Here is a 57671-nt window from a genome sequence, read left to right as displayed (position 1 = left end):
CCTCGACTCGCTTCCACAGCAGCGTCTGAGGGTGTGCCAGGCGCTCGGTGAGTGCCTGGCACACCCACCAGTCTTCCTCCCAGCGGGACGGGTCCGCGGGAAGACCGAGATAATGCAGCGCAGTCGCCGCGCTGTCCAGGTGACCTGCGATGTCATCGGTCAGCGAGGGATCCAGCCCGGCGAGGACGTCGCGTAACTGCAGGGTCTGTTCGTCCAGGCCGTGCGATGTCAGGCGGCTCGCGGCGAAGGTCGCGTCCACCAGGTCAGAGGCCGGCAGCTCCTCGACGGGGGGCAATACACCGCCGGTACGGGGTTCACCCGCGCCTTCTCGCAGCAGCACCAGCAGTTCCTGGGCCTGCTGAGCCGACAGTGGCGGCTCTTCGGGCACATTGTCGGCCAGAGCGCCGATCCAGCTCAGTGACGGCTTGTGGTCCTGGACTCGCTGCACGATCTCGGCCAGTGTGCCGGCGTAGCCGGGTGCCACCCCTTGGTGGCGGTACTCCTGCTCTCGTACCGACAACAGCTGGTCGGTGAGGGTGCCGATGCGGCCCTGGATGTCCAGGCGCCGTCTGGTCAAGTGGGTGATCTCCGCCTGCAGGGTCTCGGCATCAGTGCTGGCCACTTGCTTGGTCAGCGCTGACACGGTCCGTTCCAGTTCGCTGGTGCCGTTGTTGCTGCGGGTGGAACTCAGCAGCAACACGCACAGGTCCCTGACGGGCTTGGGGAGTTTGTCGCGCAGTACGGCGAGCGGCTGGTCACGGGCGCTGGTGACCAGGACCCTCTGTCCCTCTGCGAGCAGAGCCGACACCAGGTTGGCGATCGTGTGCGTCTTGCCCGTGCCCGGCGGGCCCTGCACGACCACACCGGTGTCCCTCTGCAGACGGCGCAGCACCCTGCGCTGCTGCTCATTCGTCTTGCCTGGAAAGAGCGGATCACCCTGAAAGAGCGGAGCCTGCCGTAGGCCATGGCCGTCCCAGGCCGCGCGCTCCTCGGTGCTCAGGCCGTCCAAGACCATCTGGGCCAGGCCGAGGGGCGCGTACTCCTCCGCTGCGATGGTCTCCGCGATCTTCCCGTACAGGCGCAGCAGTGCGTTCAAATTCCGAGGCCGCATCACCAGTGCGGGTGCGTATGTCACCCGCGACACGGGCTCGGGCAACCCTGGCGGCTGCCATCGGGCGCTGAAGGCGATCCGGTGCTGGTACGCGCGGTCTTGCCACTTGGAGAGCAACTCGAGTGCGTCCGGGTCCAGTGGGTGCACAGCACTGGCGGCGATGTCATCGCCGAGGACTGCGGACTGCTCCCGGATCCAGCCGTCCCCGGAGTCCAGGAAGTCCTGATCTTCCAGGCGCATCGCCCCTTCCGCCGACAGCCGCACCGTCACCTCGGCGGTTCCGCGGTGCACTGAGGTCTCCACGCGCTGGACAAGCAGATGCCGGTGTACCGCGTCCGGCCCCGGCTTGTCCCACGTCAGCAGGCCCACCGCCAAGACCAACTCGACCCGGTCGTCCTCCAGCGCGAGCCTCTGATGCCAGGCGTAGACCATGTCGTACAAGGCGCGCAGTGGCTGCTCACGTCGTTCCTTCTGCGCCCACGCCCGCCAGCGGTTCAGCCACGGCCCGTATACGCGCAGCACCTCGGCGGCCTCATCCCGGGCTATAACGGCCGGCTCGTCATCCCGGAGTGTTCCCGCCGGGACCGGCAGCCTGCTGTGGGCGGGCCCTTCGTCGGCCAGCGGCGGGTCTTCTGCGTCGGGGTCCAAGCACGCCAGCGGGTCGATCCAGCCTTCCAGGAGTTCTGGGAGGTCCGGCGGCGGCTCCTGCGGGACGTGCTTGAGCTGTAGGAGCACGCCGTCCTCACGGACACCGGGCTTACGGATTTGGGCGGGCAGATCTGACAGCCACAGCCGGTCCTTCCCACGGCTACGGTCATCTCGCTGGCGCTGATGGCTGCTGCGCACCATCTCCTGCAGGAAGTTCACCAGCCCCGTGGTCCTGGTCAGGACATCCGGATCTGCGGCATGACGGCGTAAGGCGTTCATCGTTTCCCCCTCTGTGTGGTGACGAACGTTCCAGGATGAGGTAGCGACCTGCTTACGCACCCGCGCTTCACGCAGGATGACTGAATTCCGATAGCGGAACGTGATCTTCTGATGGCTGAAAGTGACTCCCTTTCGGAGTCGTGGATGTGTAGGCGAGATCCAGGCACGCACGTACACACGGCTTCGCTATGCGTGAGGCGTGGACCCCCCATGGGAGGAAGGCGGCTCGATATAGCCCTGGTCAGCCTCTCCCAAGATCGCCGCCGCGACGTGAACTCGCCTACCCAAGAGACTGAAGGAGGCCTCCAGACCGGATGGGCGATTCCGATCTGGACAGACATGCGTGCCGCAGCCTGGTGGGCGCGACGAATCGGCCGACACCCAGCGGTCCCCGCGGAAGCCCTACCGGCCAAGCCGCTCGGCACCAGCCCCGGCAACCACGACCCGGACACGGCGGAGCAGGCCCCAGCGCGGGTCACGAAGAGCCCGAATGCCCCCAGTGCGCCATCAGGCTCGCATCGAAAGTGCAGGTGATGTCGATGTCCGGCAGTACGTACAACGGCGGCACCGCCGTACCCTCGTAGTCCCCCAGCGCGTCCACTGCGCGCTGCCAGTACCCATCCTTCAGGTAACCCAAGGCACGCTGATAGACGCCTTGCGGACGCTGCCCCTGCAGGACCCCCACAGGAAGAGCATCCCACCGGATGCCGTGGCGCACCTTGTACAGCGCCGCTTCGAAGGCCACTCGCGGTGGCACCACGCGTGACCGCTTCCGCGGCACAGGGAAGCACGAGGCCAACGCGGCCCACTGGTCATCGGTCAACGGCCGAGGCACGGCACGTTGACGCTCGTTGAACCAGGCCTCAAACAGGCAACCCGCTGCCCGCACCGCGCCAGGAACCTTCGTGACAGTACGCACCTCGACGCCCAGGAGATCGAGCAGTTCCAGTCGCTGCTCAACGTCGAGCAAATCCAGGCGGCGCTGCACGTCCACACCGCCCTCCAGTACGCGTCTCGCCCGGATCTCCTGCCGCTGCGCCGCCGCCACACGGCCCGCGACGACCTCGCGCAACTGCCCCAGCCGTCGGTCCTTGTCGGCGAAGTCGTCCCCGACCTCAGCAAGAGCCGCCCGCAGTTCCTGGACGAAGCTGGAGTCCTCGCCCCCTCCTGCCGTAACGGCCCCCGCGAGGGCAACGAGCTTCTTCTTCCTCACCTGGCGGCAGCGTTCGATACGCGTATCAAGGTCCACCAGACGCTCACCAAGCGACCTCTCCTGACCAGGAACGACACCAAGCAAGCCCTCAGCCACTACCCGTAGCTGGACACGGTCGACGAGAAACTTGGCGACCTCACGCCACACCGCGTCCTCCAGCGGGCCGGCCACGATCTCCCCACAGCTGCAGGGTGGGTCAGACCGACGCCCCGTACACCGATAGGCGGTCCGACCCCGGTCTTCCCTGTGCGCCCCGATGTAGTGATGCCCGCACAAGGAGGTGACCCGGCCCGACAACAGGTACGTCCTCTGCTCTTTCCTCGCGTAAGACCGGCGCGCAAGGGCGGCCCGTACCTGTCGGACACGGCCCGCAGGAAGCGGTATCGGCACAGTAATCCGGACAGCCTCCTCCGGTACCGGCGTCCCATCGCCCTCTTCACGATCGTGGCCGACCCCGCGATGCCGTGCGAACCGAAAAGCGACGTAGCCATCCAGGGCCGTCTGCTGGAAGACCCTGGCCAGGTTCTCCCCTGTCCACGGCAAGCCCCGCGCCGTCACATACCCCAGCGCGTTGAGGTTCTCCGCCGCCGCTGCGGCGGAGAACCGTTCATCGGCGATCAGCCAGGCTCCAACATCGAGTAACTCCACTCCCTGGGCTCGCAGGGTCGGCGCCTCACAGTCCCCCCTCGCTGGCAGCATCAGCCAGAACGGTGCGACGCCGCCGGGCCAGCCCCCCGCCGCCAGCTTCATCTCTCGGCCCCTCAAGGTCCGTTCCAGGAGCAGGGCGTGCTCCAGTTCTGCCACGTAGGCAAGCAGGCTCAGCTGGATGCCGAACATGGGATGCTCGCTGTCGATGCGGCCGTCCGCAGTCGCCACACGGACCCGTCGCCCCCGGCTGGTCTCGATGTCCGTGGTGTCGTAGACCCAGCGATGGATCTCCCTCATCGTGCGGCCGATGCGGTCCAGCTTTCCAAACACGACAACGTCGTAGAGACATTGCACGAGGTCCGCGTCGAGCTCCGTCAGGTCCGGCCGGCGGGTCAATTTCCCCGAGACGGCGCCATCGGTATACACATCATAGGAATACCGCCCATTCCCCACGGCGAAATCAAGCCAGGCAAGGCATTCGCCCAGCTGGATATCGACGCCGTAGCCGCAGAGTTGCCCGACTGTCGAAACCCGAAGGTAGACGGCTACCCGGACGAGGGGTGATTCGATGTTCACCAACCCCGCTCACGCATTCAGAGTCGAGTCACCAGCATGAGAGAGTCCACCGGTCCGGCGTGCAGACGATGGGGTGGATACTGGCACAACTTCAGACAAACAGGGGTCTCGATCAGTATCCGCTCGGCAGTCGCCGAGAAGGATCACCGCCAACCGTCGGCGCTCATCAGCACCGAAGGGACTCGATTTCAAGACCACGCGAACGACCGGCAGCCTGCAGCAGCCCTCAGTCAGACACTTCTCGACGTGCATCGACTCGCCGCCCTTAAATACACACAAAGAGACAGACGGATATCACTAGAGACGCGCTTCCGATCTGCGCCGCCACTGACATCACCTTCATGCCCACACACTTCTCGCGTTACACGTCCTTCCACCTACACGACACCGCACCAAATGGAAATCCAGTTAACGCGAGAATGATTCACTGGCGAGCAAAGCTGCAGCCATGGAGGTTTCCATTGCCAATCCAGGATCACCGGCAGCACGCGGGATGGCCCCGTTGAGTGTGGCGGCTTAGCCGCCCATCCATGGATCATCGACGTCGTGGATGCTCCACCCTCGACCGGTGAGTGCCTCCGCGTACGGCGCCGCATGCTCCCGGTGCGTAGCCAGAACGAGAAGGTGCGTGGGGCGGGTCGCTCCTACGAAAATGAGCTGCGCCGCGCGCTGCACGGTTGCCTTGGCGTGTTGAATGTCTCCTCCGGCCAGCACTTTGAGCGTCTCATGGATGTCGTGCTTCTTGCCTCGTCTGTCCAGGCATTCGAGAAGCAGCGTTGCGGCGTGGGTCTCCCCTTTGGCGCTCTGGATGGATCCGGCGACTGAAAGTACCCGCCGCGGGTCCTGTTGTTCCTGTTCGGCTGTGTCGGCCCCTTCCTCGATGTCCAGGCGCGGGGTGAACCTCAGGCCTTCGCTCGACGCTACGGCGTTCCTGAACGGCGATTGGGTGAGCTCGGACACGAGTTCAAGAAGGCGTGTTGTCGCAGCGTTCCAGGTGGATTCGTCACCGTCGCAGGCGCCCATAAGTAGATCCCTCAGGGCCAGTCGGATCTGACCACCAGCCGTGTCCGCGGTGCGTTCGAGCCGGCGCAGCGGCGGAAGAACGGCTGGGAAGGCCGGCCTCAAGGCTGTACGGACCCCCTCCCAGAGCTCGGCCACGGCTTCGTGACCACCATCGCCGGCCGCCCACCGCGCTCCTGCGATGCGAACGGTATTTATCAGGGCGCTCCGCGCCAGTGCTAGTCCGGCTGGCACATGGTCGGGGACATAGCAGGTAAGGGATTGCGGATACGCGCCGGACACTCCCTTGAGCAGCCGTGCACCGAGCACGCGGGGCGGGTTTCGAACAAGAACTTCACGCGGGACGAGCTCGTTTGCCATCTGCTCAAATCTCGGCACCACATCAAGGACGGATCGGTCATCGAAGAGGAGAAGGCCGATCTGGGTGTCCGGGCCCGCCCCGTTGATCCGTTGCCTTCGGATGAAGGTCAGGTCGCTCGCCAGATCCGCGATCCTCGGCCCGAATCTCCGGCTGACGGGGAGCTCTGCGGCAAGAGGAGCTGGAAACGCTGAGGCCCTCGGGGAACCTGCCGTCCCATCGATGAAGATCCCCTGGTTCACGTCGCCCACGCGCTGGACGACGGCACCGGAGGCGAAGACCAAGTCCAGCAGGTGCTGCTGAACGTCGTCGGTGTCCTGCATCTCGTCCAGCAGCACGAACGGGAAGCGCTTCGATACCGCTGCAGCAATCGTCGGGTTCCGGGCGAGATACCACTCAGCGATGGCGTACATGTCGTCGTACCGGAAGACTCCTTCCTGCGACAGCCGCTTCTTCAGGCCCACGTACTGCCTGCCGCTGGCCGTCGTTTCCAGATCAGCCGGAAAGCTGCCACCCGGGCCGGATATCGTCAGCCTTCCGGCCTCGCATACGAAGACTGCTTTGGTGGCCATCTCGAAGCCCTTGTGCCGTCGGTCCAGGAAGTTCCGCAAGGTGGTGAACTCGGGCCGCTCCAGGAGGCGCAGGGCTGCGGCCTCGTAGGTGTCATCATCAACCACCTGCACTTCGTGTCCCAAGGCACGCACGGCCGGCAGGGCGAGATACGTGTTGGTAAAGGACTGGATCGTCCCGATGAAGTGGGGATACTGCAGGAACCGCCGGCCGGCGCGAACAGCCATGAGACGGTCGGTGATCTCGTTCTTGGCCGCATTCGTGTGCGAAAGAACGCATATACCTCGCGTCGGGGACGTCCACGCACTGGCAAGGAGGGCCAGCTTGAGACCGATCAGTGTCGTCTTCCCGGAACCAGGCGCTGCTTGGAGGTCCTGAGAGATCTCGCTCTGTACGAACTCCCATTGCTCGGTGTGTGGCAGGTCGAGACCCAGCATCTGGGCCAGCGCTTCGACCTTGTCCTTCGCGAGCGCATCAGGCCGGTAGGGAGTGGTCACCGATCCGCCTCGGCGCAGATGTGGTCGAACGCGGCAACTAGGTAGGGCGGGAGGTTATCTTCCGTCAGTGTCGTGGATTCCAGGAGGTCGGCTGCGTGCTGTGCCGTGATGGTCTTGCTGGCGTTGTTCAGTCTCAGGGGCTCGTAGATCCTGAGAGCGACCTTTGCCAAGGAGTCCCCATTTACCTGCCAGGTTTCCACCTCTAGCCGCGCGGCATCAGTCAGTGTCTTGAGCTTGTCCGCACCCGGCCATGAGCTCACAGAAGAACGTGCCGCGCGGACGGCCTGGTGCATGAGGATCGCCATGGGCCAGGAGGCCGCCGCCAGGTCGTACTCAAGCGTCCAATGGTCCGAGACGAAGGTCTCTACCGGCCCTTCGTCACCAGCCTTGAGGCCGGCTACGTGCTTCTCTATGTCCGCCTGAGTCATTTCGGCGGAGCACCGCAGCTCCCCGCGCATCTTCTCAGAAGTGTCTTTCGGCACGAGGTCTCGGTCTCGGATGCACGCGACGGGGACGGGAATCTGTTGGCCATCCCGTTGGAAGACTCTGCTGTAGCGGAACAGGCCCACGTGCCCGACGTTCACGACGCTGATGCCCTGCTCGTTGAATGATCGGCCCATGGCTCTCGCAAGGGCTGGCAGGAAGATGGCCTCAGCGTCACCCTCGACCACGGCGACGCCGCGAGCGAAGAACATGTTCGCCTTGGTCACGTCCAGGAAGCGGGACAGGAAAGCGTAGTCTCCCTCACTCAGTCTCGTGTGCTCTGGAGCCAAGCTGAACGTACGACCACGGGCCACCAACGTGAGCGAGCCGACCGGCATGGCCGAGGCCAGGTTGGGGCTGTGCGTAGTAAGGATGACCTGCACAGGGGCCGTAGTCGATTCTTCGGCCCCTGCTGTCTGCTCGCTCAGCAGGTCCATGATTCTGGTCTGGAGCTGCGGGTGCAGGTGCGCCTCCGGCTCCTCGATTAGCAGCAGCGGTGCGATGTCGCCCTTCCCGAGGAGCAGAAGCTCCGCGGCCATGAACAAGGCGTTGTTGTACCCCAGACCCCGTCGGGTCCATTCGTCGGAGGCCGAGAACAAGGTGAGCTCCAACCGTTCTAGGGCGCGGGGAAGCGTTGCGTCGCCCGCGACCCCGATCTTCCCTCGAAGCACGTCCGAGCCAATCGCAAATTTCTGCAGGTAGGCAGTGTTGATGTCTTCCCGTGCAGCAGCAACGGCAGCGTTCTGGCCTATGTGATGCTCGGCGCGACGGAGGATTCCTACGAGAGTCGAGGCCGAATCGTTCTCAGCATCGAAGTCGTTGTTCTCCTGCTCCTTCATGGCGGGGTAGCCGGCCAGAATCTGTGACAACCGGGACCCCCGCCCCGATCTGAGTTCAGCCTCAGCGTCTCGAAGCGGGCGGAGGTAGGTGGCTCTGAGTAGCTCCCGTGCCGCCCCGTCCAACGCAGGGCCCTTTCCCTCGGGACCTGTGCGCGTGGTCACTGAAACACGGTTCCTCAGCGAATCCATGAGCTGGGCCTTGAAGGACACGTACAGGACCGCGTTCCCCTTCCCGTCACTCGTCAGCAACTCCAGGAACGCTGCCTGCTCCTCTGCGGAAAGTTCCTCGAACCGACAGGTGATGCTGAACGTGTCCGCGCGACCACCGTCGCCTGTATGGAAGTCATCACGCGATATCCGGTAGAAGTCTGCCGCCGCGGTCTGCAAGCACAGGCGGATGGCGTCGACGATCGCGGTCTTCCCGCTATCGTTCTCCCCCACCAGGACATTGGTCCCACGGCTGAACGAGATGTCCAGCGACTCGTCCGGCCCGCCACTCTCCGAAACCACCGCGCCGAAAATCCTGAAGTTCTCGGCACGCAGTCGGGCCAGGTACATGGCCGCCCCCCATCGAAGGGGCCTGCACCCGAGTCGGCGCAGGCGAGGTGAACCGCCTCAAGTGCCCCACCCCAAGCGGATTACCCGCCGATCATATGCTCAGCCGTGTAGCTGGTGAGGGGAGATCCCAGCCCAACGTACGGCGGGACGTCGCAGCCTGCAGAATCGAGAGCGGGCCGAAGGAAGTGTCCACACGCGAGCTGCCGGCAGCCTGTTGCGGGGCCGACCTCCTGGTCGGCCCCGAGTCACTCACGAAAGTCAACTGAACGACGGAATGACGTCAGAGCCGTACGCGTCGATGGTCGCTTCCCGGGCGTCGTGCATGTCGTAGACAGCGAACTGGTCCACGCCCAGGTCCCGCAGGGCCCGGAGCTTCTCGATGTGGGCCTCGGCCGGGCCGAGCAGGCAGAAGCGGTCGACGATCTCGTCGGGGACGAAGTCGGTGGACGGGTTCCCGGTGCGGCCGTGGTGGCTGTAGTCGTAGCCGTGCCGGGATTTGATGTACTCGGTGAGCTCCTCCGGGACCATCGAGGAGTGCTCGCCGTAGCGGGAGACCAGGTCGGCGACGTGGTTGCCGACCATGCCGCCGAACCAGCGGCACTGGTCGCGGGCGTGGGCCAGGGCCTGCGCCGAGTCGTCGGCCGTGACGTACGCCGGGGCGGCCACGCAGATGGTGATCGAGTCGGGGTCGCGGCCGGCCTCCACGGCGGCCTGGCGGACCGCCTTAACCATCCACTCGGTGAGGTAGAGGTCGGCGAGCTGCAGGATGAACCCGTCGGCCTTCTGGCCGGCGAGCGCGAGGGCCTTGGGCCCGTACGCGGCCATCCAGACGGGCAGCTTCCCGTCCGTGATCCAGGGGATCCGGATCGGGTTGCCGTCGACCTGCGCCTCGCGGCCCTCCGCCAGGTCCCGGATCACGTCGATGGCCTCGCCGAGCCGGGCCAGGGTGTTGGGCGCGCGCCCGGCGACCCGCATCGCCGAGTCGCCGCGCCCGATGCCGCACACGGTGCGGTTGCCGTACATGTCGTTGAGCGTGGCGAAGGTGGAGGCGGTCACCTCCCAGGTGCGGGTGCCCGGATTGGTGACCATCGGCCCGACGTGCATGCGCTGGGTGTTGGCCAGGATCTGGCTGTAGATGACGAACGGCTCCTGCCACAGGACCGCCGAGTCGAAGGTCCAGCCGTAGCGGAAGCCGTTGCGCTCGGCGCGCTTCATGAGGCTGACGACCTGGGAGGCCGGCGGGTCGGTTTGCAGGACGAGGCCGAAGTCCATGCATGGCTCCTTGCTACTGCGTGCGGGCTTACGGCTTACAGGTACTGACAGGTGGAGCGATGGACGAAGGCCCCATGGCCGGCCCGCCCCGTGTACTCGCGCCGGTCGATGACCACCTCTCCGCGGGAGAGGACCGTGTCGACTCGTCCGGTGATCCGCTTGCCCTCGTACGCCGAGTAGTCCACGTTCATGTGGTGCGTCTCGGCGGAGATGACCTGCTCGGCGTGCGGATCGTAGAGGACGATGTCGGCGTCGGAACCCGGCGCGATGGTGCCCTTCTGCGGGTAGAGGCCGAACATCCGGGCCGGGCTCGCGCACGCGATCTCGATCCAGCGACGGCGGCCGATGTGCCCGTCCACGACGGCCTGGTGGAGGAGGTCCATACGGTTCTCCACACCCGGCAGCCCGTTCGGGATCTTCGAGAAGTCCCCTCGGCCCAGCTCCTTCTGGCCGCGAAAGCAGAACGGACAGTGGTCGGTGGAGACCACCTGCAGGTCGTTGGTCCGCAGGCCCCGCCACAGTGCCGCCTGGTGCTCGCGCGGACGGAGGGGGGTGGAGCAGACGTACTTCGCGCCCTGGAAGTCGGGCTCTTCGAGGTTGTCGGTGGACAGGAAGAGGTACTGCGGGCACGTTTCACCGAAGACCGGCAGGCCCTTGTCCCGGGCCAGCGCCAGCTCCGCGACCGCCTCCTCCGCCGAGACGTGGACCACGTACAGCGGTGAGCCGGCGACCCGGGCGAGCTGGATGGCCCGGTGGGTGGCCTCCGCCTCCAACAGCACCTTGCGGACCTCGCCGTGGTGGCGCGGGTCCGTCTCCCCGCGGGCCAGGGCCTGTTCCACGAGGACGTCGATCGCGATGCCGTTCTCCGCGTGCATCATGATCAGCCCGCCGTTACCCGACGCCCGCTGCATCGCCCGCAGGATCTGCCCGTCATCCGAATAGAACACGCCCGGGTATGCCATAAACAATTTGAACGAACTTACGCCTTCTTCGACGAGTCCATCCATTTCCTTGAGGGAGTGCTCATTGACGTCAGACACGATCATGTGGAACGCGTAGTCGATCGCGCATTTACCGTCGGCCTTCGCGTACCAGGTGTCCAAGCCCTCCCGGAGGGAGTGCCCGGGTGTCTGTACTGCGAAGTCGACGATCGTCGTCGTTCCGCCCCAGGCTGCGGCTCGGGTCCCGGTCTCGAACGTGTCCGACGCGAAGGTGCCGCCGAACGGCAGCTCCATATGCGTGTGCGCATCGACCCCGCCTGGGATCACGTATTTCCGCGAGGCGTCGATCACCCGGTCAGCGGTCCACTGCTGGCTGCCCGCTGTCGCCATCGCCACGACACGGCCGTCCTCGATCAGAACATCCGCATACAACTCGTCGGAAGCCGTAATTACAAGGCCACCGGTAATGAGAGTTCTAGTCATGCCCGAGAAATCCCTTCGCCTTGCAATTCCGAACAAAGAGGGCCGCCGACCGGAAAACCGCAATGAAGGCGGTGTTCCGGTCGGCGGCACACGCCGTTACGACGCCGACGGCCCGCGCTGCTGGGCCTTACATCGTTCAGCACGAGGCGCCCGCACCCGCTAGGTCGCCGGGCCGCCGTGGAAATTCCTGGTCACGCGAGCCAATGAAACTCTTGAAGGAGGTGACCCCCTCCCCCACCAGGTGGTCCATCTCCTTCAGGGTGCCCTCGTTGACGTCCGAGAGGATCATGTGGAAGGCGTAGTCGACGGCGCACTGGCCGTCGGCCTTGGCGTACCAGGTGTCGAGGCCCTCGCGCAGCGAGTGGCCGGGGGTCTGTACGGCGAAGTCCACGATGGTGGTGGTGCCGCCCCAGGCTGCGGCCCGGGTTCCGGTCTCGAAGGTGTCTGAGGCGGCCGTGCCTCCGAAGGGCAGCTCCATGTGGGTGTGCGCGTCGACCCCGCCGGGGATGACGTACTTCCCGCTCGCGTCGATCGTCCGGTCGGCCGTCCAGGTCTCGGCGGCGGCCGTGCCGTGCGCCGCGAGGGCGGCCACGCGGCCGTCCTCGATCAGCACGTCGGCGTGGAGCTCGTCGGCGGCCGTGATGACGAGGCCGCCGCGGATGAGGGTGCGGATGGTCATGTACGTCGTCTCCCCGGTAGCTAGTTGAGGATGCCGAGGGCTTCGGCGAGGATGCCGGCGCCCTCCTCCGCCTCGGCGACGGTGAGGGAGAGCGGCGGCGCGATGCGCAGCACGCTGGTGTTGTGTCCGCCGCCCTTGCCGAGGAGCAGGCCGCGGGTCCGGGCGGCCTCCAGTACGGCGGCGGCCGCATCGGGATCGGCCTGGTCGGTACCGGGCTTCGTGAGCTCCAGTCCGGCCATCAGGCCCCGGCCGCGGACCTCCCGTACGGCGGGCACGGTCGCGGCGACGGCGCGCAGCCGTTCCAGCAGCAGGCCGCCGACCCGGCGGGCGTTGCCCTGGAGGTCGTGTTCGAGGAGGTACGCGAGGTTGGCGACGCCGGCGGCCATGGTGACGGGTGAACCGCCGAAGGTGGAGATGGAGTTGGAGTCGAGGCAGTTCATCACCTCGGCGCGGGCCACGACTCCGCCGATGGACATGCCGTTGCCGATGCCCTTGGCGAAGGTGAGGATGTCCGGCGGGCCGTTCTGGGCGTGGGCCTGCCAGCCCCAGAAGTTGTCGCCGGTGCGGCCCCAGCCGGTCTGCACCTCGTCGCTGATCCAGAGGATGCCGTGGCGGTCGAGGACCTCGCGGAAGGCCCCGTAGAGCCCGTCGGGCGGGGAGGTGAACCCGCCGACGCCCTGGATCGGTTCGGCGATGAGCGCGGCGAGGCCGCCGCGGGCCTGGCCGAGTACGTCTTCGAGGTCGGCGACGGCGGCCGCGGTGAACTCGGCGTCGTTCAGGTGCGCGAAGGGGCCGCGGGAGCGGACGGCGCCGTGCACGTAGTACGTCTGGAGCGGCGAGAGGCTGGTCGGGGACCAGCCGCGGTTGCCGGTGATCGAGACGGTGGAGAAGGACCGGCCGTGGTAGCTGTTGCGCATCGCCAGGATCTGGTTGGAGCGGCGGTACGTCGTCGCGAGCAGCAGGGCGGTGTCGTTGGCCTCGGTGCCGGAGGTGGTGAAGAAGACCCGGGCGTCCGGGATCCCGGACAACGAGGCGACCCGCTCGGCGAGTTCGATCATCGGCCGGTTCAGGTACAGGGTGGACGAGTGGATGATCCGTCCGGCCTGTTCGGAGACGGCCTTGGTGACCTCGGGCAGGGCGTGGGCCGTCATCGTGGTGAGGATGCCGCCGAAGAAGTCCAGGTAGCGGTTGCCTTCGGCGTCCCAGACGTGGCGGCCTTCGCCGTGGGTGAGCTCGATGGGCCGGTCGTAGTAGAGCGCGAGCCAGTCGGGCAGGACGGAGCGGTGGCGACTGTGCAGGGGGATCGGGTTGGTCACGGCTGTACGAGCCCTCCGTAGGCGTCGGGGCGGCGGTCGCGGTAGAAGGCCCACTGGTCGCGGACCTCCTTGATCAGGTCGAAGTCGAGGTCCCGGACGAGGAGTTCCTCCTCCTTGTCGCTGGCGACCTCCCCGACGAACTGGCCGCGCGGGTCGACGAAGTAGCTGGTGCCGTAGAAGTCGTTGTCGCCGTACTCCTCCTGGCCGACACGGTTGATCGCCGCGACGAAGTACTCGTTGGCGACGGCCGAGGCGGGCTGCTCCAGCTGCCACAGGTACCCGGACAGGCCCCGGGAGGTCGCGGACGGGTTGTACACCAACTGCGCTCCGGCGAGCCCGAGTTCGCGCCAGCCTTCCGGGAAGTGGCGGTCGTAGCAGATGTAGACGCCGATCCTCCCGACGGCGGTGTCGAAGACGGGCCAGCCGAGGTTGCCCGGCCGGAAGTAGTACTTCTCCCAGAAGCCCTTGACCTGGGGGATGTGGTGCTTGCGGTACTTGCCGAGGTAGCTGCCGTCGGCGTCGATGACGGCGGCGGTGTTGTAGTAGAAGCCCTCGGACTCCAGCTCGAAGACCGGTACGACGATGACCATGCCGGTCTCGCGGGCGAGCGCCTGCATGCGCTGCACGGTGGGGCCCTCGGGGACGGCCTCGGCCCAGCGGTAGTGCTCGGGTTCCTGGACCTGGCAGAAGTAGGGGGCGTTGAAGACTTCCTGGAAGCCGATGATCTTCGCGCCCTGGGCGGCGGCCCGGCGGGCGTGCTCCTCGTGTTTGGCGATCATCGACTCGGTGTCTCCGGTCCAGGTGGCCTGGACGAGTGCGGCGCGGACGACTTGGGCCATGAGCTGCTCCTCGCGACGGGTACGCCGAGTTCTACGCACGTAGAGGGGTGCACGGCTGCGCGTAGGGAGTTGAAGGTAGGCCTCGGCACAGCGCGGGGCAAGACCGCCTTGCACGGTTGGAGTAGTCGATCAAGAGACGTCGCCGTTACGTCGACACCTGGTCGTTATCGGTCAGGAGACGGGCAGTTTCGCGACGCGGAGTGCGTGCAGCAGATCCCGGTGGTGCGTCCGCGAGAGGGCTTCGGCCGCGCGGAGCAGACGGGGCGCGAACCACTGCGGATCCCGGCGGGCGAGGCGGGCCGACTCCTCGGCGGTGCGGACCCTGACGAAGGCTTCGAGCAGGGTGTCGGCCTCGTGGGCCCGGCCGGCTTCGCCGAGCGCGAGGGCGGCTTCGGCGATCTCCGCGGCGGGCCGGGCGGCGCCCTGGCGCAGCAGCGCCGCGCAGTCGGCCGGGCCGAGCACCACCGCGGCCGCGGCGAAGCGGGCGGGCGGCAGCGAAGCCGCCTCCCAGAGCAGGGTGGTCCAGTCGGCCGCCAGCCCGGCCCGGACCAGCTCCTCCCCGAGCCCCGGCAGCCACTCCACGGGCCCGGCGGCGGCCTCGCAGAGCAGTGCGTGCGCTTCGCCGCTCCGCCCCTGTGCGCGCAGCGCGATGAGCGCGGCGACGATCCCGCCGACGGGATCCCGCGGCGGGTGCTGCGCGGCCGCGGAGTCGGCGGCCGGGCCGGCGAGGGGGTGGGCTGCGGGATGGGCTGCGAAGTCGGCTGCGGGGTGGCCGGTGGAGTTGGCCGCCGAGTCGGCTGCGGGCTCCGGGTAGCGGCCGCCGGCCGGAGTCGGGTCCGGGCGGTCGGGGCGGTCCTGCGGGGCGGGGCGGCCGAAGCGGGCCCCGCGCAGGGGGGCTTCGGCCGACGGCGCACCCGGGGGCGGGGCGAACGCCTGGGCTTCGGGGACCGCCGCGCCCGCATACCGGGCCCCGCCGCTCCGCCGGGCTCCGCGCAGCCAGCGGCTCTCGGCGCGGCCGACCGGAGCCTGGGCCTCGGCGGGCCCGCCGGAGCCCTGCTCGGGCCCGCCGGAGGGCTGCGCCGACACCCCGGAGGGCTGCGCCGGAACCCCTGAGCCCTGCTCGGGCTCCGCGGAGCGCTGCTCGGGCCGGCCGGAGCGCTGCGCCGGCACGCCCGCCAGGGGCTCGGCGGCGGGCGGGGCCGCCATCGCCAGCCGGGCCGTCAGGTCCTCGTGCCGGGCCGCCGCCCGGGCCGCGTCGTCGCGGGTCCACGAGAGCTCCCGGGACAGGGCGTCCGCCTGCGCCGGGTCCGCGGTCCGGTCGAGGCGGGCCGACAGCGCGCGCAGCGAGGCCTGGGCCTGCGAACGCTGCGCGAGGGCCGCGGCCAGCAGGGTGTGCAGTTCCTCGACGCCGCCGGGCAGCCGGTCCCAGGCCTCGACGGCGGCCGCCCGCAGCCCGGCCGCGTACCTGGTTTCCCGCGCGATCGCATCCGGGTCGACCGTTCCAAGGGCTCCCGCCGGACCCGGCCGGGCCGCCAAGTCGCCCAGTAGCGACTCCAGTACGTCCCAGGGCGGCATCGCAGCCCCGTCCAGGCAGGCCCGCATCCCCTCGGGGTCCCGCCGCAGGAATTCCCCGTACCATCCCGTCCCGGGATCCAGCCTCTGCGTCAACCCCCGCATGTAGCCGGAGAGTTGACCGATCACCAGCGAAGTCGCGGTCTCCATCCCCGCATTGGATCCCATCCGTGTTACGGGCGGGCTACGGGAATCTCAAAGCTGGACGGCGGTCTCGTCAAGCGTGATGGCGATCGCCTCGTGAGGTCGCTTGCCCCGCCGGGCCAGCATGGCCGGCACGTCCAGGATCCAGTACTGCCAGGTGTACTTGCGCGAGATGAGCTTGCGCACCCGGTCCAGCCCGGCCCGGTCCAGCAGCCGCGCCTGTCCCTCGGCCACCTCGGTCCCCGGCGCCACGCGGCCGCGTACGTCGCAGGCGCAGACCGTGACCCGCCCGTTGTTGCGGATCCGCTTGACCTTCCACGAATCGCTGCGCGTCCACACGTACAGCTCACCACCGTCCGCCGCGGCCCACACCGGGGTCGCCACCGGTGTGCCGTCCTTGCGGAAGGTGGTGAGACTGACGTACCGCGCCCTGCCCAGATCCTCAACCGTAAGCGTCATGGGCCCGACCCTATGCGCAGGGCGCACGGTGCATGGCGCACTGCCCAGGGCACCATGCGCAGGCCGGTGCCGCGTCAGGCCGCGGGGGCCGCCTCCCCGTGGCTGAGCGTCTCCCAGGCCACGAACAGGTCGTCCGTCCCGGCCGGCCGCATCTTCTCGACCAGCTCGCGCGTGTGCGGAAGTTTCGCGCCCGTCCGCAGCTCGTAGTGCTGGAGCGCGACTTCCAGGTCGGGGCCCATGGTGCGCTCCACCTTGCCCCCGCACAGCCATTCGGGAGCCTCGGCGCCCAGCTGGTACTCCGAGTGGAACTCCAGCGCCGCCTTGAGCCGCTCGCCCTGCTCCCCGTACAGGTCCACGCCCTGGTGCCACGCCGTCTCCGCGATGTGCGCGGACGCGGCGAGGGAGTAGCCGACGTGCATGAGGTTGCGGCAGGTCTCCTGGGCGATGCCGTCGACGTACGTCCCCTGGCCGAACCAGTACGTCTTCACCTTGTCCGGCGAGTCGATGCCGGTGCGCGGCGGGGCGAGGGGGTGCGCGCCGTCCTTCTTGAGGTAGAAGTACGCCGGAACGCGCGCCCGGAACCGCTCCAGGGACTCCCGGAAGACGTCCTGGTCCTCCAGGAAGACGGCGATGCCCATCGCGGCGTCGGTCATCGCCAGCTCCCAGTTGCCGTTGTACGTCGGCACCTGCGCGCGGACGGCCGGGAGGTACGCGGTGCGCAGCATCTCCTTGAACCGGGTGACCTGTACGTTCTCCCAGTTCGGGTAGTCGGCGTGGATGATCTCGGCGGCCCGCGCCCAGGTGGAGCCGGACCAGGCGGCCTGGAGTCCGGCGTTGTCCTCGGCGTGCCGCTTCATCACCGCCGACCAGCCGTTCATGATCTCCACGGCCTTGCGGGCGTGGGCTGTCCTGCCGTTCACGGACCAGAGCAGGGCGTGCGTGTAGGCGGCGATCGCGTCCTGGCGTTCGTCGAGGCAGGACTGCGGCCCCGAGTTGAAGGGGCAGGGCACGACGTCGGCGGGGTGCGCCGTGTAGTCGAGGGAGGCGTAGCGGCTCTTGAGGAGCGCCTGGTACGCCGAGTTCCACGGCTCCTTGCCGGCCGCGACCATCTGCTTCGCGTGCTGGAGCTGGGTGTGGCTGACGACGACGCCCGGGTGGCGGAAGACCACCTCGTCCGGGGCCTTGGCGTGGGCCCGGCCGTCGGGGGCGGCGCATGCCGCGAGCAGCAGGCCGCCCGCGAGGAGGGCGCCGACGATTCCGAGACCGAGTCGCTTGGATGCGGATGCGTTCATGTCTGGCACGCTTCACGCTTGCCCCGCGCCCCGGCCGTCCCACCGCCGATTGGGCCGTTCGGCCGCCGGGCCCGCCCGAACGGCAGGCTGAGGCGGCCGATCGGCCGAGGCCACGACCTCAGCCGGAATGCGGCCGAGCGGGTCCGACCCGTCAGACCGGCGCGAAGGCGCACCGCCGCATGACGTCGTCCAGCGAGAGCCCGAGGGCTTCGGCGAGGGCGGCCACGGTGAAGAAGGCGGGCGTCGGGGCCCGGCCGGTCTCGATCTTGCGGAGCGTCTCGGCGGAGAGCCCGGCGCTGGCCGCGATCTCGACCATGCTGCGATCGCCGCGGGCCGCGCGCAAAAGGGCGCCCAGGCGCTCGCCGCGCTCGCGCTCCGCGGGGGTGAGAGGGGTACGGACCATGCCCCCATCCTACCCCGGACCCCCAATAACTATCCCGGTAAAGTTATACCGGTATAGTTATTGGCATGGTGAACCTGAAGACAGAACAGTCGATCGACGAGATGCGCGCCGCCGGGCGCGTCGTCGCGCACGCCCTCGCCGCCGTCCGGGACCGGGCGGACGTCGGAGTGTCCCTGCTGGAGCTCGACCAAGTGGCCCGCGAGGTGCTCCGGGAAGCCGGCGCGAGCTCGCCGTTCCTCGGCTACCGGCCGCGGTTCGCACCGGTCCCCTTCCCCGCCGTCGTCTGCGCCTCGGTCAATGACGCGATCGTGCACGGCATCCCCGACGGCTACCGGCTGCGCGACGGCGACCTGGTCAGCATCGACTGCGGCGCGAAGCTGGGCGGCTGGGTCGGCGACGCCGCCGTCAGCTTCACGGTCGGCCGGGCCCGCCCCGCCGACCTGCGGCTCATCGAGACCGCCGAGGCCGCCCTCGCCGCGGGGATCGCCGCCGCACTGCCCGGCAACCGCGTCGGGGACATCGCCCACGCCATCGGCACGGTCTGCCGCGCCGCCGGATACGGCATCCCCGACGGCTTCGGCGGCCACGGCGTCGGGCGCTCGATGCACGAGGAGCCGGGCGTGCCCAACGAGGGCCCGCCGGGGCGCGGTACGAAGCTGCGCCCCGGCATGGTGATCGCGATCGAGCCGATGCTGATCGCGGGCGGCACCGACGACTACGCCCCCGACGCGGACGGCTGGACCCTGCGGACCCTCGACGGCAGCCGGGCCGCGCACGCGGAGCACACGGTCGCCATCACCACCGAGGGCCCGAGGATCCTCACCGCGCTCTAGGGGGTGCCGCAGCCTTCAGGCTAGATCACCGGTGGGCGACCCAGTCGGGTCATGCGCCACACCGTCCGCCACCGCATGGGGCGACGCGGCGGACACGGGACCCGGACGCCTTCGAAGAACCCGGCCCACCACGACTTCAGCCCCGCCAGCGGGGGCCGCTGGAGCAGCGTGTAGGCCGCCCACGAGGCCAGGTAGACCGGCACCAGGGCGGCGGGCAGGTGCCGCTTGGCCAGCCAGACCCGGTTCCGGGCCGTCATCCGGTAGTAGACCGCGTGCCTGGCCGGCGAGGTCTTCGGGTGTTGGAGCACCAGCTTCGGCTCGTACAGGATGTCCCAGCCGCAGTCGACTGCCCGCCAGGCCAGGTCCGTCTCCTCGTGCGTGAAGAAGAAGTCCTCCGGCCAGCCCCCGGTCTCCTCCAGCATCGGCATCGACAAGGCGTGCCCGCCGCCCAGGAACGTCGTCACCAGGCCCCGCCGCATCGGGTCGCCCGCCCCCAGGCGGGGCACGTGCCGCCGCTGCGTATCTCCGGTCTCGTCCGCGATCCGGAACGAGACGATGCCCAGCCGGCGGTCCGCCTCGTACAGGTCGGCGATCCGCCGGACAACGTCCGTTTCGATCAGCAGGCCGTCGTCGTCCAGGTCCACCAGGACGTCGACGTCGCCGAAGTCCCGGAGGTGGTGCCAGGCGACGTTCCGGCCGCCGGACACCCCCAGGTTCTCCTCGAGTTCCACCGCGGTCACGTCCTGGGGCAGGCCCCGCAGGGCCGTCCCGTTGCCGACCACCACGACCCTGGCCGCCGGTTCGTCCTGCTCGGCCACCGAGGCCAGCAGGGCCAGCAGCTCGGGCATCCGGTCGCCCCTCGTCAGCACGGCAACACCTACACGCGGCCGGACCACGACCACCACCACCACTTCCCTCGGCACCGGGTGAACGCCGAGCGTACCCCCGGCGAACCGACCCGCCCGATCCGCCCTCCAGGAGGTGCTACGGCTTCCCGTGCGGGTGCACCACCATCGCCGCGCCACCGCCCCGGCGGGTCGGTTCGGCCGCGGCCAGCCAGCGGCCGTCGGGCAGCCGCTGGACGCCGGTGGCGGCGCCGATCTCGGGGTTCTGCCGGAAGCCCTGGCCGAGCGCCTCCAGTTCGGCGCGGACCGGGCTGTTCCACAGGCCCGGCTCCAGCTCGGTGGTGGTCTGGTTGCGCTGGCTGGCGCGCGGCGCGGCGATGGCGTCGACGAGCGGCAGCCCGCGGTCCAGGTGCCCGATCAGGGTCTGGAGCACGGTGGTGATGATGGTCGCGCCGCCCGGGGAGCCCACGGCCAGCACCGGGCGGCCGTCCTCCAGCACGATGGTCGGGGACATCGAGGAGCGCGGCCGCTTGCCGGGGCCGGGCAGGTTCGGGTCCGGGACGCCGGGCGCGGCCGGGGCGAAGGAGAAGTCGGTCAGTTCGTTGTTGAGCAGGAAGCCGCGGCCGGGCACCGTGATGGCGCTGCCGCCCGTCGACTCGATGGTCAGGGTGTACGAGACCACGTTGCCCCAGCGGTCGGCGACGGTCAGGTGCGTGGTGTTCTCCCCTTCGTAGGTGGTCGGGGCGGCCTGTCCGCCGGCGCCGCAGGCGACCGGATGGCGGGGATCGCCCGGAGCGAGCGGGCTGGTCAGCGCCTTGCCCGGGTCGATGAGACAGCCGCGCGTGTCCGCGTACCGCTGGGAGAGCAGTTCCTTGGTGGGCACGTCCTCGGCGGCCGGGTCGCCGACCCAGCGGCCGCGGTCGGCGAAGGAGATCCGCGAGGCCTCGATGTAGCGGTGCAGGTACTGGGCTTCGGACAGCGAGCCGAGGTCGGAGCGCTCCAGGATGTTCAGCGCCTCGCCGACGGTGGTGCCGCCGGAGGAGGACGGGGCCATGCTGTAGACGTCCAGGCCGCGGTAGCCGACCCGGGTCGGGTCCTGCCGCTTGGTGGCGTAGGCGCGCAGGTCGGCGGTGGTCAGGTCGCCGGAGCGCACCACGCGGGTGGCGGCCGGGTCCACCGGGGGCTTGCGGACGGCGCGGACGATGTCCTCGGCCAGCGGGCCGCGGTAGAGGGCGCCCGTGCCCTTGCGGCCGAGTTCCGCGTAAGTGGCCGCAAGATCGGGGTTCTTGAAGGTGGAGCCGACCACCGGGAGGGCGCCGCCGGGCAGGAACAGCTTCTTGGTGTCCGGGAAGTCCTTGAAACGGTCCTGGTTGAGTTCCGTCTGTGCCCGGAAGGTGGCGTCGACGGTGAACCCGTCACGGGCCAGTTTCTCGGCGGGCCCCAGGAGTTGGCCCAGCGAGCGGGTGCCCCAGGCGTCGAGCGCGCTCTGCCAGGTCGCCGGGGTGCCGGGGACTCCGACGCCGCGGCCGCTGGTCTGTCCCTCGGCGAAGGGGATGGGCAGGCCGTTCTCCTGGAACAGCGTGGCGGTGGCGCTCGCCGGGGCGGTCTCGCGCCCGTCGATGGTCCGCACCCGGCCGGAACGGGCGTCGTAGTAGACGAAGTAGCCGCCTCCGCCGATCCCGGAGGAGTACGGCTCGGTGACCCCGAGCGCCGCGGCCGTCGCGACGGCCGCGTCCACGGCGTTGCCCCCGGAGCGCAGGACCGCGATCCCGGCGGCGCTGGCGTCGGCGTCCACGCTGGCGACGGCCCCGCCGTACCCGACGGCCACCGGCACCTTCGCCGGAGTCCCGGCCGCCGCCTGCGACGGCGGGGCGGCGGCGCCGGTGGAGACGAGCGCACCGGCGAGTGCGAGGAGCGCTAACTGACGTGCTGCGGCGGGACGACGCATCCGTACCTCCAGTCGACGGCCTGTCAGCCCCCCTGGCCCAGGCCTAGGGTGGGCACTGTAACTTCACCCCACCCCCCGCGTCAGGACGGCCTGTCGCGGGTTAACATCCGCGCCGTAACGGGATCCCCCTCCGAACGAGGGGGCTTTCATCCTTCTGGGCTGAGGGCCGCCGTTACCAGCACCAGCCAACAATCCATAGACGGAGGTGAACGAAGTTGGCTACGTACCGCGTAGGCCAGAAGACCCACCCACCTGTGCTTCCTCAGCAGGTGGCTCTGGAATTCGAGTCAGCAGACACCCCCCGGATCGGGGACGAAACGGGACTCGAACGCCGTGAGGCACCCGGCGCGGTACATGTGCGAGGGGAGACCACCGGTGTCGCACCTGGCATCGATGGCGTCACCCCCAACCATCTGGTTGGGGAGAGGGCCCGTGAGGGCCACCCCGTCGTGTTCGTCCTGGACAAGCACGGCACACCACTCCAACCCACCAGCCCCGCGAGGGCCCGCCAACTCCTCAAGCAGCGCCGGGCCGTCGTAGCCCGGCACACCCCGTTCGTGATCCGGCTCAAAGACCGCACGGTCTCGGGATCGCAGGTGGATGGTACGGAACTCGGGATCGACCCGGGCTCGAAGCGCACTGGTATCTCCGTGTTCACAGCCAAAGATGGTGAGCGGCGCGGCCTGTACGCGGTCGAACTCGCCCACCGGGGCGCCGTCATCCAGGACAAGCTGACCGCGCGTGCCTCTTACCGGCGGGGTCGGCGCACCCGGAACCTGCGCCACCGCGCGCCCCGCTTCTCCAATCGCGCCCGTCCCAAGGGCTGGCTCGCCCCGTCGCTGCGGCACCGCGTGGACACCACCATGTCGTGGACCAGCCGGCTCGCGCGCTGGGCACCCATGCGCGCGGTGCACGTGGAGCGGGTCGCGTTCGATACCCACGCCATGTCCAACGGCGGACCACTGCAGGGGGCCAAGTACCAGCACGGCACCCTGCACGGCACAGAAGCCCGCGAATACCTCCTCGCCAAGTGGGGCAGGGCCTGCGCCTGCTGCGGCGCCACCGGGGTACCGCTCAACATCGACCACATCCACCCCCGCTCACGCGGCGGCAGCGACCGCATCTCCAACCTGTGCACGGCCTGCATCCCGTGCAACGAGAAGAAGTCCAACCAGCCCGTCGAAGACTTCCTGCAGAAATCCCCGCGCCAGTTGGCACGCATCCTCGCTCAGGCCAGACAAACACTTCCGCCTCCTCCAACGAGCCGACGGATACGCCTACACCACCAGACCCGAAGGACCCAGCGTTGCCATCTGACCGCCGTCGGTAGAGCGAAGAGACCTCCGGCGCTCCGCTCCTCCACCTCAGAGTCCAGTTCCTCCCCCAGCAAAAGCAGGGGGTATCCACGAAAGAAGTCCGATGAACGACGACGTGCGCAATATCGTGCTGGGGGTGGTGGCCACCGCGGTCAGTGGTGGTTTCGGCTGGTTCTCCCGGACTTATCTGTGGCGCCGCGCGCTGCGCCGCAAGCAGGCCTTCTTCGGACTGCCGACCGGCTCCGACTGCCTGTTCGTGGTCAACCGGCAGATGGGCGGCACCGATTCCTCGCTGCACCGCAACGACGCCTTCGCCCTGCTGGAGATATCCGCCCTGATCAAGGACTGCGGGGCGAACGTGCAGATCGTCACCCACGACGGCGCCCGCCAGGGCTTCGGCGAGCGGGCCGAGTTCTGTGTGGGCGGGCCCTCCTCCAACGCCCGGACGACGGCGCACCTGTCCTCCATGCTCCCCGGGGTGCGGATCATCGTCTCCAGCGAACCCGTGCCGGACCGCGGGGCCATCACGGTCGGCGGGGAGACGTACCGCTGGGTGAAGGGCCTCGTCGAGTACGTGCTGCTGGCGCGGCTGACGACCGGGCAGGGGTCCCGGCCGGTGTTCCTGCTGTGCGGGCAGACCGCCATCAGCAATCAGGCGGCGGCCCGTTACCTGGCCAGACGCCACCGGAAGCTGGCCGACTCCTACGGCGACGAGTCCTTCTGCATCCTGCTGAAGGTGATCAACTCCGATGCCTACGGCCCCGATGTGACGGAGCTGGTCGCCGATGTCACCGGACCGGCCCGGACACCCGCAGCGGCAGCCGTGTGATCCCGTTGATGAAGTTGGAGACCAACCGGCGCGGTTCTCCGGCTAGTTCGGGTGCGGGCATCTCGGCGCGCCACTCCTCGTAGAGGACCCGCAGCTGGAGCCGGGCGAAGTGGGCGCCGAGGCAGACGTGCGGGCCGTCGCCGAAGGAGACGTGCGGGTTGGGCGTACGGGCGAGGTCGAGGCGGCCGGGGTCGGCGAAGACCCGCTCGTCGTGGTTGGCGGAGGCGTGGAAGACCACCACCTTGTCGCCGGCCCGGATCGGCCGCCCGGCCAGTTCGGTGTCCGCGGCGGCCGTACGGCGAAAGCTGAGCACCGGCGGGTGGACGCGCAGGAGTTCCTCGACCGCCCGGTCCACCGGGACCCGTCCCTCGGCGAGCCGGGCGTACGCGTCCGGTTCGCGGGCCAGGGCGAGCAGCCCGCCGGGCGCGGCGCTGCGCACGGTGTCGTTGCCCGCGACGGTGAGCAGGAAGAAGAACATCTCCAGCTCCGCGTCCTGGAGCCCGGCGAGCGCGAGCGCGGTCATCACGTCGTCGCCGGGGTGCGCGCGCTTGTGGGCGGCCAGTTCGCGGGCGTAGCCGAACATCTCCCCCAGCAGGGCCGGGGAGCGCGGGTTCAGCGGTTTCCCGTCCGGGCCGAGCCGGGGCGCGGGCGCGTCCTCGGGGTCCTGGTAGCCGATGATCCGCACCGTCCACTCCAGGAGCAGCCCCCGGTCGGCGGCCGGGACGCCCAGCAGGTCGGTGAGGTTCAGCAGCGCGTACTCGTCGGTGACGGCCCGCACCAGGTCGGTGCTCCCGCCCTCGGCGCCGTCGCGGGCGGCGCGCAGCAGCGTACGGGCGCGCTCGCGGACCCGGGCGGCGAAGGCGTCGACGCGGGCCGGGGTGAAGGCGCGGGCCACGGTCCGGCGGAGCCTTCCGTGCTCGGGGGGATCCTGGTTGAGCATGGTGCGCCGCAGGAAGGGCAGGTCGGCCGGGTCGGGGTCGCGGATCTGGGTGGCGCCCAGGTGGGAGGAGTACGTGGCGTGGTCGCGCAGGACGCGGACCACGTCGGCGTGCCGGGTGACGGCCCAGAAGCCGGGACCGGCGGGCCAGCCGAGGACCTCCGGCTCGGGCTGCCAGGCCACCGGGTGGCGCTCGCGCAGCAGCCGGTAGCGGTCGTACGGGACGCCTTCGGCGTAGACGCGGGGGTCGAAGACGTCCGGGGCTGCGGCCACGGCCGGGTCCATGCGGTCCATGCGGTCCATGCCTCACACGGTGCCGGGGCCCGGGCCCGGCCCGCAAGGGCACCGCGCGCAAGGCCGGCCGGTCGTGTCAGTCGTGGATCCCGCAGGCGACCCGCTCCTGCTTCCCTTCGGAGCCGACGAGGAGGATCTCGGGCTCCGGGGTCCTGCTCACCGCCGAGTCGACCGTGCAGGCCACCTGGCGGCGGGCGAGGGCGGACAGGGGGGCGATCGGGAAGGGCAGGACGACACGGACGTCCTTGCCGTTGTCGCCGACGCCGAACTTGATCACCCCCTCCGCGAACCCCTTGGAGTCCGGGGCCGGGAGCTCGGTGGTCAGGCCCGCCGCCCGCGCGGTGTCGTTCGGGCCGTTCAGCAGGGTCGCGAGGGTGGCGCTGACCGAGGTCTGGGGCAGGTCGGTGACGGTCACCGGCCTGAGGGCGCCTTCGGGCGAGAGGAAGTAGACCAGGGCGGACTGGGGCCCGCCCACGTTCATGGTGCCCGCCCCGCCGCTCTCGACGACCCCGGTGGTCGCGATGCCGCAGCCGGTCGCGAGGAGCAGCGGCCCGAGCAGCGCGGCCGCGGCGGCGGCCGTCCGGAGTCCGGTCACGACTCCACCTCCAGGGGCATGTCGATGGTGAAGACCGCGCCCCGGCCGACTCCGTTGGCCGCGCGCAGGGTGCCGCCGTGCAGGCGGACGTTCTCCAGGGTGATGGCCAGGCCCAGGCCGCTGCCCGAGGAGCGGGTGCGGGCGGCGTCGGCCTTGAAGAACCGGTCGAAGATGTGCGGCAGCGCCTCGGGGGCGATGCCCGCCCCGCTGTCGGCCACTTCGACGAGCAGCCGGGCGCCTCCGGTGTCCGCGCCGGCGGCGGGATCCGCACCAACACCCGGCCCCTGCTCCGGCCCCTGCTCCGGACGGGCCTCGGTGCGTACGGTGACGTGGACGGGGGCGTCGCCGTGCTTGAGGGCGTTGCCCACCAGGTTGGCGAGGACCACGTCGAAGCGGCGCGGGTCGAGCCGGGCCCTGACCCCGGGCTGCAGGTCGGTGACGACCCGGCCGTCGCTCCAGTGGCGGCGTTCCAGGGTCTTGGTGACGAACTCGGCGATGTCCACGTCGTCCGGGTTGAGTTCGGCGGCGCGGGCGTCGAAGCGGGATATCTCCATGAGGTCCTCGACGAGGACGGCGAGCTTCCCGGTCTCGGCGCTGATCAGGCGCAGCGCGGCGGCCGTGTCGGGATCGAGCCCGCCCGCGTCCTCGTCGAGGACCTCGGTGACGGCGAGCATCCCCGCGAGCGGGGTGCGCAGTTCGTGGGAGACGTCGGAGGCGAAGCGGCGGGCGCGGACCTCGGCTTCCCGGAGTTCGCTCACGGACTGTTCGAGGGCGCGGGCGGTCTCGTTGAAGGTGCGGGCGAGGCCCGCGAGTTCGTCGGCGCCCCGCACTTCGATCCGGGTGTCGAGGTGGCCCCGGCCGAGCCGTTGGGCGGCCCGGCGCATGTCCCGTACCGGCCGCAGGACGCTGCGGGCGGCGAGCAGGGCCGGGATGATCGCGATGGCGAGGCCGGGGACGGCGCCCTGTCGCGCGGCGGCGACCATGGCCTCCACCGTCGTCTTCTCGCTGTCCAGGGGCATCACGACGAAGAAGACGGCGCCGGTGGGCTCGTAGGCCCCGTTGTTCTTGAAGACGGCCGGCATGCCGATGGTGAGGTAGGGGTTGCCCCGCTGGTCCTCCACCCGCTGGAAGGCTCCGTGGGGATTGGTGGACACCTGGCGGCGGAGCTTTTCGGTGATGACGGTGGAGGTGGGCTGGACCGGGTTGGTGGAGGCGCGCAGGGTCCCGTACTCCGCGAACATGATCCAGGGGTGCGGCTGGCCCCGCTTGCCGAGGTCCAGGACGATCCGCTGGAGCTGCTGCTGGTCCAGCGGCAGCTGGATGGACTGCTGGTCCATCAGGTCCCGCAGGGTGCTGACGGCGGTGTCCTGGCTCTGCTTGAGGATGGCGTTGCGGGCCTGCTGGTAGGTCAGGGCCGCCGTGCTGACGGCGCTGATCGCCGCGACCAGCAGGAAGGCGGCGATCAGCCGGGTGCGCAGTCCGAGCGGTGCGATGCGTCTCACGGCGCGGGCCTACAGCGGACCGAAGCGGTAGCCGAACCCGCGCACGGTCTGGATGTAGCGGGGGCTGGAGTCGGGGTCCTCGATCTTGGTGCGCAGGCGTCGTACACAGGCGTCCACCAGCCGGGCGTCGGCGTGGTAGCTGTGGTCCCACACGTATTCGAGGAGCTGCTGGCGGGAGAAGACCTGCTCGGGCGAGGCCGACAGGTGCAGCAGGAGCTTGATCTCGCTGGGGGCGAGGGGGACGCGCTCACCGTTCTTGGCGACGGTGAGTCCGCTGCGGTCGATGGACAGCCCGCCGTGGACATCCACGTCGGGGCGGCCTCCGGCCGGGTCGGCGAGGCGGCGCAGCACGGCCTTGATGCGGGCTTCGATGACCTCGGTGCGGGCGGGTTTGACGATGTAGTCGTCGGCGCCGGCCTCCAGGCCGACGACTATGTCGAAGTCGTCGCCGCGCGCGGTGAGCATGATGATCGGGACCTGGCTGGTCTCGCGGATCCGGCGGCAGACCTGGACCCCGTTGATGCCGGGGAGCATGAGGTCGAGCAGGACGAGTTCGGGGTGGAAGCTCGTCATGAGGGCCAGTCCGGCCTCACCGGTCTCGGCGGCACTCACCTCGTGGCCGCGTCGGCGCAGGCCCAGGCCCACCCCTTCCCGGATGGAAGGGTCGTCCTCGATCAGCAGTACGCGTGGCATCGGGTCAGTATTCCAAGGTCGTCGATCGTTTTGCTCCCCCTTCCGGCCGAGGTCAGGCGGCCGGAGGCGGGGGTCACAACACTAGCGGCCGACCTTACGGCGTACGGAGTCCAGCAGGTCGGTGATCTCCGTCAGGCGCAGTGGCCGGGCAAGGAGGAGGACGACGAGGAGGATCGCCGCGGTTCCCGCGGCGACGCCCGCGAAGTTCCCGAACGGGTCGGCGGCGCGCGCCGCGGCGTACCCGGCGGCGCCCGCCGGTGCGCAGGCCGCCAGGAGCCGCAGGTGGGTCCGTACCGCGGTGCTGCGGCGTTCGGTACGGGTCCCCGTGCGCGGGCCGAGCCGCCGGGCGAGGACGTACGCGGTGACGGCGGCGCCCGCGGTGAAGGCCACCGAGCAGGCCGCGGCCATGCCCGTGACGGCCCAGCGCGGGGGCAGCAGGAAGTACGCGGCGGCCGAGAGCCCGGCGTTGAGGGCGGCGATCACCAGGTTGAGGAAGAAGGGGGTCCGGGTGTCGGACAGGGCGTAGAACCCGCGGGAGAGCACGTACTGCGCGGAGTAGGCGATCAGGCCGGGCGCGAAGGCCGCCAGCATGCCGGCCATGACGGCGACGTCGGCCGCGCCGGTGCGCCCGTACTCGAAGACGCTGCCGATCACCCAGGGCGCCAGCGCCGCGAAGACCGCGGCGGCCGGGACCACGAGGGCGGCGCTGGAGCGCAGCGCGTAGGAGACGTCCGCACGGACCCGGCCCAGGTCCCCGTCGGTGGCGGCGGCGCTCATGCGGGGCATGAGGGCGGTGACGAGGGAGACGGTGATGATGCCCTGCGGGACCATCCACAGCAGGTAGGCGTTGCTGTAGGCGGTGTACCCGGCGCCGCCCGCGAGCCCTGCCTCTACGGCGTGGCGGCCGGTGGCGGTGGAGAGCCGGGTCACGACCCAGTAGGCGAGCTGGTTGGTCAGGACGAGCATGACGAGCCAGCCCGCGTTGCGCAGCGGGCGGGTGAGGCCGCTGCCGCGCCAGTCGAAGCGGGGGCGCCAGCGGAAGCGGGCGGCGCGCAGCGAGGGGATCAGGCCGAGGGCCTGGATGACGATGCCGAGGGTGGTGCCGATGCCCAGCAGCCGGGTCTCGGCGGCGCTCAGGCCGTCGGCCGCATCGTGGGAGACGTAGAGGAAGAGCCCGAAGACGGCGATGACGACGAGGTTGTTGAGGACCGGGGTCCACATCATCGCGCCGAACCGGCCGCGGGCGTTGAGTACTTGTCCGAGCAGGGTGAACAGCCCGTAGAAGAGGATCTGCGGGAGGCAGTAGCGGGCCAGGGCCACGGTGGTGGACTCCTGGCTGCCGCTGTAGCCGGTGTACGCCGAGACGATCAGCGGGGCGGCGAGCACGGCGGCGGCGGTGAGGAACAGCAGCGCGGCCGTGCAGACGGTGAGCAGCCGGTCGGTGTAGGCGGCGCCGCCGTCCTCGTGCTCCTTGGCGGCGCGGACCAGCTCGGGGACGAACACCGCGTTGAGGGCGCCGCCGATGAGCAGGATGTAGAGGATGTTCGGGACCGTGTTGGCGACGGCGTAGCCGTCACCGAGCAGTCCGACGCCGAGCGCGGCGACGATCACGGCGGAGCGGACGAAGCCGGTGGCGCGGGAGACGATCGACCCGGCCGCCATGAGCGCGCCGCTGCGCAGCACCGAGGTCTTCCTCGGTGCCGCGCGGTCGGTGCCGGTCTGCGCCGCGGACGTGTCGGCCGCTCTGGTGTCTGCGAGGGTCACCGGCGGGCCATGTACGCCTGGAAGGCCTTGTAGAGGGCCGTGTTGGCGTATCCGTCCATGGAGGTCTCCCACTCGCCGAGGGTTTCGACGACCTGCCCGCCGGTGCCGAGCTTCCAGCGCAGCAGCCCGAAGGAGCGTTCGTCGGGGTCGAGGGTGGAGGGTACCCCGCGCATGTCGTATTCGTCCGCTCCGAGCCCGTGTGCGTCGCTCAGCATGCGCCACTGCAGGGCGTTGCTGGGGCGGACCTCTCGATGGTGGTCGGCGGAGGCGCCGGTCTGGTACCAGACCCTGCGGCCGGACACGATCATGGTGTGCGCGGCGAGGATCTCGCCCTGGTGAACGCCCAGGTAGAGCCGCATGCGGCCGGGGGATTCGGCGTTCAGGGCCTCGTACTGCTGCTGGTAGTACGCGAGCGAGCGGCCGAGCCTGAAGCCGTCGCGCTCCTCGGTGATGCGCAGCAGCCGGTAGAACTCGGGCAGGTCGCCGGCGGTGCCGATGACCGTCTCGACCCCGGCTTTCGTGGCCTTGCGCACATTGCGCCGCCACTCCTGGTTGAGGCCCGACCACAGGTCGTCGAGGGAGCGTCCGGCGAGCGGGACGCGGAAGACGTGGCGCGGCTGGGCGTCGCCGTCGTCCTCGCCGCCGCAGCGCTTCCAGCCGCGGGTGCGCAGCCGGTCGGCGAGCGCGGCGCCGACGGGGTCCACCTCGGTGGCGAGCACGTCGGATATCTGGCGTCCGGGACCGGTGCCGGCCTTGGCGGTGGCCGCGTCCCAGCGGCGGTAGGCGGGGGTGGGGCCGATGCGGACGGCGAACGCGCCGGCCGATTTGAGGTGGCCCATGAGGGGGGTCAGCCAGCGGTCGAGGTCCGGGTCCGCCCAGTCGGCGACGGGGCCTTCGGGGAGATAGGCGAAGTATTTCCGGGTGCCGGGGAATTGGCGGTAGAGAACCAGTGCCGCACCCTCGATTTCACCGTCGGGACAGTGCCATCCGACCCTTTCCGAGCGCCAAAGGTCCTTTACCCGGGCCCATGACGGGTACTGGAGAAAGCTGGCCCTGCCGTGCCGGGAAAGGAAGCTCAGGTATTCCGGTTCGGACAGGGAGCGCACGGTGAGCTCCCGTTCCCGGCTTCGGGGCTGGAGGTGCTGGGCGGGGGTAACGAGCAGTGCACACACGGCAGATCGGCCTTCCTGTACGTCCGGGGCAGGGGATGCACAGGACTCTCACAGCTGTCCATGACCGAAGTGCGCGGTGATTGTGACCGGACGATGACCGTATCGCTGCGGTCCATGTCACAAGCGGATTCCTGATCTTTTCCGCATCTCCTGCAACCTAGAGTCGTGACGTTCGCATCTTCATTTGCGAACGACCATCACTTCGGAGGGGTTTTCGTTGAGCCGCACACGCCGGGTCTTTCGGGTTCACAGTCGCCACGTCGCGGTGGCGGGTACCGCACTGCTGGCCGCCGCGCTGACCGCATGCGGCGGCGGCGCCGGGGCGGGTGGTGCGGCCAAGTCGGAGATCAAACAGAAGCCGGCCATGGCGGTGTCGGTGAACCTCACCGGCGACCAGGTCAAGGCGGGCGAGCCGGTGACCGTGACGATCGCGGACGGCAGGCTCGCCTCGGTGAAGGTGACGGACGCCAAGGGCGGGGAGCTGGCCGGGCAGATATCCGCCGACGGCAAGACCTGGAAGTCGGAGCGCAACGCCTCGGCGGGCGCGGAGTACAAGGTCGAGGCCCAGAACACCGACAGCCAGAGCGCGACGACGACGTTCAAGACCACGGCCGCCGACAAGGTCAACAAGGTCTCGATCAACATCGCCAAGGGCAGCACCGTGGGTGTGGGCATGCCGGTGTCGATCGTCTTCGACAACCCGGTGGCGAACAAGGCCGCGGTCGAGAAGGACCTGAAGGTCACCACCTCGAACAACACTGAGGGGTCCTGGGGCTGGATCAAGGACTACTCGGGCAAGGACCGGGTGGACTGGCGGCCCAAGGAGTACTGGAAGTCCGGCACCGACGTGAAGGTCGACATGCACCTGAACGGCGTCGACTCCGGCCCGGGCGGGGGCATGTTCGTGAAGGACTACAGCACCGAGTTCAAGATCGGCAAGGACCGCCGGATGAAGGTGGACCTCGACACGAGCAAGATGGCGGTCACCGAGGACGGCCAGACGGTGGACACCATCCCGATCTCCGCCGGCACTCCGGGCGGCCAGAAGGCCTCCTGGAGCGGGAAGATGGTGCTGATGCTGAAGGAGGGCACGATCCGGATGAACTCCGAGACCGTGGGCCTCGGCAACGCCTACGACAAGGACGTCGACTACTCGATCCGGCTGACCTGGTCGGGCATGTACGTGCACGCGGCACCGTGGAACACCGCCAACTTCGGCCGTGCCAACACCAGTTCCGGCTGTGTGGGCATGAGCGACGCCAACGCCAAGGCCTTCTTCGCGGCGGCCCAGGCCGGCGACCCCTTCGAGGTCGTCGGCGACGGCTCGAAGGGCAACGCGGACATCGGCAACGGCTACGGCGAGTGGAACCTGTCCTGGGAGCAGTGGCAGGCCAAGAGCAAGCTGGCGGGCGCCCCGCAGAACGGCTGACACGATTCAATCGTTACCGGCACGTAACTTACTCACGGGTTACTTCCGGTAAGCCCCTCCCGTTACCGTCGGGTCACTTTGATACCCGGCGCACGCGAGGAGCGATCGATGGTCCGCACGGTCCGCACCACCAGCACCGCTACTGCCATGGCAGTCGTCCTGGCCGCAGCCGCCCTGGGCCTGGCCCCCCATCAGGCCCAGGCGGCTCCCGCCGTCACGACCTCCGCCGTCTCGGAGACCACGTCACAGCTCCGGTTCTACGACATCCCCGGCTCCGGCGGCATCACCCTCAAGGGCAACGTCTTCACCCCGGCCGGCGCCGGGGCGGGCGCGAAGTACCCGCTGATCGTCCTGCCCACCAGCTGGGGCCTGCCGCAGATCGAATACATCGCACAGGCCAAGCAGCTCGCCGACTCCGGCTACGTGGTGGTCAGTTACACCTCCCGCGGCTTCTGGCTCTCGGGCGGCGAGATCGAGACCGCCGGCCCGGCGGACACCGCCGACGTCTCCGCCGTCATCGACTGGGCGCTCGCCAACACCCCCGCCGACGCCGCGCACATCGGCCTGGGCGGGGTCTCGTACGGTGCCGGCATCAGCCTGCTCGCCTCCGCGCGCGACCCGCGCGTCAAGGCCGTGGTCGCGCTCAGCGGCTGGGCCGACCTCATCGAGTCCATCTACGGGAACCGCACCCAGCACCTCCAGGCCGCCGCCCTGCTCGGCGGCGCCGGTTTCCTCACCGGCCGTCCGGGCCCCGAACTGCAGCAGATCCTCGGCGACTTCCTCGGGTCCCATCTGGACAAGGAACCGCAGATGATCGAGTGGGGCAAGCAGCGCTCGGCCTCCGAGCAGGTGGACCGGATCAACGCCAACGGCGCTGCGATCATGCTCGGCAACGCCTGGGGCGACACCATCTTCACGCCCAACCAGTACGCCAAGTTCTTCGAGAAGCTGACCGGCCCCAAGCGCCTGGAGTTCCGTCCGGGCGACCACGCCACCGCCGAGGCCACCGGCCTGTTCGGACTGCCCAACGACACCTGGACCAACGCCCACAGATGGTTCGACCGCTACCTCAAGGGCGAGCTCAACGGCGTGGACACCGAGGCTCCGGTGCAGATCAAGCCCCGCAGCGACGGCGGCTACGAGGGCTACGCCGACTGGAAGTCGGTCGGCTCCGGCGGCTCCGAGAAGCTGATGCTCTCCGACAGCGAGCACCTCTTCGCCAACGTCGACTCCGGCGCCGACGGCGGGATCGTCATGCTGTCCAGCCTGCTCGACCAGATCGCCCAGGCGCCCCCGGTCGTCTCCGTCCCGCTGCTCCCCCGCGCCTTCGCCGCCGTCTGGCAGTCCCCGCGCTACGCCGAGGACCGCCGGGTACGCGGCACGGTGAAGGTGCACACCACCGTCACGCCCACGAAGTCCGACGGCACCTTCGTGGCGTACCTCTACGACGTCGGCCCGCTCGGCATCGGCAAGCTGATCAGCAACGCCCCGTACACCTTCCACGGCAAGCCGGCCGGCCAGTCCTTCGGGGTGGATCTGGAGCTCTTCTCCACCGCCTACGACGTCCCGGCCGGACACCGGCTCGCGGTCGTCGTCGACACCGTCGACCCGCTGTACATCGAGCACAACCCGACCGGCGCGCAGCTGACCTTCTCCTCGCCGCGCACCGATCCCTCGTACGTCTCGGTGCCGCTGCGCGAGCAGTGATCCGCGGCTGCTGCCGGGCCGGGTGTGGCTCTCGGGGGCCGGCCCCCTTCGGGTCAGATCCGGCCCGGCAGCACCGTTCCCGGCCCTGCCGCCTCGATGTCGACGTCGACCGCCTTCGTCTTGGGGCTGCGCCGCTCGCGCCGGGCCACCCAGGTGGCGAACCAGGAGAGCAGCATGCACATCCCGATGTAGATCGGCGAGATGATCATCACCACGGGGATGAACGGCAGGTCGTAGTCGAGGTTGGAGGCGATCAGCTTGCCCGCGTGCAGGAACTCCTCGTAGGTGATCAGGTAGCCGAGCGAGGTGTCCTTCAGGGCCACCACCAGCTGGCTGATGATCGTGGGCAGCATCGCCCGGACCCCCTGCGGGGCCAGCACGTAGGTCATCACCTGGGTCTTGCGCATGCCCAGGGCGTACGCGGCCTCGCGCTGGCCCTTCTCGACCGAGTTGATCCCGGTGCGGAAGACCTCGGCCAGCACCGAGCCGTTGTACAGGGTCAGTCCGGCCACCAGCGCGGGCAGCGGCTGGACCTTGAGCGCGACGAAGATGAAGAAGATCATCACCAGCACCGGCATGGCCCGGAAGAACTCCACGCACAGCGTCGACAGCCAGCGCACCGGCCGGTGGGCCGAGAGCCGGCCGGTGGCGAGCACCGCGCCGAGGACGAGCGAGAGCACCGAGGCGTAGGCGAAGGCCTTGAGGGTGTTCCAGAGCCCCTTGAGCAGCAGTTCCTGGATGCCCTTGTACTCGAAGGGGGTCCACTTGGCGGCCGTGAACTGCTCGGTGTCGAAGAGCAGGTAGAGCAGCCAGCCGATCAGGCCGAGGATGACCGCCGTCGAGGCGATCCCGTAGAAGAAGTGGCGGCGCCGGGCGCGCGGGCCGGGCAGGTCGTAGAGGGCGGTGGACTCCAGGTCCCCGTGGAGCGCGTGCGCGGTCATCGGGCGACTCCGTAGCGCTTCTCCAGCGCGTTGAAGAGCGCGCTGATGGACAGGGTGATGATCAGGTAGCCCACGGCGATCCAGACGAAGGTCCAGATGATGCTGTAGCCCAGCTCGTTGAGGGTCTTGTACGTGCCCAGGAGCTCGGTGACGCTGAAGGCGCCGGCGATCGCCGAGTTCTTGGCGAGCGCGATCAGCGTGGAGCCGATGGGCGGGATGACGGAGCGGAAGGCCTGCGGGAGCACGACGGTGCCCAGGGTCTGCCCGAAGGACATGCCCAGGCTCCGGGCCGCCTCGCCCTGGCCCTTGGGCACGGTGTTGATGCCGGAGCGCAGGGCTTCGCAGATGAAGGCGGAGGTGTAGCAGCCCAGTGCGAGGACGGCGAAGAGCTGGAAGGGCAGGACCAGGCCGAAGCGCGGCAGGCCGAGCAGGACGGCGAAGAAGAGCAGGGTGAGCGGGGTGTTGCGCAGGAGGGTCACCCAGACGGTGCCGAAGACCCGGAAGGAGCCGACGGGGGCGACGCGGAAAGAGGCCATCAGGAAGCCGAGGACCAGGGCGACGAGCGAGGCGTAGACCGTGAGCTCGACGGTGCCGAGGAAGCCCTTCCCGTAGAGCGCGAAGTTGTCGGTGAGTACCTTCATGGCGGTGTGCTCTCCCCTCAGCTCGCCGGGTAGCGGTCGATGGCGGGCGGCTTCGGTGCGGGCTTGCCGGACAGGCCGAGGGTGGCCTCGAAGGCCTTCTTCCAGTTCCCGTTCTTCTCGTTCTCGGCGAGGGCGTCGTCGAGGGCGAAGCGCAGGGCGTTGTCGGAGCGCGGGACCCCGATGCCGTAGGGCTCCTCGGAGAAGGGCTTGCCGACCACCTTGAGCTCCTCGGGGACCTTGGCCGCGTAGCCGAGGAGGATGGAGTCGTCGGTGGAGACGGCGTCGACCTGGAAGGTCAGCAGGTTGTCCACGCAGACCGAGTAGGTGTCGTAGGCGACGAGGACGGCGCGCGGGAACTCCCGCTGGAGCCGCTGGTAGGGGGTGGAGCCGGCGGCCGAGCAGACCTTCTTGCCCGCGAGGTCCTCGGGGCCCTTGATCTGCGTCTCCCCCTTGCGCACGAGCAGCGACTGGCCGGCCAGGAAGTAGGGGCCGGCGAAGCCGACCTGCTTCTTGCGGTTGTCGTTGATCGTGTAGGTGCCGACGTAGTAGTCGATCTGGCCGTTCTGCAGGGCCGTCTCGCGGTTGGCGGAGGCGATGGTCTTGAACTCCACCGTCTTGGGGTCGAAGCCGAGCGAGGCGGACATCATCTTGGCGATCTCGATGTCGAACCCGGAGTAGCTGCCGCTCGAGGGGTCCTTCTCCCCCATGTACGGCTGGTCCTCCTTGGCGCCGACCACGAGGTGGCCGCGCCGCTTGGCCTTCTCCCAGGTCGGGGAGTCCGGCAGCTGGAAGCCGGTCGCGACCTGGTAGACGGGCAGGTCCTCGGGCTGCGGCCCCTTGACCGGCGGGCTGCCGGACTTGCCGCAGCCGGCGACGGCTCCCAGGAGCGCGAGGGTCAGGAGCAGGGCGCGGATACGGGTACGCGTACTGGTGCGGGCGCCGGCGGACGTGCCGGGCTTGTCCGTGTGGTTCACCGGGCCGCCCTCAGTGCTTGAGGATCTTGGAGAGGAAGTCCTTGGCCCGGTCGCTCTCGGGGGCGGTGAAGAAGGCCTCCGGGGTCCGGTCCTCGATGATCTTCCCGTCGGCCATGAACACGACGCGGTTGGCGGCGGAGCGGGCGAAGCCCATCTCGTGGGTGACCACGACCATGGTCATGCCCTCGGCGGCGAGCTGCTGCATGACCTCCAGCACCTCGTTGATCATCTCCGGGTCGAGCGCGGAGGTGGGCTCGTCGAAAAGCAGGGCCTTGGGGTTCATGGCGAGCGCACGGGCGATGGCCACGCGCTGCTGCTGGCCGCCGGAGAGCTGGGCGGGGAACTTCTCGGCCTGGTTCGCCAGGCCCACCCGGTCCAGCAGCTCCCGGGAGCGCTTGTCGGCCTCGTCCCGCTTGCGCTTCCTGACCTTGATCTGGGCGAGGGAGACGTTGGCGAGGACGGTCTTGTGCGCGAAGAGGTTGAAGGACTGGAAGACCATCCCGACGTCCGCACGCAGTGCGGCGAGCTCCTTGCCCTCGGCGGGCAGCGGCTTGCCGTCGAGCATGATCGTGCCCGATTCGATGGTCTCCAGCCGGTTGACCGCCCGGCACAGCGTCGACTTCCCGGAGCCGGAGGGGCCGATGACCACCACCACCTCCCCGCGGCCGACGGTGAGGTTGATGTCCTGGAGGACGTGCAACTTCCCGTAGTACTTGTTGACGTCCCGCAGCTCGATCAACGGATCGACGGCCATACGCTGCCCTGCCCACTTGTCGGTGTGTCGAGGTCAGCGCAAACTATCCAGCCGCGGAAGGGCACTTCGCCTCGACACGCCTAAAAGCCGCATAAAGGGATCCGAGCTCAGCCTTCCGAGGCTTCGGCGTACGCCTGGCTGAGCTCGGGGGAACCGGTCATCGCCCAGGAGACCCCCGACTCGACCACGTTCAGCTCGCGGCCCGAGGCCAGCCGGATCATCGGCTGGCCGTTGGGCCACACCTGCCAGCCGGCGCCCGGGATGGTCCGGATGATCACGGTCCCGAGGTAGAAGCCCGCGTCGTTGCCGAGCCACGGGGTGATCTCCGGATCCCGGCGCCAGCGGGGCATCAGCTGGTCGAGCTCCTCCAACGAGCGCGGGCTCTCGTCGAGTTCGAGCCCGGCCGACCGCGCGTGGGCGCGCAGCATCTCGCATTCCGCGAACAACTCGTTGATGCCCTCGGGGTCGTCCGCGAGGGCGGCGGCGAGTCCAGCGCCCTGATCCGTTTCGTGCCGGTTCAGCCAGTTGGCCAGGAAAGGGATGTTCATGCACCCAGCCTTGCACCCGGATCCCCGGCGGGCGACAGGACGCGCCTGTTCTGGAACAGACGGGCTAAACCTCCAGGTCCACGACGACCGGCGCGTGGTCGGAGGCACCCTTGCCCTTGCGCTCCTCACGGTCCACGTAGGAGTCCGTGACGGCCTTGGTGAACGCCGCGTTCCCGTAGACCAGGTCGATGCGCATTCCCTTGTTCTTCGGGAAGGCGAGCATCCGGTAGTCCCAGAAGGTGTACGGCCGGTCGTACTTGAGCGGGCGCGGGAAGACGTCGGAGAGCCCCAGGGCCCGCAGCTGCTCCAGCGCCGCCCGCTCGGCCGGGGTGACGTGGGTGGCGCCCTCGAAGACGGACGGGTCGTAGACGTCCTCGTCGGTCGGGGCCACGTTGAAGTCGCCGAGCACCGCGAACGGGCGCTCCCCCGCCGCGTCTTCCGTGACGGCGGCGGTCAGCGCGCGGAACCAGTCCAGCTTGTAGCCGTAGTGGTCGTGCTCGACCTCGCGCCCGTTGGGCACGTACACCGACCAGACGCGGACCCCGCCGCAGGTGGCGGAGATGGCGCGGGGCTCCTGGGCCCCCTCGTACTCGGGCCCGCCGGGCAGGCCGACGACCACGTCCTCCAAGCCCACCTTGGAGAGCAGTGCCACCCCGTTCCACCTGCCGGTGGCGTTGACGGCCGACTCGTAGCCCAGCTCGCGCAGCTCCTCGTACGGGAACTGCTCCTCGGAGCACTTGGTCTCCTGAATGCACAGGACATCGGTGCCGGAGCTCTCCAGCCAGGCCAGCAGGCGCGGCAGCCGGGCGGTGATCGAGTTGACGTTGAACGTGGCGATACGCATGCCCGACAACTTACCGCCCGGCACCGACAGTCACAGGTCCGCGCTGTCCCCGGCGGTGAGTCGGCCGTACGGGGCGCCGCCGAGGTTCCCGATCTGGGTGGCGTAGATCGGCAGCACCACGTCGGTCAGACCCACGTCGTGGATGGCGAAGGCCTGGTTCGGCTTGACCTCGCGGACGTAGTCGATCACCTCGGCGATCTTGTTCCAGGGCGCGTGCACCGGGAGCATCAGGGTCTCGACGGCGGCCCCGGGCACGGTCAGCGCGTCCCCCGGGTGGAAGAGGGAAGCGTCCACCAGGTAGCCGACATTGGTGATCCGCGGGATGTCCGGATGGATCACGGCGTGCAGCTCGCCGTGGACCTGCACGTCGAATCCCGCCGCGGTGAAGGTGTCCCCGTGACCCACGGTGTGCACGCGTCCCGGGTAGGCGGGGGCCAGCTTCTCGGCGACGCTGCGCAGGGTCCACAGCTGTGCGGCCGGATTCGCGTCGAGGGCCGCCCGCAGCCGGCCCTCCTCGAAGTGGTCGGGGTGCTCGTGAGTGACGAGCAGCGCGTCGGCCCCGAGGCCGGCGTCCGGTTCGCTGAAGGTGCCCGGGTCGATGACGAGGGTGCGCCCGTCCTTCTCCAGCTGGACGCAGGAGTGCAGCCGCTTGGTGAGTTTCATGATCCGAGGCTAGGCCTACGGCACCGCAGTGGAGACCACGTACACCCTGGGGATGTTCGGCTCGGTGAGGTCCACGGTGATGTCCCGGGTCGGCCGGGGTTCCGCGGCGTCGAGGGTGACCCCGGACCAGGACTTCGCCGGGCTCCACACCCAGCCCGCGATCTCGGCGTCCTCCGGGGAGATCGAGGGCCCCGGGGTCAGCGCCGCGCGGCTGGTGCCGCAGTCGGCCAGGAAGACGTCGAGCTGATCCGGGGTGACGGCGAACTGGACGTACAGGCGGCTGGTGTGCCAGTTGTTGGTCTCCAGGTACCCGACCCGCCAGGCGTTCGGCGGGATCGGGACCTCGTAGATGCTGCGCTGCACCTGGGAGGGCCAGGCCGTGCGCACCTTGACGGCGCCGACCTTGGCCGCCTTGTCGCGGCCGCTCTCGCGGCTCTGCTGCGCGGAGACGGCGAGGTAGCCGGCCGGGACCCCGACCAGCAGCAGGATGATGATCGCGGTGATCCAGCGGCGCCGCACCACGTGCTTGCGGTCCTCGGCGGGCAGCCTCGCGGGGCCCTGGTCCGGGGACTGGGCCTGGTGGGGCAGGGTCGGCGGAGTCACGGCTTTCCCTGCTCTTCGGGGCCGTCGGCGTCGCGCCGGCCGAACTGCGCGTAGCGCTCGTACCGCTCGACGCGCCGGCGCGTGGCGCGGCGGAAGCGCCGGGCGACCAGCCGGGCGAGGTCGGCCGCACCGACCATGCCGGCCTCGGGGCCGAGCTGGGCCTTGGCGATCCGGGCCTCGGGGCGGTAGCCGCGGCCGGTGAGGTGGCGGCGGAAGGCGTCGCGGGCGGGGCCGATCAGCAGGTCGTCGGCGGCGCTGACGCCGCCGCCGATGACGAAGCAGGAGGGGTCGAGGGCGGCGGCGAGGTTGGCGATGCCCACGCCGAGCCACTGGCCGATGTCCTGGAGGAGTTCGATGCACATGGCATCGCCTTCGCGGGCCAGCTCGGTGATGAGCGGTCCGGTGATCTCGTGGACGTTGCCGCCGACCCTGGCGATGATGTTGTACGCGACCGGGGAGTCGGCCGCGGCCAGCTCGCGGGCCTCGCGGACCAGGGCGTTGCCGGAGCTGTACTGCTCCCAGCAGCCGCGGTTGCCGCAGGGGCAGCGGTGGCCGCCGGGGACGACCTGCATGTGCCCGAATTCGCCGGCCACGCCGTAGCGGCCGCGCTTGACCTGGCCGCCTTCGAGGATGGCCCCGCCGATGCCGGTGCCCAGCGTGATCATGACCAGGTGGTCCTCGCCGCGGCCCGCGCCGAAGCGCCATTCGGCCCAGGCGGCGGTGTTGGCATCGTTGTCCACCATGACCGGGACCGCGAGCCGGGACTGGAGGGCGTCGCGCAGCGGCTCGTCGCGCCAGGCCAGGTGCGGGGCGAAGAGCACGCGGGAGCGGTCGGCGTCGACCCAGCCGGCCGCGCCGATGCCCACCGCGTGCACGTCGTGCCGGTCGGAGAGGTCCAGGACCAGCTCGACGATGGTGTCCTCGACCACCTTGGCGCTCTTGGACTTGTCGGGGGTCTCGGCCCGGATCTTCTCCAGGATGATCCCGTCGGCGTCGACCACACCGGCCATCACCTTGGTGCCGCCGATGTCGATGCCGACGGTCGGGACGCGCGGTGCGGTCAGGTGCGACCTGCGCTCACGGGTTCCGATGGTCCGCAGGACGGTGCCTCGCGCCGCCCCCCGGTGGGCGAGCGTGAAGTCCCGGTACGTGCTCATCGACTCGTGTCGTCCCTCAGGATGCGGTGGTGCCGGTGGTGCCCTTGGTGGGGCCGGATGCGTTGTCAGGTCCTGATTCTGCCACTCGCTCCAGTTCGTGGCTCAGTTCGTCCAGCTCGGAGCCGCCCGCCATCTGCCGGGTGAGCTCGTCCAGGCTGATCGAGTCGCGAGTATGGCTGCCCGCCATGGTGCCGCGCTTGAGCAGCACGAACCGGTTCCCGACCAGGTAGGCGTGGTGCGGGTTGTGGGTGATCAGGACCACGCCGAGACCCGCGTCGCGGGCGGCGGCGACGTACTTGAGGACCACGCCGGACTGTTTGACGCCGAGGGCCGCGGTGGGCTCGTCGAGTACGAGGACCTTCGCGCCGAAGTGGACGGCGCGGGCGATGGCCACGCACTGGCGTTCGCCGCCGGACAGGGTGCCGATGGGCTGGTCCACGTCGCGCAGGTCGATGCCCATGCGCAGCAGTTCGGCGCGGGTGGTCTCGCGCATGAGCTCCACGTCGAGGCGGCGGAAGGGGCCGCGGCCCCTGGTGGGCTCGGAGCCGAGGAAGAAGTTCCGCCAGACGGGCATCAGCGGGACCACGGCGAGGTCCTGGTAGACGGTGGCGATGCCGTGGTCGAGGGCGGCGCGCGGGTTGGCGAGCACGGTCTCCTCGCCCTCGATCTCGAAGGTGCCGGCGTCGTGCCGGTGCAGCCCCGCGATGATCTTGATGAGGGTGGACTTGCCGGCGCCGTTGTCCCCGAGGACACACGTGATCTCGCCCGCCGAGACCTCCAGGGAGACGCCCTGGAGGGCGCGGATGTTGCCGTAGTACTTGCTGACGTCGGTCAGCTTCACCAGGGCGGGCACGTCGGCCGGGGATGCTTTCCCGGTCTCGTTCGTCGTCATTTCGCCTCCGCCCGCTTGCGGACCCATGCGTTGAGCAGCGTGGCCAGCAGCAGCATCGCGCCGAGGAAGAACTTGAACCAGTCCGGGTTCCACTGCGCGTACACGATGCCGTTGCTGGTCATGCCGAAGATGAAGGCGCCCACGGCGGAGCCGATGGCCGAGCCGTAGCCGCCGGTCATCAGGCACCCGCCGATGACGGCCGCGATGATGTACAGGAACTCGTTGCCGACGCCTTCGCCCGACTGGACGACGTCGAACGAGAAGAGGATGTGCTGCCCGGAGATCCAGGCGCACAGGGCGACGCCCATGTACAGGCCGATACGGGTCTTCACGACCGGGACGCCGGTGGCACGGGCGGCGTCCGCCCCGCCGCCGACGGCGAAGATCCAGTTCCCGGCGCGGGTGCGCAGCAGGATCCAGGTGGCCACGGCGACCAGGACCAGCCACCACAGGATGGTGACCTTGAGGGTGACCGAGCCGAAGGTCCACTGCGAGGCGAAGAGGGCTCGGGCGGAGTCGAAGCCCTCCATGTCGGCGATGGTCTTGGTGGAGACCGAGCCGCTGATCAGCTTGGTGAAGCCGAGGTTCAGGCCGGTCAGCATCAGGAAGGTGCCGAGCGTGATGATGAAGCTCGGGAGTTTCGTACGGGTCAGCATGAACCCGTTGAAGAAACCGATCGCCAGGGTGACCAGGAGCGACACGAGGACGCCGGCCCAGACGTTGGCGGTCATCTGGTAGCTGAACATCGAGCTGAACAGCGCCGAGGTGGTGACCATGACACCGGCGGACAGGTCGAACTCCCCGCCGATCATGAGCAGGGCCACCGGGACGGCCATGATGCCGATGGTGGAGGCCGAGTACAGGACCGTGCTCAGGCTGGAGGCCCGCAGGAAGCTGTCGGCGGCGAAGGAGAAGAAGACGAAGACGGCGGCCGCGCCCACGACCGCGCCGAGCTCGGGCCGGCCGAGCAGCTTGCGGACCAGGGAGGTCGGGGCGAGCCGCTCGTCGACGGAGGTGGCCGTGCTCATCGGCTCCCCCGCTTGATGAACTCCTCCAGCTTGGCGGCCTCGGCCGCGGTGACGATCTGCGGACCGGTCAGGACCGGGCGGCCGCCGCCGAGCACGTCGGCGTTGTACCGGTTGAGCCAGAGCAGGTCGACGGCCTCGTACCCCTGGAGGTAGGGCTGCTGGTCGACGGCGAAGCCGAGGGCGCCGGACTTCAGGTCGCGGGCCACGGAGGCGTTCAGGTCGAAGGTGTCCACCTCGGCCTTGCTGCCCGCCGACTCCTTCGCCTTGACGGCGGTGGGGGCGAAGGGCGCGCCGAGGGTGACGATCGCGTCGATGTCCGGGTCGGCCTGGAGCTTGGCCTGGAGGGAGGCCTGGACGGAGGGCATGTTGGTGCCCTCCACGTACAGGTTCTCCATAATCCCGCCGAACGTCTTCTTGGCCCCGGCGCAGCGCTGCTCGTGGCCCACGTTGCCCTGCTCGTGCAGGACGCAGACGGCCTTCTTCCTGCCGCGCTTGGTCAGCTCGGTGCCGACCGCCTCTCCGGCGATCTCCTCGTCCTGGCCGATGTGGGTCAGGGCCCCGTACTCGGCCGACTGGGCGGATCCGGAGTTGACCGTGATCACCGGGATGCCGGCCTTGACGGCCTTGGCCAGGACGTCCTTGAGGGCCTCGGGTTTGGCCAGCGAGACGATCAGCCCGTCGACCTTCTGGTCGATGGCGTTCTGGACGAACTGCGCCTGCTGCTGTGCCTGGTCGTCGTGGGCGTAGACGAAGTTGATGTTGTCCTTCGCCGCGGCCTCCTTGGCGCCCTTCTGCACGATGTCCCAGAAGGTGTCGCCGTCGCCCGCGTGGGTGACCATCGCGAAGGTCCAGCGCGGGGTGGACACCGCGGGCCTGCCCGCCGCCTCGGCCTTCGCACGATCCTCGGCGCGCTTGCCGCCCGTACTGCTGCAGCCCACGAGGGAGGCGCCCAGTACCGCCGCGAGCACCGCGCCCACGACGCGCACCCCTGTCCGAACCCTAGCCACGTCTGCCGCGCCTTTCCCTCGTCCTGCCGCCGCTGCCCCGCCGCGCTTGCCACAGCGTTCGTGTCCGCAGCGTTCATGTCTGGAGCGGTCATGTCTTTCGAGCCGCAGCCGCCCAGTATCCGTCACAGTGCACCATGCAAGGTCATCGGGGGCATCGCGGACCCTTCGGGACGCAGCCGGGCAGATTGACAGGTCCCCCGGACGGGGCCACGTTGAGTGCATGCGCATCGGGCTCATCGGAACGGGCCGGATCGGCTCCTTCCACGCGGCGGCGCTGGCCCGCCAGGCGGACGCGGGCTCGCTCCTGCTCGCCGACGCCGACCCCGCGCGGGCGGCCCGGCTGGCCGACCGGCTCGGGGCAACGGCCGCGCCCTCCGTCGAGCAGGTCTTCACCTGGGGGGTGGACGCCCTGGTGGTGGCGTGCGCCACCGAGGCGCACGCGGAGCTGGTCCTGCGGGCCGTGCGCTCCGGGCTGCCGGTGTTCTGCGAGAAGCCCCTCGCCCCGGACCTGCAGCGCACCCTGGCGGTGCTGCGCGAGGTGGCGGCGGTCCGCGGTGTGCTCCAGCTGGGCTTCATGCGCCGCTTCGACGCCGGCTACGGCACGGCGCGCGAGCTGGTCCGCTCGGGGGCGCTGGGCCGGCTGCACACCGTACGGACCACGACGGCCGATCCGGCGCCGCCGGCCGCCGCGTACCTGGCGACCTCGGGCGGGCTGTTCCGGGACTGCCTCGTGCACGACTTCGACATGGTCCGCTGGGTCACCGGGCGCGAGGTGACCGAGGTGTACGCGACGGGCTCGGACGCGGGGCCGCCCCTCTTCCGGGAGGCGGGCGACATCGACACGGCCGCCGCGGTCCTCGTCCTGGACGACGGGACGCTGGTCACGAGCACGGGTACGCGGTGCAACGGCGCCGGGTACGACGTGCGGATGGAGCTGGCCGGGGAGCTGGACCAGATCTCGACCGGGCTGGACGACCGTACGCCCATCGCCTCGGCCGAACCGCACGGCCCGCCCCCGGCGACCAAACCGTGGTCCGGGTTCCTGGAGCGGTTCGCCCCCGCCTACGAGGCCGAGCTGGCGGCCTTCGTCCGGCTGGTGCGCGGTGAGGGCCCCAATCCCTGCGACGGCCCCGAGGCGCTCGCCGCGTTCCGGGTGGCGGAGGCGTGCGAGCGCTCGCGCCGGGAGCGGCGCCGGGTCGGTCTCGAGGAACTCCCCGGTCTGTGACGTCGGAGGCATGGGGCAACCCTAGGGGCGCGGCCGCCTCGCGGAGGGTCCCGTTCCGGCCAATCGGTCAGGCTGAGGTGCGACGGCCCCAGGCGGTGCCGCCGAGCACCAGGACCACGCCCGCGAGGCCGGCCGGTCCCAGGTGCTCACCGCCGATGACGATGCCCGCGGCGGCCGCCCAGAGAGGTTCGGTGCCGAGCAGCAGGCTGACGCGGGAGGGCGAGGTGCGCCGGACGGCCCACATCTGCACGAAGAAGGCGAAGAGGGTGCAGAAGACGGACAGGAAGGCGAGCCCGGCCCACTCGGCGGCCCCGAACCCGGCGGCGGCCGACCAGGGGCTCGCACCGGTGCCGGGCACCGCGGCCAGTACGGCGAACACGGCGACCGCGCTGCCGAGCTGAACGGTGGTCAGGGAGAGCGAGTCGGCCTCCTGCACGGCCTTGATCCGGGCCATCAGCAGGACGTGCAGGGTCCGGGCGAGGGCGGCGCCGAGGATGAGGAGGTCGCCGAGGCCGGGGGCGGTGATCCCGCCGCCCTGGGTGAGCAGCACGACGCCGGCCACGGAGACCGCGGCGGCCCCCAGGAACCCGGCGGAGGGGCGTGACCTGCGGACGGCCGCCTCGGCGAGCGGGGTGAAGATCATGGTCAGGCTGATGATCAGCCCGGCGTTGGTGGCGGAGGTGTGGACCACCCCGTAGGTCTCCAGCAGGAAGATCCCGCCGAGTACGAGTCCCAGCACCCCGGCGCCGCGCAGCTGGGCGGGGGTGAGCGCGCGCAGCCGCCGCCGGCCCGCGACCACCAGGACCGGCAGCACCAGCGCGAAGCGCAGGACGAGCACCGCGATCACGGTGTGGGTGGTGGTGATCCCCTTGGCGGCGAGGTAGCTGCCGCCCCAGACGACGGCGACGAGCAGGACCGGGAGGTCCGCCAGCCAGGCCCTGCGGGGGGCGAGGGCGGGCACGGGGGCGGCTGCGGAAACGGTGGACACCGGGTCTCCAACGGCAGGAGGAGGTGGAGGCTTCGGCGGCTCGCACGGGGGTGTCGACGCTATCGGACATGATCGCCCCGGTCGAGTGGTTATCCCGGGTCGGCTCCCCGCTGACCTCGCCTTTCTCCGTTCAGGAGGTGACCCGTCCAGGAGGTGGCCCGCTCAGGGGTCCGTCCAGGAGGTGACCCGTTCAGAAGGTGCCGAAGGCGGCGCGGCCCGTCGGGCGGTAGGTGTGGATGGCGGTGCCCCGTGCGGTGGTGCGGGAGGCGAGCAGTTCGCACGCCGTGGGCAGCGCCCCGGCCGGGAACAGCCGGCGGCCCGCGCCCAGGAAGACCGGGAAGACCAGCAGGTTCAGCTCGTCGACCAGATCGCGCGCCAGCAGCCACTGGGCGAGCGCCCCGCTGCCGTGCACCTGGAGCTCGGCGTCCCCCTCCAGCCCGTCCTTGACCTGGACGATCTCGGACTGGAGCTGCTCCCCGTCGATGACCGTGGTCCCGGCCCACCCGGGCTCCTTGAGGGTGGTCGAGGCCACGTACTTGGGCAGCCCGTTGAGCCGGCTCGCGATCGGGTCCGCCGGGTCGGTGTGCTGCGGCCAGTAGCCCGCGAAGATCTCGTAGGTGCGGCGGCCGAGGAGGAAGGCCCCGGCCCGGTCGAAGACCTCCGTCATGAATGCCCCCATGCCCTCGTCGTCGAAGGGCACCAGCCAGCCGCCGTAGGCGAACCCGCCGCTGGGATCCTCCTCCGGCCCTCCGGGGGCCTGCATCACGCCGTCGAGGGTCAGGAAGGTGGTGAGGGTCAGCTTTCCCATGGCTCCGCGCTCCTTGGTCCGTCCGCATGCAATCTGTACCCGTTCAGACTCCCGGGCGGCCCGGAACTCATCGGAGCGGCGCGCGGGAGATCAGACCAGCCAGCGGCCGTCCTTCATCAGGTCGCGGCCGGCGATCTCGTTCGCCTCGCGCCAGGCCTGGATCCACACCGGCTCGATCCGGAAGTACGGGTAGGGCGTCTTGAGGCTGCTGGGATCGAAGCCGGATTGGGCCGCGAAGGCCTCGATCTCGCCGGGGGCGAGCTCCGCCGCCTCCAGCACGGTCGCGGCGCCCTCCACGAGGACCACGTCGCGGGTCGTGCCGAAGGCCAGCCGGACCCGGCCGCCGTTCTCGGCGAGGTTGCGCCCGGTGGGCAGGGTGCGCCCGGTGGACACCAGGAACGTCGTGCCGTCCCACCGGAACGAGAGGGGCACCATGCACGGGACGCCCCGGCCGTCCGCGGTGGCCACCCAGACGTCGATGTCGTTCTCGAACCGGGCGGTCGTGTCCGCACGGCGCTGCTGCGGCGTGCGCGGCTCTTCGGCTGTCAACGTCCGTCTCCTCAGGGTGTCTTCGGGTGCGTAGGCGCACCCTAACGGGGCACCCGGAAGGAGACACCGGAGGGAGCACTGGGTCCGGGAACGCCGCAGGGGCGCACCGGCGAGCGGTGCGCCCCTGCGGGCTGATGAACGCGCCCGGGGGTGTCGGCCCCCGGGGCGGTCAGCGTGGTGCGGGAGGGGTGGCGTCAGCCGCCCAGCTCCTGGTGACGGGCGGCGTGCGCAGCGGCGCCGGCCTCCGTCAGGGCGCCGTACAGGCGCAGGCGGGAGAAGCCGCCGTCCGGGAAGATGTCGATGCGGACGTGCGTGCCGACCGCCGGGGCGTCGAGCACGAAGCGGTGGTTGGTGTCGGGCTGCAGGCGGGTGCGCGGCAGGAACTCCGCCCACTCGCCCTCTTCACCGGTCTTGACGGACAGCGAGGCCCAGCCGGCCGAGTTGCCCTTGAGGTACGCGGTGTCGATCTCGACGGCGCGGATCTCGGACTCGGCGACCAGCTCGTAGCGGATCCAGTCGTTGCCGTTGTCGCGGCGACGGGCGGTCTCCCAGCCGTCGTCCATCTTGCGGGAGCGGCCCGGGTTGATGGTGTTGGTCGGCGGGGAGTAGAAGCGGTTGGACGCGTCCTGGACCGAGCCGCCGTTCTCCAGCGCGACCACGTCGAACGTGCCCAGCGCGGCGAGCCACTTGGGGTCGGTGCGGACCTCGCCGTAGACGCGCAGGCGGGCGACGCCGCCGTCCGGGTGCTGGTTGAGGCGCAGGTGCGTGAAGCGCTGCTCGACGTTGACCTCGAAGCCGTTGGCCGCGTGGCCGCCGACCGGGGTGCGCTCGACGAGGGTCGTCCACTTGACGTCGTCGGAGAGCAGCTCCGCCTCGGTCGGGGAGCCGGCCACCGAGGCGCCCTGCACCGATACGGCCTGCGGCATGTTGCCGCGGAAGTGGGCGGTGTCGACGACGATGCCGCGGATGACGCCGGGGGCGCCCAGGCGGATCAGCGCCCAGTCGTGGTCCTCGGGGGTCGGCCAGGGCTGGGTGGCGGAGATGCCGCGGCGGCGGCGGGTCTCCCAGCCGTCCATGACCTTGCCCTTGTGGCCGAAGTCCTCGGGGTCGAAGTGCGCGGCCTCTTCGATCAGCAGGTTCTCGCGCTGGGCGAAGAACTCGTCGTTGGCGGCGATGACACCGGCGCCGAGCGCACGCGCGGCCAGGTTCGCGTACTGGGTGAACGGGAAGTCCGCGGTGCGGTAGTCCGCGTACGGGTCGCCGCCCCCGTACGGGTTCGCGTTACCGGTGAAGGATTCAATCGCCACAGTCAGTTCTGCCTTTCAAGGAGTCGGCCGGTGGGCTCGGACGGGGTGCCGTGGTCGGCGATCTGCGTACCGCGCAGCCAGGTGGACTTCACGACGCCGTGCAGGGTCTTGCCCGCGTACGCCGTGACCTGGTTGCGGTGGTGCAGGTGCGCCGGGTCCACGGTGAAGGTCTCTTCGGGGGCCAGGACGGCGAAGTCGGCGTCGCGGCCGGCCTCGATCGCGCCCTTGCCCGCCAGACCGGCGAGGGCGGCCGGGGCGGCGGACATCCAGCGGACGACGTCCTCCAGGCTGCGGCCGCGCTTCTTCGCCTCGGTCCAGATCGCCGGGAGGCCCAGCTGGAGCGAGGAGATGCCGCCCCACGCGGTGGCGAAGTCGCCGGTCTTGAGGTCCGCGGTGGAGGGCGAGTGGTCGGAGACGATGCAGTCGATCGTGCCGTCGGCGAGCGCGTCCCACAGGACGTCCTGGTTGGCGGACTCGCGGATGGGCGGGCAGCACTTGAACTCGGTGGCGCCGTCCGGGACTTCCTCGGCCGTCAGGGTCAGGAAGTGCGGGCAGGACTCGACGGTGATCTGCACGCCCTCGGCCTTGGCGGCGGCGATCAGCGGCAGCGCGGAGGCGGAGGACAGGTGCAGGACGTGGACGCGCGCGTTCAGGCGCTTCGCCTGGTCGATCAGGTTCTGGATCGCGGTGTTCTCGGCGTCCTCGGGACGGGAGGCCAGGAAGTCGGCGTACTTGGGGCCCGGGTTCTGCGGCGCGGACTCCAGGTGGTGCGGGTCCTCGGCGTGCACGATCATCAGGCCGCCGAAGCCGGTGATCTCGGCGAGGGAGTTGGCCAGCTGCTCCTGGTCGAGCTCGGGAAACTCGTCCACGCCGGAGGGCGACAGGAAGCACTTGAAGCCGAAGACGCCGGCGTCGTGCAGCGGGCGCAGGTCCTTGACGTTGTCCGGCAGCGCACCGCCCCAGAAGCCGATGTCCACGTGCGCCTTGGTCCGGGCCACGTCCTGCTTGACCACCAGGTTGGCGGTGGTCGTGGTCGGCGGCAGGGAGTTGAGCGGCATGTCGAGGATGGTGGTGATGCCACCGGCCGCGGCGGCGCGGGTGGCCGTCCAGAAGCCTTCCCACTCCGTGCGACCGGGGTCGTTCACGTGGACGTGGGTGTCGACGAGGCCGGGCAGGAGCACGTCGTCGCCGAAGTCCTCCAGCCGGGCTCCGGCCGGTACGTCGGCCTCGTACGGCAGCACGGCCGCGATCTTCCCGCCGGCGACGGCCACCGAAGCGGCACGCGTCCCCTCGGGGGTGATGACGCGCGTCGAGCGCAGTACCAGTTCCACAGCCAGGTCGGACACCGGAACCTCCCCATCTACTTCCACAGAGCGAAATTCAACGTTCTGTTGACGGAGTCTTCACCCCGATCCGGACCCAGTCAAGAGCGCCCGGACGGACCACTGACCCGCCCGCATCGCAATTGGATGTTTCCACAGGATGGAATTAAGATTTCGCTATGCAGAATGTAGCTATCACCACCGGGTGCTGAACGGGTAACTTCCCGAGGATGTCCGCCACCAGGACAAACCGCCTCTGACCGGCGGCGACGGGCTTTGCCCCGGCTCTAGGGCCGACGCCGACCGACCGGTAGGCTGCTTGCTTGCCTGCCAGCACCGAAAGGACCGCGCCGTGCCGACGTCCAGCGCCAGCACCACCGACGCCTCCAACAAGCCCACCGCCGCCAGCGGTGGCGTCCAGTCCCTTGAGCGCGCCTTCGATCTGCTCGAACGTATGGCCGACGCAGGGGGCGAAGTCGGCCTCAGCGAACTCTCCGCCGCCAGCGGTCTGCCGCTGCCCACCATCCATCGCCTCATGCGCACCCTCGTGGCGTGCGGCTACGTCCGGCAGCAGCCCAACCGACGGTACTCCCTCGGCCCCCGGCTGATCCGCCTCGGCGAGTCCGCGTCGCGGCTGCTGGGCACCTGGGCCCGCCCCTACCTGGCCCGCCTCGTGGAGGAAACCGGCGAGACGGCGAACATGGCCCTGCTCGACGGGGACGAGATCGTCTACGTCGCCCAGGTGCCGTCCAAGCACTCCATGCGGATGTTCACCGAGGTCGGCCGCCGCGTACTGCCGCACTCCACCGGCGTGGGCAAGGCGCTGCTCGCCTACACCCCCGCCGACGAGGTCCGGGCCCTGCTCGCGCGCACCGGGATGCCGGCCGCGACCGAGAAGACCATCACCACGCCCGAGGGCTTCCTGGAGGCCCTGGAGCAGGTCCGCAAGGTGGGCTACGCCGTCGACGACAACGAGCAGGAAATAGGGGTCCGCTGCCTCGCGGTCTCCGTTCCGAACTCGCCGACCGCCGCCGCGATCTCCATCTCCGGCCCGGCCGGCCGGGTGACCGAGGCCGTGGCCGAGTCCTTCGTGCCGATCCTGCAAGGCGTCGCGGCCGAGCTGTCGGTGGCCCTGCAGAGCCAGAGCCCGGCGTAGGACCGCACGGGGCCGCGCAGGACCCCGTAGGGCCACGCAGGACCCGCTCGGACACCCCGACGCACGCGAAGGCCCCGGCCGCCCCTTGGAGGGGCGGCCGGGGCCTTCGCGTGCGTCGCTACGCGGCCGGGACGGTCTCCGTCAGGCGGCCGTCGGTCATGGTCGCCGTGCGGTCCATGCGCTCCAGGTGCACGTGGTCGTGCGTGACGAGCACGGTGGCGGTGGAGCGGTCCCGGGTGAGGGTGATCAGCAGGTCGAGGACCGCGGCGCCGCGCTCGTGGTCGAGGGCGCTGGTGGGCTCGTCCACCAGGAGCACGGAGGGCTCGTTCATCAGCGCGCGGGCGATGTTGATCCGCTGGCGCTGCCCGCCGGAGAGCTGGTGGGGCCGCTTGTCGGCCTTGTCCGCCAGGCCCACCGAGTCCAGCAGCTCCAGCGCCCGCTGCCGCAGGGCGCGCGGCGGGCGGCCGGAGAGGTGCGCCATGACCTGGAGCTGCTCCACGGCGGTGAGCGAGGCCAGCAGGTTCGGCTGCTGGAAGACGATGCCGATCTTCTCCCGGCGCAGCACCGACTTCTCGGCCGCGGTGAGCTCCGCGGTGTCCTGCCCCGCGACGACGATCCGCCCCGAATCGGGGGTGACCAGGGTGGCGGCGACGGCGAGCAGGCTGGACTTGCCGGACCCGGAGGGGCCTATCACGGCCGTCAGGGTGCCCGCGGGCACCTCCAGGCGGACCGCGTCGAGGGCGGTGAGCCGGGCATCGCCGTCCTCGTAGGTGAGGGTGACGTCGTGGACGAGCAGGGTCATCGGGCGCTCCCGAGAGCGGTCAGGGGGTCTACGGCGGTGATCCGCCGGATGGACAGGGCGGCGCCCAGCGCACCGAGCGCGATCATGACGGCGGCCGGGATCAGCACGGTGGCGGCGTCGAGCACGAAGGGCACGGCGCCGCCGCTGATCAGCGCGCCGAACCCGGCGGCGAGGGCGGTTCCCGCCCCCGTACCGATCGCCAGCATCACCACGGCCTGCCCGAGCGCGTCCTTGAGGAGGTACGGGGTGGAGGCACCCAGTGCCTTCAGCACGGCGATGTCTCCACTGCGCTGGATCGTCCACACCGTGAAGAACGCCCCGATGACGAGGGCGGAGATGGCGAAGAGGAAACCGCGCATCAGCTGGAGCGAGCCGTTCTCGGAGGTGTAGGAGCCGATCGCGCTCAGCGCCCCGTCGACGGTCTGGGCCTCGGTGCCGGTGGCCTTGTCCCCGGCCGCCCAGTCGACCGCGCCCGTACCGTCCAGGGCGACGACGGTGGCCACGGTGTCGATGGAGGTGCCGGGGTTGCCGACGCGCTGCCAGTCGTTGAGGTCCATCCACACCACCGGGGTGTGGCTGTAGGCGGCGGTGCCGGAGACCGAGGCCACGGTCAGCTCGACCGGGCCGATCCTGAGCTTGGCGCCGGCGGTCAGTGCGCCGAGCTCCTCGGCGGCCTTCTCGGTGAGGACCACCTGCCCCTGGGCGAGGCCGCTCCCCCGGGGCGGCAGGGGCCCGGCCGGGTCCACGCCGAAGGCGGACACGGCCGCCGTGCGCTCACCGGAGACCGCGTTGGTGGTGCGGATGCCCAGCGGCTGGGCGGAGGTGACCCCCGGCTGTTCGCGCCAGGTCCGCCAGGCCTTCTCGGGCACCTGGGAATTGGTGAAGGAGACCTTCTGGTCCCCGGCGGGCGCCGCGAAGGCGAGGCGGGTGGTGGACGGCAGGCCGGTGATGGCCGAGATGTTCTCCCGGGCCAGGCCTGCGGTGAGCCCGGACAGCAGGCCGACCAGCAGTGTGATCAGCAGTACGACCGAGCCCATCAGGGCGAAGCGGCCCTTGGCGAACCGTAGATCTCTCCATGCGACGAACATGCATCCCACCTTGGTCTTCGGCGTGGACACAAGGCATCGCGCCACAGTAGGGATCCTGGTATCGAAGGGCGCACCGGGACATCAATCCTTTGGTTGACCGGGGCCACCGGACGCGGACTTACGCTGGTCCGGAAATGACTCCTGTTCCCCCCTCCCCGAACCCCTCCCCGGACCCCTCCGCCGCGGCCGTGGCTGTGGCCCCGGCCGGCCGCACCCTCACCCCCGTCTCCCGCGTCCTGCGGCTGTGCCTGCACGCGCTGCTCTTCGGCCTGCTCGCGCTCGCCGCGGCGCGGGCCGTCACCGACTCCGCACCGCTCGCGGGCTGGGTGGTCGCGCTCTGCGCCGTACTGGCCGCCGTGTACGTGGCGGGCGTACGCGCCCCCTCGGTGCACCGCTCGCCGCGCGCCGGAGCGGTGTGGCTGGCCGCCCTGGGCGCGGCCTGGGCCGCGCTGCTGGTGGTCTCCCCCGACGGGCTGTGGATCGCCTTCCCGCTGTACTTCCTGGAGCTGCACCTGCTGCGGCTGCGCTGGGGGGTGACGGCCGTCGTGCTCACCGCCTTCGCTGCGATCGGCGGGTTCCTCGCGCACAGCGGCGCGGTGACCCCCGGGGCCTTCCTCGGGCCGCTGCTGGGCGGAGCCGTGGCGGTGGCGACCGTACTGGGCTACGAGGCCCTCTACCGGGAGAGCGAACGGCGCCGCGAGCTGATCGAGGAGCTCATCACCACCCGCGCCGAGCTGGCGGCCGCCGAGCGGGACGCCGGGATCCTGGCGGAGCGCGAGCGGCTCGCCCGGGAGATCCACGACACCCTGGCGCAGGGGCTCTCCTCCATCCAGCTGCTGCTGCGGGCGGCGGAGCGGACCCTGCCCGAGGGCGCCGCGGCCCTGCCCCACATCGCGCGGGCCCGCGAGGCCGCGCAGGAGAACCTCGCCGAGGCGCGACGCTTCGTAAGGGCCCTCACGCCCCCGGACCTGGAGCACGGCTCGCTCCCGGCCGCACTGGAACGGCTGTGCACGGGCGCTCCGGGCCCCCGGGTCCGCTTCTCCCTCAGCGGCACGGCCCGCCCCCTCCCGACCCCCTACGAGGTGGCGCTGCTGCGGATCGCGCAGTCGGCGCTGGCCAATGTGGTCCGCCACGCGGGGGCCGGCCGCGCGGAAATCACCCTGAGCTTCATGGACACCTCGGTCGCCCTGGACATCGTCGACGACGGCAAGGGCTTCGACCCCGGGTCCGCCCCATCCGGCGACGGCGGCTTCGGCCTGCCCGCCATGCGCTCGCGGACCGAGACCCTGGGCGGCCTGTTCACGGTCGAGTCCTCCCCCGGCCAGGGCACCGCCGTGGCCGTCACCCTGCCGCTGCCCCTGGAGGCCTCCTGATGACCATCCGGCTGCTGCTCGCCGACGACCACCCGGTGGTCCGGGCCGGGCTGCGCGCGGTACTGGACACCGAGTCGGACTTCGCGGTGGTGGCGGAGGCCGCGACCGCGGAGCGCGCGGTGGAGCTGGCGGCCTCCGCGGGGGTGGACGTGGTCCTGATGGACCTCCAGTTCGGCCCCGGACCCGGTATGCACGGCTCGGAGGCCACGGCCCTGATCACGGCCCGGCCCGCGGCCCCCCGGGTGCTGGTCCTGACCACCTACGACACGGACGCGGACATCCTGGCGGCGGTGGAGGCCGGCGCCTCGGGCTACCTGCTCAAGGACGCCCCGCCGGAGGAACTCGCGGCGGCCGTGCGCACCGCGGCGGCGGGCCAGTCGGCCCTGGCCCCGGCGGTGGCCCTGCGCCTGATGGACCGCATGCGGACGCCCGCGGAAGCCCTGACCAAGCGCGAGCTGGAGGTCCTCCAGCTGGTCGCGGACGGCCTGTCGAACCAGCAGATCTCCAAGCAGCTCTTCCTGAGCCAGGCCACGGTCAAGTCCCACCTGGTCCACATCTACGCCAAACTCGGCGTCGACTCCCGCACCTCGGCAGTAGCCGCAGCCGCCACCCGCCGCCTGATCCGCACGCCGTAGCCATTCCGGCCCCGCAGGGCCACCGCTACGCGACCCAGTACGGCCGCTCCACCGCCGAAGGCAACGGCACGCCGTCGTGGAAGGCCTCCGCGAGGCGGCGTACGCCCTCGTCCAGCCGCTCCGCGTCCAGCGTGTACGGGATCCGCAGCCGGTGCTCGAAGGTCCCGGGATCCACCCCGAAGCGCGCGCCCCGCCCGATGTGCACCCCGGCCGCGGCCGCCCGCTCCGACAGTGCGGAGCTCACCGGCTCGCCCAGGTCCACCCAGAGCGACAGCCCGCCCGGCGGCAGCTGCCAGGACCACTCCGGCGTGTGCCGCTCCAGCGAGGCGACGAGGGCCGCGCGCTGGCCCCGTATCTGCTCCAGTCGCGCCGGGAGCGAGCGCTCCAGCCCCTCCAGCAGCGGCAGGGCCACCAGCTGGTCGAGTACCGATCCGCACATGTCGGACGCCACCCGTACCGTCGTCAGCTCGGTGATCATCTTGGCGGTGGCCCGGATCCACCCGACCCGCAGCCCGCCCCAGTGCGTCTTGCTGAGCGATCCGATGGTCACCACGTGGTCGGCCCCGCCCCTGGGTGCCAGCGAGGCCGTCGGGGCGGGCGCCGGCACGTCGAGGGCGATGTCGGCGATGGTTTCGTCGACCACCAGCCAGGTCCCGGTCCGCCGGGTCGCCGCGAGCAGTCGCAGTCGCTGCTCCTCCGGCATCAGCGCGCCGGTCGGGTTGTGGAAGTCGGGGATCACGTACGCGAGCCTCGGCACGGTCTGGCGCAGCATGGATTCGGCGATCTCCAGGTCCCAGCCCGCGTCGGAGACGGCGATGGACCCGGTGCGCAGCCGGGCGTGCCGGATGGCGTCGAGGGCGTTGGCGTAGGTCGGGTTCTCGGTCATCACCCGGTCCCCGGGCCGGCACAGCAGGCTCACGACCAGCGCGAACGCATGCTGCGCCCCCGCCGTGACGAGGATCTGCTCCGGCCGGGTCGCCAGTCCGCGCCGGGTGAAGCGTTCGGCGATGGCGGTGCGCAGGTCGGGCAGGCCGAAGGGGTGGTAGCCGGGGTGGCGGGCGAGCCCCGGGAGCCTGGGCGCCGCCCAGGCCACGGCCTCCGAGAGGGTGCCGTCGGGGGCTCCCATGGCGGCGATGGCCAGGTCGATGCCGGGGTCGCCGTCGGCGCGGCCGCCGGTTCCCCCGATGAGGGCGTGCGCGCCGACCGGGTCGTGTCCCTCGGGGAGCTCGGTCCAGGTGCCGGAGCCGCGCCTGCTGCGGACGTAGCCGCTCTCGCGCAGCAGGTCGTAGGCGCCGGTGACGGTGGCCCGGCTGGCGCCGACCGCTTCGGCGAGCTCGCGTTCGGCGGGCAGCCGTACGTGCAGGGCGACCCTGCCGTCGAGGATCAGGGTGCGGACGGCGTCGGCGAGGGCCCGGTAGCCGGGGCGGGCCAGCACCTCGGGCGGGAGGAGCGCCGCGAGCTGGCGGCTGCCGATCGTCCTGTCCGCTGTCTGGACCACTCGCCCGTTTGCCATGCCAACCTCCCCTGATTGGCTCTGCCGTCCAGGCCAATCCAGGTCCAGACTCGCTGTATTGGCCCCCGATTGGCAAGGAGTCTCAGCGATGTTGACCGACCGTGACGAACGGGGACTGCTCGCAGCCGCCGAGAACCGCATCGCCGAGCCGCTGCGCATCGGGGCGGCGCTGGCTGCCGTACGGCGCCTCGTGCGGCGCGAGCGAGAATCGGTGACATGTCACGCCACACCAGCGCCCACGGCACCCCGGACGCCGCAGACGACACCGGCCGCGCAGACCACGCAGTCCGCGCAGAAGGCCGCGCAGGCGACGACCCCGCTCCCCCGCTGATCGCCGGCCTGCTCCTCGCGGCCGGCGGCGGCCGGCGGCTGGGCGGCCACCCGAAGGCGCTGCTGCCCTACCGGGGCCGCCCGCTGGTGGAGAACGCCGTACGGGTCCTGCGCGAGGCCGGCTGCGGCCCGGTCCACGTGGTGCTCGGCGCCTCGGCCGCCGAGGTGCGCGAACGCGCGGACCTGAGCGGCTGCGTGGTGGCGGACAACCCGGACTGGGCCGAGGGCATGGGCTCCTCGCTGCGGGTCGGCCTCGCCTCGCTGGCCGGTACGGGCGCCCGCGCGGCCCTGGTGTCCCTGGTGGACCAGCCGGGCATCGGCCCGGAGGCGGTGGCCCGGGTCCGGGCGGCGTACCGCTCCCCGGCGAGCCTGGTGGCGGCGGCGTACGGAGGCGAGCGCGGGCACCCGGTGCTGTTCGGGTCGGACCGCTGGCCGGACATCGTGGCGACGGCCACGGGT

Annotated in this window: 49 protein-coding genes and 2 pseudogenes (2 of these 51 running past the window's edge); 10 read left to right on the top strand and 41 right to left on the bottom strand. The window is 70.4% G+C overall.

All coding sequences use genetic code 11. The annotated features are described in order from the left end of the window. The 13 genes and pseudogenes from OG490_RS30040 to OG490_RS29980 form a co-directional block, all read right to left on the bottom strand. A protein-coding gene (locus tag OG490_RS30040) for an AAA domain-containing protein (RefSeq protein ID WP_330299397.1) crosses the window boundary here: on the bottom strand, positions 1–2038 show its 5' end (the start). It extends 2666 nt beyond the left edge of the window; 2038 of the gene's 4704 nt are visible here — the first part of the coding sequence; it begins with the start codon at positions 2036–2038; its stop codon lies beyond the left edge, outside the window. Between the two features lie 475 nt (positions 2039–2513). Next, positions 2514–4475 carry a recombinase family protein gene (locus OG490_RS30035; RefSeq protein WP_330299396.1) on the bottom strand — a complete coding sequence of 654 codons (1962 nt, stop codon included), beginning with the start codon at positions 4473–4475 and terminating at the stop codon, positions 2514–2516. A gap of 516 nt (positions 4476–4991) precedes the next feature. Next, positions 4992–6920: a UvrD-helicase domain-containing protein gene (locus tag OG490_RS30030; protein WP_330299395.1), complete on the bottom strand. Its 1929-nt coding sequence runs from the start codon at positions 6918–6920 to the stop codon at positions 4992–4994. After that, the gene (locus OG490_RS30025) at positions 6917–8800 is read right to left on the bottom strand and encodes an ATP-dependent nuclease (RefSeq protein WP_330299394.1); all 1884 of its coding nucleotides are present in this window, start codon (positions 8798–8800) and stop codon (positions 6917–6919) included. The genes OG490_RS30030 and OG490_RS30025 overlap by 4 nt, the downstream gene beginning before the upstream one ends. Positions 8801–9058: 258 nt before the next feature. Then, positions 9059–10072: a TIGR03842 family LLM class F420-dependent oxidoreductase gene (locus OG490_RS30020; protein ID WP_330299393.1), complete on the bottom strand. Its 1014-nt coding sequence runs from the start codon at positions 10070–10072 to the stop codon at positions 9059–9061. 35 nt (positions 10073–10107) lie between these two features. Next, positions 10108–11496: a dihydropyrimidinase gene (gene hydA / locus OG490_RS30015; protein WP_330299392.1), complete on the bottom strand. Its 1389-nt coding sequence runs from the start codon at positions 11494–11496 to the stop codon at positions 10108–10110. 202 nt (positions 11497–11698) lie between these two features. Further along, a pseudogene (locus tag OG490_RS30010) lies at positions 11699–12175 on the bottom strand (amidohydrolase family protein); the annotation flags it as partial. A gap of 20 nt (positions 12176–12195) precedes the next feature. Further along, the gene (locus OG490_RS30005; protein WP_330299391.1) at positions 12196–13491 is read right to left on the bottom strand and encodes an aspartate aminotransferase family protein; all 1296 of its coding nucleotides are present in this window, start codon (positions 13489–13491) and stop codon (positions 12196–12198) included. Beyond that, entirely contained in the window at positions 13488–14330 is an 843-nt protein-coding gene (locus OG490_RS30000) for a nitrilase-related carbon-nitrogen hydrolase (protein ID WP_330299390.1), read from the bottom strand. Before OG490_RS30000 ends, OG490_RS30005 begins: the two co-directional genes overlap by 4 nt. Before the next feature lie 171 nt (positions 14331–14501). Continuing rightward, entirely contained in the window at positions 14502–16052 is a 1551-nt protein-coding gene (locus OG490_RS29995; RefSeq protein WP_330299389.1) for a hypothetical protein, read from the bottom strand. A 45-nt stretch (positions 16053–16097) separates the two neighbouring features. After that, positions 16098–16505, bottom strand: coding sequence for a PPOX class F420-dependent oxidoreductase (locus OG490_RS29990; protein WP_330299388.1), 408 nt, complete (start codon positions 16503–16505; stop codon positions 16098–16100). Between the two features lie 74 nt (positions 16506–16579). After that, complete coding sequence (locus tag OG490_RS29985) at positions 16580–17797, bottom strand: alginate lyase family protein (protein ID WP_330299387.1); 1218 nt, start codon at positions 17795–17797, stop codon at positions 16580–16582. A 151-nt stretch (positions 17798–17948) separates the two neighbouring features. Continuing rightward, positions 17949–18200, bottom strand: coding sequence for a helix-turn-helix domain-containing protein (locus tag OG490_RS29980; RefSeq protein WP_330299386.1), 252 nt, complete (start codon positions 18198–18200; stop codon positions 17949–17951). A 65-nt stretch (positions 18201–18265) separates the two neighbouring features. Here OG490_RS29980 and map point away from each other — a divergent pair, with 65 nt between their 5' ends. Further along, positions 18266–19033: a type I methionyl aminopeptidase gene (gene map, locus OG490_RS29975; protein WP_330299385.1), complete on the top strand. Its 768-nt coding sequence runs from the start codon at positions 18266–18268 to the stop codon at positions 19031–19033. A 20-nt stretch (positions 19034–19053) separates the two neighbouring features. Here map and OG490_RS29970 read toward each other — a convergent pair whose 3' ends face one another. Together OG490_RS29970 and ggt are read right to left on the bottom strand one after the other, a co-directional pair. After that, entirely contained in the window at positions 19054–19881 is an 828-nt protein-coding gene (locus tag OG490_RS29970; protein ID WP_330301126.1) for a glycosyltransferase family 2 protein, read from the bottom strand. A 136-nt stretch (positions 19882–20017) separates the two neighbouring features. Then, positions 20018–21826, bottom strand: coding sequence for a gamma-glutamyltransferase (ggt, locus tag OG490_RS29965; protein ID WP_330299384.1), 1809 nt, complete (start codon positions 21824–21826; stop codon positions 20018–20020). 254 nt (positions 21827–22080) lie between these two features. Here ggt and iscB point away from each other — a divergent pair. Both iscB and OG490_RS29955 read left to right on the top strand, forming a co-directional pair. Beyond that, positions 22081–23019: pseudogene (gene iscB / locus OG490_RS29960) on the top strand (RNA-guided endonuclease IscB); the annotation flags it as partial. Between the two features lie 226 nt (positions 23020–23245). Next, entirely contained in the window at positions 23246–23971 is a 726-nt protein-coding gene (locus OG490_RS29955; RefSeq protein WP_330299383.1) for a hypothetical protein, read from the top strand. Here the strand turns inward: OG490_RS29955 and OG490_RS29950 are convergent. From OG490_RS29950 to OG490_RS29925, 6 genes are all read right to left on the bottom strand, one after another. Continuing rightward, positions 23931–25211, bottom strand: coding sequence for a cytochrome P450 (locus OG490_RS29950; RefSeq protein WP_330299382.1), 1281 nt, complete (start codon positions 25209–25211; stop codon positions 23931–23933). The genes OG490_RS29955 and OG490_RS29950 overlap by 41 nt on opposite strands. Positions 25212–25278: 67 nt before the next feature. Next, positions 25279–25797, bottom strand: coding sequence for a hypothetical protein (locus tag OG490_RS29945; RefSeq protein ID WP_330299381.1), 519 nt, complete (start codon positions 25795–25797; stop codon positions 25279–25281). Continuing rightward, positions 25794–27299, bottom strand: coding sequence for a HAMP domain-containing sensor histidine kinase (locus tag OG490_RS29940; protein WP_330299380.1), 1506 nt, complete (start codon positions 27297–27299; stop codon positions 25794–25796). The genes OG490_RS29945 and OG490_RS29940 overlap by 4 nt, the downstream gene beginning before the upstream one ends. A 9-nt stretch (positions 27300–27308) precedes the next feature. After that, positions 27309–27992 carry a response regulator transcription factor gene (locus OG490_RS29935; protein ID WP_330299379.1) on the bottom strand — a complete coding sequence of 228 codons (684 nt, stop codon included), beginning with the start codon at positions 27990–27992 and terminating at the stop codon, positions 27309–27311. An 81-nt stretch (positions 27993–28073) separates the two neighbouring features. Then, entirely contained in the window at positions 28074–29756 is a 1683-nt protein-coding gene (gene murJ / locus OG490_RS29930; protein ID WP_443065894.1) for a murein biosynthesis integral membrane protein MurJ, read from the bottom strand. Beyond that, entirely contained in the window at positions 29753–30928 is a 1176-nt protein-coding gene (locus OG490_RS29925) for a lipid II:glycine glycyltransferase FemX (protein WP_443065893.1), read from the bottom strand. The genes murJ and OG490_RS29925 overlap by 4 nt, the downstream gene beginning before the upstream one ends. Before the next feature lie 265 nt (positions 30929–31193). On the opposite strand from OG490_RS29925, the gene OG490_RS29920 reads away from it, so the two are divergent. Together OG490_RS29920 and OG490_RS29915 are read left to right on the top strand one after the other, a co-directional pair. Next, positions 31194–32357, top strand: coding sequence for a L,D-transpeptidase (locus tag OG490_RS29920; protein WP_330299377.1), 1164 nt, complete (start codon positions 31194–31196; stop codon positions 32355–32357). A gap of 108 nt (positions 32358–32465) precedes the next feature. Further along, positions 32466–34064, top strand: a complete 1599-nt coding sequence (locus OG490_RS29915) for an alpha/beta fold hydrolase (protein ID WP_330299376.1) — start codon at positions 32466–32468, stop codon at positions 34062–34064. A 53-nt stretch (positions 34065–34117) separates the two neighbouring features. Here the strand turns inward: OG490_RS29915 and OG490_RS29910 are convergent, their stop codons facing one another. The 12 genes from OG490_RS29910 to OG490_RS29855 all read right to left on the bottom strand — a co-directional run bounded on the left by OG490_RS29910 (position 34118) and on the right by OG490_RS29855 (position 44116). After that, the gene (locus OG490_RS29910; RefSeq protein ID WP_330299375.1) at positions 34118–35005 is read right to left on the bottom strand and encodes an amino acid ABC transporter permease; all 888 of its coding nucleotides are present in this window, start codon (positions 35003–35005) and stop codon (positions 34118–34120) included. Further along, on the bottom strand, positions 35002–35646 hold the full coding sequence (locus tag OG490_RS29905) for an amino acid ABC transporter permease (RefSeq protein ID WP_330299374.1): 645 nt from the start codon (positions 35644–35646) through the stop codon (positions 35002–35004). The genes OG490_RS29910 and OG490_RS29905 overlap by 4 nt, the downstream gene beginning before the upstream one ends. A 17-nt stretch (positions 35647–35663) precedes the next feature. Next, positions 35664–36560 carry a glutamate ABC transporter substrate-binding protein gene (locus OG490_RS29900; protein WP_330301124.1) on the bottom strand — a complete coding sequence of 299 codons (897 nt, stop codon included), beginning with the start codon at positions 36558–36560 and terminating at the stop codon, positions 35664–35666. Between the two features lie 70 nt (positions 36561–36630). After that, positions 36631–37374 carry an amino acid ABC transporter ATP-binding protein gene (locus tag OG490_RS29895; RefSeq protein ID WP_330299373.1) on the bottom strand — a complete coding sequence of 248 codons (744 nt, stop codon included), beginning with the start codon at positions 37372–37374 and terminating at the stop codon, positions 36631–36633. Positions 37375–37481: 107 nt separating this feature from the next. Beyond that, a complete protein-coding gene (locus OG490_RS29890; RefSeq protein ID WP_330299372.1) occupies positions 37482–37922 on the bottom strand; it encodes a DUF6278 family protein in 441 nt (146 codons plus the stop codon). 64 nt (positions 37923–37986) lie between these two features. Continuing rightward, complete coding sequence (locus tag OG490_RS29885; RefSeq protein WP_330299371.1) at positions 37987–38766, bottom strand: exodeoxyribonuclease III; 780 nt, start codon at positions 38764–38766, stop codon at positions 37987–37989. A gap of 30 nt (positions 38767–38796) precedes the next feature. Next, positions 38797–39429, bottom strand: a complete 633-nt coding sequence (locus OG490_RS29880; RefSeq protein WP_330299370.1) for an MBL fold metallo-hydrolase — start codon at positions 39427–39429, stop codon at positions 38797–38799. A gap of 15 nt (positions 39430–39444) precedes the next feature. Then, the gene (locus OG490_RS29875) at positions 39445–40032 is read right to left on the bottom strand and encodes a hypothetical protein (protein ID WP_330299369.1); all 588 of its coding nucleotides are present in this window, start codon (positions 40030–40032) and stop codon (positions 39445–39447) included. Beyond that, the gene (locus OG490_RS29870) at positions 40029–41189 is read right to left on the bottom strand and encodes an ROK family glucokinase (RefSeq protein WP_330299368.1); all 1161 of its coding nucleotides are present in this window, start codon (positions 41187–41189) and stop codon (positions 40029–40031) included. The genes OG490_RS29875 and OG490_RS29870 overlap by 4 nt, the downstream gene beginning before the upstream one ends. Positions 41190–41205: 16 nt before the next feature. Continuing rightward, entirely contained in the window at positions 41206–42081 is an 876-nt protein-coding gene (locus OG490_RS29865) for an ATP-binding cassette domain-containing protein (RefSeq protein ID WP_330299367.1), read from the bottom strand. Further along, positions 42078–43109, bottom strand: coding sequence for an ABC transporter permease (locus OG490_RS29860; protein ID WP_330299366.1), 1032 nt, complete (start codon positions 43107–43109; stop codon positions 42078–42080). Before OG490_RS29860 ends, OG490_RS29865 begins: the two co-directional genes overlap by 4 nt. Further along, complete coding sequence (locus tag OG490_RS29855; RefSeq protein ID WP_330299365.1) at positions 43106–44116, bottom strand: sugar ABC transporter substrate-binding protein; 1011 nt, start codon at positions 44114–44116, stop codon at positions 43106–43108. The genes OG490_RS29860 and OG490_RS29855 overlap by 4 nt, the downstream gene beginning before the upstream one ends. Before the next feature lie 220 nt (positions 44117–44336). Here OG490_RS29855 and OG490_RS29850 point away from each other — a divergent pair, with 220 nt between their 5' ends. Then, the gene (locus tag OG490_RS29850) at positions 44337–45341 is read left to right on the top strand and encodes a Gfo/Idh/MocA family protein (protein WP_330299364.1); all 1005 of its coding nucleotides are present in this window, start codon (positions 44337–44339) and stop codon (positions 45339–45341) included. A 67-nt stretch (positions 45342–45408) separates the two neighbouring features. On the opposite strand, the gene OG490_RS29845 is transcribed toward OG490_RS29850, so the two are convergent. The 5 genes from OG490_RS29845 to allB form a co-directional block, all read right to left on the bottom strand. Next, a complete protein-coding gene (locus tag OG490_RS29845) occupies positions 45409–46329 on the bottom strand; it encodes a DMT family transporter (RefSeq protein ID WP_330299363.1) in 921 nt (306 codons plus the stop codon). 190 nt (positions 46330–46519) lie between these two features. Beyond that, positions 46520–47137 carry a dihydrofolate reductase family protein gene (locus OG490_RS29840; protein WP_330299362.1) on the bottom strand — a complete coding sequence of 206 codons (618 nt, stop codon included), beginning with the start codon at positions 47135–47137 and terminating at the stop codon, positions 46520–46522. Between the two features lie 90 nt (positions 47138–47227). Then, positions 47228–47686 (bottom strand): pyridoxamine 5'-phosphate oxidase family protein, encoded by a 459-nt coding sequence (locus OG490_RS29835; RefSeq protein ID WP_330299361.1) that lies wholly within the window; start codon positions 47684–47686, stop codon positions 47228–47230. A 194-nt stretch (positions 47687–47880) separates the two neighbouring features. Beyond that, the gene (gene alc, locus OG490_RS29830; protein WP_330299360.1) at positions 47881–48993 is read right to left on the bottom strand and encodes an allantoicase; all 1113 of its coding nucleotides are present in this window, start codon (positions 48991–48993) and stop codon (positions 47881–47883) included. Positions 48994–48995: 2 nt separating this feature from the next. Further along, the gene (allB, locus tag OG490_RS29825) at positions 48996–50330 is read right to left on the bottom strand and encodes an allantoinase AllB (RefSeq protein WP_443065990.1); all 1335 of its coding nucleotides are present in this window, start codon (positions 50328–50330) and stop codon (positions 48996–48998) included. A gap of 337 nt (positions 50331–50667) precedes the next feature. On the opposite strand from allB, the gene OG490_RS29820 reads away from it, so the two are divergent. Next, positions 50668–51471: an IclR family transcriptional regulator gene (locus OG490_RS29820; protein ID WP_330299358.1), complete on the top strand. Its 804-nt coding sequence runs from the start codon at positions 50668–50670 to the stop codon at positions 51469–51471. 118 nt (positions 51472–51589) lie between these two features. On the opposite strand, the gene OG490_RS29815 is transcribed toward OG490_RS29820, so the two are convergent. Both OG490_RS29815 and OG490_RS29810 read right to left on the bottom strand, forming a co-directional pair. Further along, positions 51590–52273, bottom strand: a complete 684-nt coding sequence (locus OG490_RS29815) for an ABC transporter ATP-binding protein (protein ID WP_330299357.1) — start codon at positions 52271–52273, stop codon at positions 51590–51592. Further along, the gene (locus tag OG490_RS29810) at positions 52270–53361 is read right to left on the bottom strand and encodes an ABC transporter permease (RefSeq protein WP_330299356.1); all 1092 of its coding nucleotides are present in this window, start codon (positions 53359–53361) and stop codon (positions 52270–52272) included. Before OG490_RS29810 ends, OG490_RS29815 begins: the two co-directional genes overlap by 4 nt. A 134-nt stretch (positions 53362–53495) precedes the next feature. Here OG490_RS29810 and OG490_RS29805 point away from each other — a divergent pair, with 134 nt between their 5' ends. Both OG490_RS29805 and OG490_RS29800 read left to right on the top strand, forming a co-directional pair. After that, positions 53496–54734 carry a sensor histidine kinase gene (locus OG490_RS29805; RefSeq protein ID WP_330299355.1) on the top strand — a complete coding sequence of 413 codons (1239 nt, stop codon included), beginning with the start codon at positions 53496–53498 and terminating at the stop codon, positions 54732–54734. Continuing rightward, positions 54734–55369: a response regulator transcription factor gene (locus OG490_RS29800; RefSeq protein WP_330299354.1), complete on the top strand. Its 636-nt coding sequence runs from the start codon at positions 54734–54736 to the stop codon at positions 55367–55369. Before OG490_RS29805 ends, OG490_RS29800 begins: the two co-directional genes overlap by 1 nt. Positions 55370–55394: 25 nt before the next feature. On the opposite strand, the gene yczR is transcribed toward OG490_RS29800, so the two are convergent. Beyond that, positions 55395–56882, bottom strand: coding sequence for a MocR-like transcription factor YczR (yczR, locus tag OG490_RS29795; protein ID WP_330299353.1), 1488 nt, complete (start codon positions 56880–56882; stop codon positions 55395–55397). A 327-nt stretch (positions 56883–57209) separates the two neighbouring features. Here yczR and OG490_RS29790 point away from each other — a divergent pair, with 327 nt between their 5' ends. After that, positions 57210–57671: the 5' portion of a nucleotidyltransferase family protein gene (locus OG490_RS29790; RefSeq protein ID WP_330301123.1), read on the top strand. The gene runs 120 nt beyond the window's last position; the window shows 462 of its 582 coding nt (coding positions 1–462); the start codon lies at positions 57210–57212; its stop codon lies beyond the right edge, outside the window.

Source organism: Streptomyces sp. NBC_00503, assembly GCF_036346895.1.
GTDB lineage: Bacteria > Actinomycetota > Actinomycetes > Streptomycetales > Streptomycetaceae > Streptomyces.
This window is presented reverse-complemented; position numbering and strand designations above follow the sequence as displayed.

Bases quoted from the DNA above. Each gene is read 5' to 3' on its own strand.
- OG490_RS29970 (WP_330301126.1), bottom strand. From the start codon at position 19,881: ATGCCCGAGCTGCTGGCCCTGCTGGCCTCGGTGGCCGAGCAGGACGAA.
- OG490_RS29895 (WP_330299373.1), bottom strand. From the start codon at position 37,374: ATGGCCGTCGATCCGTTGATCGAGCTGCGGGACGTCAACAAGTACTAC.
- OG490_RS29950 (WP_330299382.1), bottom strand. From the start codon at position 25,211: ATGGACCGCATGGACCGCATGGACCCGGCCGTGGCCGCAGCCCCGGAC.
- OG490_RS29890 (WP_330299372.1), bottom strand. From the start codon at position 37,922: ATGAACATCCCTTTCCTGGCCAACTGGCTGAACCGGCACGAAACGGAT.
- ggt (WP_330299384.1), bottom strand. From the start codon at position 21,826: ATGCGTCGTCCCGCCGCAGCACGTCAGTTAGCGCTCCTCGCACTCGCC.
- OG490_RS29980 (WP_330299386.1), bottom strand. From the start codon at position 18,200: ATGGTCCGTACCCCTCTCACCCCCGCGGAGCGCGAGCGCGGCGAGCGC.
- OG490_RS29915 (WP_330299376.1), top strand. From the start codon at position 32,466: ATGGTCCGCACGGTCCGCACCACCAGCACCGCTACTGCCATGGCAGTC.
- OG490_RS29885 (WP_330299371.1), bottom strand. From the start codon at position 38,766: ATGCGTATCGCCACGTTCAACGTCAACTCGATCACCGCCCGGCTGCCG.
- hydA (WP_330299392.1), bottom strand. From the start codon at position 11,496: ATGACTAGAACTCTCATTACCGGTGGCCTTGTAATTACGGCTTCCGAC.
- OG490_RS29880 (WP_330299370.1), bottom strand. From the start codon at position 39,429: ATGAAACTCACCAAGCGGCTGCACTCCTGCGTCCAGCTGGAGAAGGAC.
- OG490_RS29870 (WP_330299368.1), bottom strand. From the start codon at position 41,189: ATGAGCACGTACCGGGACTTCACGCTCGCCCACCGGGGGGCGGCGCGA.
- OG490_RS29805 (WP_330299355.1), top strand. From the start codon at position 53,496: ATGACTCCTGTTCCCCCCTCCCCGAACCCCTCCCCGGACCCCTCCGCC.
- yczR (WP_330299353.1), bottom strand. From the start codon at position 56,882: ATGGCAAACGGGCGAGTGGTCCAGACAGCGGACAGGACGATCGGCAGC.
- OG490_RS30020 (WP_330299393.1), bottom strand. From the start codon at position 10,072: ATGGACTTCGGCCTCGTCCTGCAAACCGACCCGCCGGCCTCCCAGGTC.
- OG490_RS30000 (WP_330299390.1), bottom strand. From the start codon at position 14,330: ATGGCCCAAGTCGTCCGCGCCGCACTCGTCCAGGCCACCTGGACCGGA.
- OG490_RS29800 (WP_330299354.1), top strand. From the start codon at position 54,734: ATGACCATCCGGCTGCTGCTCGCCGACGACCACCCGGTGGTCCGGGCC.
- OG490_RS29985 (WP_330299387.1), bottom strand. From the start codon at position 17,797: ATGAACGCATCCGCATCCAAGCGACTCGGTCTCGGAATCGTCGGCGCC.
- OG490_RS29810 (WP_330299356.1), bottom strand. From the start codon at position 53,361: ATGTTCGTCGCATGGAGAGATCTACGGTTCGCCAAGGGCCGCTTCGCC.
- OG490_RS29840 (WP_330299362.1), bottom strand. From the start codon at position 47,137: ATGGGAAAGCTGACCCTCACCACCTTCCTGACCCTCGACGGCGTGATG.
- OG490_RS29995 (WP_330299389.1), bottom strand. From the start codon at position 16,052: ATGGAGACCGCGACTTCGCTGGTGATCGGTCAACTCTCCGGCTACATG.
- OG490_RS29865 (WP_330299367.1), bottom strand. From the start codon at position 42,081: ATGACGACGAACGAGACCGGGAAAGCATCCCCGGCCGACGTGCCCGCC.
- OG490_RS29955 (WP_330299383.1), top strand. From the start codon at position 23,246: ATGAACGACGACGTGCGCAATATCGTGCTGGGGGTGGTGGCCACCGCG.
- OG490_RS30025 (WP_330299394.1), bottom strand. From the start codon at position 8,800: ATGTACCTGGCCCGACTGCGTGCCGAGAACTTCAGGATTTTCGGCGCG.
- OG490_RS29905 (WP_330299374.1), bottom strand. From the start codon at position 35,646: ATGAAGGTACTCACCGACAACTTCGCGCTCTACGGGAAGGGCTTCCTC.
- OG490_RS29850 (WP_330299364.1), top strand. From the start codon at position 44,337: ATGCGCATCGGGCTCATCGGAACGGGCCGGATCGGCTCCTTCCACGCG.
- OG490_RS29815 (WP_330299357.1), bottom strand. From the start codon at position 52,273: ATGACCCTGCTCGTCCACGACGTCACCCTCACCTACGAGGACGGCGAT.
- OG490_RS29990 (WP_330299388.1), bottom strand. From the start codon at position 16,505: ATGACGCTTACGGTTGAGGATCTGGGCAGGGCGCGGTACGTCAGTCTC.
- OG490_RS29860 (WP_330299366.1), bottom strand. From the start codon at position 43,109: ATGAGCACGGCCACCTCCGTCGACGAGCGGCTCGCCCCGACCTCCCTG.
- OG490_RS29910 (WP_330299375.1), bottom strand. From the start codon at position 35,005: ATGACCGCGCACGCGCTCCACGGGGACCTGGAGTCCACCGCCCTCTAC.
- map (WP_330299385.1), top strand. From the start codon at position 18,266: ATGGTGAACCTGAAGACAGAACAGTCGATCGACGAGATGCGCGCCGCC.
- OG490_RS29935 (WP_330299379.1), bottom strand. From the start codon at position 27,992: ATGCCACGCGTACTGCTGATCGAGGACGACCCTTCCATCCGGGAAGGG.